Origin of the sequence: Vibrio gigantis, from assembly GCF_024347515.1 — a bacterium.
Taxonomy (GTDB): domain Bacteria; phylum Pseudomonadota; class Gammaproteobacteria; order Enterobacterales; family Vibrionaceae; genus Vibrio; species Vibrio gigantis.
The window spans coordinates 807398-865068 of the sequence record NZ_AP025493.1 but is presented as its reverse complement, the minus strand read 5'-3'; the positions used below and the strand labels follow the sequence as shown (position 1 = coordinate 865068).

Annotated in this window: 53 protein-coding genes (2 of these 53 running past the window's edge); 24 read left to right on the top strand and 29 right to left on the bottom strand. The window is 43.8% G+C overall.

The genetic code is table 11. The features are described from left to right. Nucleotides 1–258: the 3' end of a L,D-transpeptidase family protein gene (locus OCV56_RS19960; RefSeq protein WP_086712514.1), read on the top strand. 516 nt of this gene lie to the left of the window's left edge; only the last 258 of its 774 coding nucleotides appear in the window; its start codon lies beyond the left edge, outside the window; the stop codon is at nt 256–258. Between the two features lie 59 nt (nt 259–317). On the opposite strand, the gene OCV56_RS19955 is transcribed toward OCV56_RS19960, so the two are convergent. The 3 genes from OCV56_RS19955 to OCV56_RS19945 form a co-directional block, all read right to left on the bottom strand. After that, the gene (locus OCV56_RS19955) at nt 318–1055 is read right to left on the bottom strand and encodes a sulfite exporter TauE/SafE family protein (RefSeq protein ID WP_086712515.1); all 738 of its coding nucleotides are present in this window, start codon (nt 1053–1055) and stop codon (nt 318–320) included. 159 nt (nt 1056–1214) lie between these two features. Then, the gene (locus tag OCV56_RS19950) at nt 1215–1934 is read right to left on the bottom strand and encodes a glycerophosphodiester phosphodiesterase family protein (protein ID WP_086712516.1); all 720 of its coding nucleotides are present in this window, start codon (nt 1932–1934) and stop codon (nt 1215–1217) included. A gap of 202 nt (nt 1935–2136) precedes the next feature. Beyond that, the gene (locus OCV56_RS19945; RefSeq protein WP_086712517.1) at nt 2137–2739 is read right to left on the bottom strand and encodes a 2OG-Fe(II) oxygenase; all 603 of its coding nucleotides are present in this window, start codon (nt 2737–2739) and stop codon (nt 2137–2139) included. A gap of 386 nt (nt 2740–3125) precedes the next feature. Between OCV56_RS19945 and OCV56_RS19940 the strand changes: the two genes are divergently transcribed. Continuing rightward, nucleotides 3126–3914 carry an MBL fold metallo-hydrolase gene (locus tag OCV56_RS19940; protein ID WP_032554230.1) on the top strand — a complete coding sequence of 263 codons (789 nt, stop codon included), beginning with the start codon at nt 3126–3128 and terminating at the stop codon, nt 3912–3914. A 108-nt stretch (nt 3915–4022) separates the two neighbouring features. Here OCV56_RS19940 and OCV56_RS19935 read toward each other — a convergent pair whose 3' ends face one another. Further along, a complete protein-coding gene (locus OCV56_RS19935; RefSeq protein WP_004740039.1) occupies nt 4023–4451 on the bottom strand; it encodes an ATP-dependent zinc protease family protein in 429 nt (142 codons plus the stop codon). A gap of 32 nt (nt 4452–4483) precedes the next feature. After that, nucleotides 4484–5389, bottom strand: a complete 906-nt coding sequence (gene rimK, locus OCV56_RS19930; protein WP_004740040.1) for a 30S ribosomal protein S6--L-glutamate ligase — start codon at nt 5387–5389, stop codon at nt 4484–4486. A 601-nt stretch (nt 5390–5990) separates the two neighbouring features. On the opposite strand from rimK, the gene OCV56_RS19925 reads away from it, so the two are divergent. Next, nucleotides 5991–7775, top strand: a complete 1785-nt coding sequence (locus OCV56_RS19925) for an SgrR family transcriptional regulator (RefSeq protein ID WP_086712518.1) — start codon at nt 5991–5993, stop codon at nt 7773–7775. A 19-nt stretch (nt 7776–7794) separates the two neighbouring features. Here OCV56_RS19925 and OCV56_RS19920 read toward each other — a convergent pair whose 3' ends face one another. Then, nucleotides 7795–9693: a methyl-accepting chemotaxis protein gene (locus tag OCV56_RS19920; RefSeq protein WP_228761192.1), complete on the bottom strand. Its 1899-nt coding sequence runs from the start codon at nt 9691–9693 to the stop codon at nt 7795–7797. A gap of 278 nt (nt 9694–9971) precedes the next feature. Between OCV56_RS19920 and OCV56_RS19915 the strand changes: the two genes are divergently transcribed. Then, entirely contained in the window at nt 9972–11033 is a 1062-nt protein-coding gene (locus OCV56_RS19915; protein ID WP_086712519.1) for an MBL fold metallo-hydrolase, read from the top strand. Nucleotides 11034–11167: 134 nt separating this feature from the next. Here the strand turns inward: OCV56_RS19915 and OCV56_RS19910 are convergent, their stop codons facing one another. Then, entirely contained in the window at nt 11168–11602 is a 435-nt protein-coding gene (locus OCV56_RS19910) for a MarR family winged helix-turn-helix transcriptional regulator (protein ID WP_086712520.1), read from the bottom strand. A gap of 103 nt (nt 11603–11705) precedes the next feature. On the opposite strand from OCV56_RS19910, the gene OCV56_RS19905 reads away from it, so the two are divergent. From OCV56_RS19905 to OCV56_RS19895, 3 genes are all read left to right on the top strand, one after another. Further along, nucleotides 11706–12011 carry a DUF3861 domain-containing protein gene (locus OCV56_RS19905; RefSeq protein ID WP_086712758.1) on the top strand — a complete coding sequence of 102 codons (306 nt, stop codon included), beginning with the start codon at nt 11706–11708 and terminating at the stop codon, nt 12009–12011. Between the two features lie 204 nt (nt 12012–12215). Further along, complete coding sequence (locus OCV56_RS19900) at nt 12216–12998, top strand: hydratase (RefSeq protein WP_086712521.1); 783 nt, start codon at nt 12216–12218, stop codon at nt 12996–12998. Nucleotides 12999–13234: 236 nt separating this feature from the next. Then, a complete protein-coding gene (locus OCV56_RS19895; protein WP_086712522.1) occupies nt 13235–14593 on the top strand; it encodes a Na+/H+ antiporter NhaC family protein in 1359 nt (452 codons plus the stop codon). A gap of 59 nt (nt 14594–14652) precedes the next feature. Here the strand turns inward: OCV56_RS19895 and OCV56_RS19890 are convergent, their stop codons facing one another. Next, nucleotides 14653–15468: an AraC family transcriptional regulator gene (locus tag OCV56_RS19890; RefSeq protein WP_086712523.1), complete on the bottom strand. Its 816-nt coding sequence runs from the start codon at nt 15466–15468 to the stop codon at nt 14653–14655. Nucleotides 15469–15554: 86 nt separating this feature from the next. On the opposite strand from OCV56_RS19890, the gene OCV56_RS19885 reads away from it, so the two are divergent. Continuing rightward, the gene (locus OCV56_RS19885; protein WP_086712524.1) at nt 15555–16748 is read left to right on the top strand and encodes an MFS transporter; all 1194 of its coding nucleotides are present in this window, start codon (nt 15555–15557) and stop codon (nt 16746–16748) included. A 61-nt stretch (nt 16749–16809) separates the two neighbouring features. Here the strand turns inward: OCV56_RS19885 and OCV56_RS19880 are convergent, their stop codons facing one another. Next, the gene (locus tag OCV56_RS19880) at nt 16810–17370 is read right to left on the bottom strand and encodes a cysteine hydrolase family protein (protein WP_086712525.1); all 561 of its coding nucleotides are present in this window, start codon (nt 17368–17370) and stop codon (nt 16810–16812) included. A gap of 89 nt (nt 17371–17459) precedes the next feature. Here OCV56_RS19880 and OCV56_RS19875 point away from each other — a divergent pair, with 89 nt between their 5' ends. Both OCV56_RS19875 and OCV56_RS19870 read left to right on the top strand, forming a co-directional pair. After that, nucleotides 17460–18416 carry a GlxA family transcriptional regulator gene (locus tag OCV56_RS19875; protein ID WP_086712526.1) on the top strand — a complete coding sequence of 319 codons (957 nt, stop codon included), beginning with the start codon at nt 17460–17462 and terminating at the stop codon, nt 18414–18416. A gap of 106 nt (nt 18417–18522) precedes the next feature. After that, nucleotides 18523–19593 carry a helix-turn-helix domain-containing protein gene (locus tag OCV56_RS19870; protein WP_086712527.1) on the top strand — a complete coding sequence of 357 codons (1071 nt, stop codon included), beginning with the start codon at nt 18523–18525 and terminating at the stop codon, nt 19591–19593. A gap of 20 nt (nt 19594–19613) precedes the next feature. Here the strand turns inward: OCV56_RS19870 and OCV56_RS19865 are convergent, their stop codons facing one another. The 4 genes from OCV56_RS19865 to OCV56_RS19850 all read right to left on the bottom strand — a co-directional run bounded on the left by OCV56_RS19865 (nt 19614) and on the right by OCV56_RS19850 (nt 24445). After that, a complete protein-coding gene (locus OCV56_RS19865; RefSeq protein ID WP_086712528.1) occupies nt 19614–20627 on the bottom strand; it encodes an alpha/beta hydrolase family protein in 1014 nt (337 codons plus the stop codon). Between the two features lie 125 nt (nt 20628–20752). Beyond that, entirely contained in the window at nt 20753–21949 is a 1197-nt protein-coding gene (locus OCV56_RS19860; RefSeq protein WP_455432288.1) for a multidrug effflux MFS transporter, read from the bottom strand. A 247-nt stretch (nt 21950–22196) separates the two neighbouring features. Further along, a complete protein-coding gene (locus OCV56_RS19855) occupies nt 22197–22577 on the bottom strand; it encodes a hypothetical protein (RefSeq protein ID WP_086712529.1) in 381 nt (126 codons plus the stop codon). 155 nt (nt 22578–22732) lie between these two features. After that, nucleotides 22733–24445 (bottom strand): RluA family pseudouridine synthase, encoded by a 1713-nt coding sequence (locus tag OCV56_RS19850; RefSeq protein WP_086712530.1) that lies wholly within the window; start codon nt 24443–24445, stop codon nt 22733–22735. A gap of 305 nt (nt 24446–24750) precedes the next feature. On the opposite strand from OCV56_RS19850, the gene OCV56_RS19845 reads away from it, so the two are divergent. Then, nucleotides 24751–25203 (top strand): NUDIX hydrolase, encoded by a 453-nt coding sequence (locus OCV56_RS19845; protein WP_086712531.1) that lies wholly within the window; start codon nt 24751–24753, stop codon nt 25201–25203. Between the two features lie 17 nt (nt 25204–25220). Here OCV56_RS19845 and OCV56_RS19840 read toward each other — a convergent pair whose 3' ends face one another. From OCV56_RS19840 to OCV56_RS19815, 6 genes are all read right to left on the bottom strand, one after another. Beyond that, entirely contained in the window at nt 25221–25646 is a 426-nt protein-coding gene (locus OCV56_RS19840) for a bifunctional diaminohydroxyphosphoribosylaminopyrimidine deaminase/5-amino-6-(5-phosphoribosylamino)uracil reductase RibD (RefSeq protein ID WP_086712532.1), read from the bottom strand. Nucleotides 25647–25792: 146 nt separating this feature from the next. After that, nucleotides 25793–26347 (bottom strand): nucleotidyltransferase family protein, encoded by a 555-nt coding sequence (locus tag OCV56_RS19835; RefSeq protein WP_086712533.1) that lies wholly within the window; start codon nt 26345–26347, stop codon nt 25793–25795. After that, nucleotides 26344–26634: a putative quinol monooxygenase gene (locus OCV56_RS19830; protein ID WP_086712534.1), complete on the bottom strand. Its 291-nt coding sequence runs from the start codon at nt 26632–26634 to the stop codon at nt 26344–26346. The genes OCV56_RS19835 and OCV56_RS19830 overlap by 4 nt, the downstream gene beginning before the upstream one ends. A gap of 949 nt (nt 26635–27583) precedes the next feature. Further along, nucleotides 27584–28441, bottom strand: coding sequence for a hypothetical protein (locus OCV56_RS19825; protein ID WP_086712535.1), 858 nt, complete (start codon nt 28439–28441; stop codon nt 27584–27586). Continuing rightward, nucleotides 28441–29295: an ABC transporter ATP-binding protein gene (locus OCV56_RS19820; RefSeq protein WP_086712536.1), complete on the bottom strand. Its 855-nt coding sequence runs from the start codon at nt 29293–29295 to the stop codon at nt 28441–28443. The genes OCV56_RS19825 and OCV56_RS19820 overlap by 1 nt, the downstream gene beginning before the upstream one ends. After that, nucleotides 29292–29663, bottom strand: a complete 372-nt coding sequence (locus OCV56_RS19815) for a GntR family transcriptional regulator (protein WP_004740059.1) — start codon at nt 29661–29663, stop codon at nt 29292–29294. The genes OCV56_RS19820 and OCV56_RS19815 overlap by 4 nt, the downstream gene beginning before the upstream one ends. Nucleotides 29664–29819: 156 nt before the next feature. Here OCV56_RS19815 and OCV56_RS19810 point away from each other — a divergent pair, with 156 nt between their 5' ends. Beyond that, a complete protein-coding gene (locus OCV56_RS19810) occupies nt 29820–32342 on the top strand; it encodes a bifunctional diguanylate cyclase/phosphodiesterase (RefSeq protein WP_086712537.1) in 2523 nt (840 codons plus the stop codon). 83 nt (nt 32343–32425) lie between these two features. Here OCV56_RS19810 and OCV56_RS19805 read toward each other — a convergent pair whose 3' ends face one another. Continuing rightward, entirely contained in the window at nt 32426–34171 is a 1746-nt protein-coding gene (locus tag OCV56_RS19805) for an EAL domain-containing protein (RefSeq protein ID WP_086712538.1), read from the bottom strand. Nucleotides 34172–34368: 197 nt separating this feature from the next. On the opposite strand from OCV56_RS19805, the gene OCV56_RS19800 reads away from it, so the two are divergent. Continuing rightward, entirely contained in the window at nt 34369–34515 is a 147-nt protein-coding gene (locus OCV56_RS19800) for a hypothetical protein (RefSeq protein WP_158094617.1), read from the top strand. 658 nt (nt 34516–35173) lie between these two features. Here OCV56_RS19800 and OCV56_RS19795 read toward each other — a convergent pair. From OCV56_RS19795 to OCV56_RS19780, 4 genes are all read right to left on the bottom strand, one after another. Continuing rightward, nucleotides 35174–35704 (bottom strand): hypothetical protein, encoded by a 531-nt coding sequence (locus OCV56_RS19795; RefSeq protein WP_086712539.1) that lies wholly within the window; start codon nt 35702–35704, stop codon nt 35174–35176. A 178-nt stretch (nt 35705–35882) separates the two neighbouring features. Then, the gene (locus tag OCV56_RS19790) at nt 35883–36362 is read right to left on the bottom strand and encodes a type II secretion system protein (protein ID WP_086712540.1); all 480 of its coding nucleotides are present in this window, start codon (nt 36360–36362) and stop codon (nt 35883–35885) included. A gap of 250 nt (nt 36363–36612) precedes the next feature. After that, a complete protein-coding gene (locus tag OCV56_RS19785) occupies nt 36613–38568 on the bottom strand; it encodes a putative bifunctional diguanylate cyclase/phosphodiesterase (protein WP_086712541.1) in 1956 nt (651 codons plus the stop codon). Between the two features lie 167 nt (nt 38569–38735). Beyond that, complete coding sequence (locus OCV56_RS19780; RefSeq protein WP_086712542.1) at nt 38736–39293, bottom strand: hypothetical protein; 558 nt, start codon at nt 39291–39293, stop codon at nt 38736–38738. Nucleotides 39294–39824: 531 nt separating this feature from the next. Between OCV56_RS19780 and OCV56_RS19775 the strand changes: the two genes are divergently transcribed. Next, entirely contained in the window at nt 39825–40514 is a 690-nt protein-coding gene (locus OCV56_RS19775; RefSeq protein WP_086712543.1) for a response regulator transcription factor, read from the top strand. Continuing rightward, complete coding sequence (locus tag OCV56_RS19770; RefSeq protein ID WP_086712544.1) at nt 40507–41856, top strand: sensor histidine kinase; 1350 nt, start codon at nt 40507–40509, stop codon at nt 41854–41856. The genes OCV56_RS19775 and OCV56_RS19770 overlap by 8 nt, the downstream gene beginning before the upstream one ends. Before the next feature lie 85 nt (nt 41857–41941). Here OCV56_RS19770 and OCV56_RS19765 read toward each other — a convergent pair whose 3' ends face one another. Next, complete coding sequence (locus tag OCV56_RS19765; RefSeq protein ID WP_086712545.1) at nt 41942–42481, bottom strand: GNAT family N-acetyltransferase; 540 nt, start codon at nt 42479–42481, stop codon at nt 41942–41944. A gap of 226 nt (nt 42482–42707) precedes the next feature. Here OCV56_RS19765 and OCV56_RS19760 point away from each other — a divergent pair, with 226 nt between their 5' ends. Next, nucleotides 42708–43973, top strand: coding sequence for an HD-GYP domain-containing protein (locus OCV56_RS19760; protein ID WP_086712546.1), 1266 nt, complete (start codon nt 42708–42710; stop codon nt 43971–43973). Nucleotides 43974–44136: 163 nt separating this feature from the next. Here the strand turns inward: OCV56_RS19760 and OCV56_RS19755 are convergent, their stop codons facing one another. The 4 genes from OCV56_RS19755 to OCV56_RS19740 all read right to left on the bottom strand — a co-directional run bounded on the left by OCV56_RS19755 (nt 44137) and on the right by OCV56_RS19740 (nt 46881). Next, nucleotides 44137–44586, bottom strand: a complete 450-nt coding sequence (locus OCV56_RS19755) for a PTS sugar transporter subunit IIA (protein ID WP_029405610.1) — start codon at nt 44584–44586, stop codon at nt 44137–44139. Beyond that, entirely contained in the window at nt 44583–45839 is a 1257-nt protein-coding gene (locus tag OCV56_RS19750; RefSeq protein ID WP_086712547.1) for a PTS ascorbate transporter subunit IIC, read from the bottom strand. The genes OCV56_RS19755 and OCV56_RS19750 overlap by 4 nt, the downstream gene beginning before the upstream one ends. Nucleotides 45840–45849: 10 nt before the next feature. Continuing rightward, nucleotides 45850–46119 (bottom strand): PTS sugar transporter subunit IIB, encoded by a 270-nt coding sequence (locus tag OCV56_RS19745; protein WP_017064872.1) that lies wholly within the window; start codon nt 46117–46119, stop codon nt 45850–45852. 285 nt (nt 46120–46404) lie between these two features. Continuing rightward, a complete protein-coding gene (locus OCV56_RS19740; RefSeq protein WP_086712548.1) occupies nt 46405–46881 on the bottom strand; it encodes a hypothetical protein in 477 nt (158 codons plus the stop codon). Nucleotides 46882–47494: 613 nt separating this feature from the next. Here OCV56_RS19740 and OCV56_RS19735 point away from each other — a divergent pair. The 8 genes from OCV56_RS19735 to OCV56_RS19700 form a co-directional block, all read left to right on the top strand. Next, entirely contained in the window at nt 47495–48703 is a 1209-nt protein-coding gene (locus OCV56_RS19735; protein WP_086712549.1) for a NupC/NupG family nucleoside CNT transporter, read from the top strand. Nucleotides 48704–49000: 297 nt separating this feature from the next. Continuing rightward, nucleotides 49001–49270, top strand: coding sequence for a hypothetical protein (locus OCV56_RS19730; RefSeq protein ID WP_086712550.1), 270 nt, complete (start codon nt 49001–49003; stop codon nt 49268–49270). Between the two features lie 114 nt (nt 49271–49384). Then, nucleotides 49385–50818 carry a TolC family protein gene (locus OCV56_RS19725; protein WP_086712551.1) on the top strand — a complete coding sequence of 478 codons (1434 nt, stop codon included), beginning with the start codon at nt 49385–49387 and terminating at the stop codon, nt 50816–50818. Next, on the top strand, nt 50815–52074 hold the full coding sequence (locus tag OCV56_RS19720) for an efflux RND transporter periplasmic adaptor subunit (protein ID WP_086712552.1): 1260 nt from the start codon (nt 50815–50817) through the stop codon (nt 52072–52074). The genes OCV56_RS19725 and OCV56_RS19720 overlap by 4 nt, the downstream gene beginning before the upstream one ends. Before the next feature lie 2 nt (nt 52075–52076). Then, nucleotides 52077–55265 (top strand): efflux RND transporter permease subunit, encoded by a 3189-nt coding sequence (locus tag OCV56_RS19715; protein ID WP_086712553.1) that lies wholly within the window; start codon nt 52077–52079, stop codon nt 55263–55265. 133 nt (nt 55266–55398) lie between these two features. Beyond that, nucleotides 55399–56109, top strand: coding sequence for a response regulator transcription factor (locus OCV56_RS19710; RefSeq protein ID WP_086712760.1), 711 nt, complete (start codon nt 55399–55401; stop codon nt 56107–56109). Further along, the gene (locus OCV56_RS19705; protein WP_086712554.1) at nt 56106–57359 is read left to right on the top strand and encodes a sensor histidine kinase; all 1254 of its coding nucleotides are present in this window, start codon (nt 56106–56108) and stop codon (nt 57357–57359) included. The genes OCV56_RS19710 and OCV56_RS19705 overlap by 4 nt, the downstream gene beginning before the upstream one ends. After that, a protein-coding gene (locus OCV56_RS19700) for a class I SAM-dependent methyltransferase (RefSeq protein WP_086712555.1) crosses the window boundary here: on the top strand, nt 57359–57671 show its 5' portion. 308 nt of this gene lie beyond the right edge of the window; 313 of the gene's 621 nt are visible here — the first part of the coding sequence; its start codon is at nt 57359–57361; its stop codon lies beyond the right edge, outside the window. The genes OCV56_RS19705 and OCV56_RS19700 overlap by 1 nt, the downstream gene beginning before the upstream one ends.

Here is a 57671-nt window from a genome sequence, read left to right as displayed (position 1 = left end):
GTGATGGAAGAGTCGGACTTTTATCGCTCAGTACATATTAATTATCCGCAACCTTTGGATATGCAATGGGCAGAGAAAAATGATGTGGATCCTGGAGGGAATATCAAAATCCACGGCATCAAAAACGGTGAGCGCCGTTCACCGAGCTTTATTCAAAGTTTTGATTGGACGGATGGCTGTATTGCATTAACCAATCAAGATATGGATGAGTTTCTCCAACTTGTAAAAATGGGTACCCCTATCCACATCGAATGGTAGTTATTGGCACCCATTTCCTGAACTTTTTTATAGAGTGGCTTCAAACCTTCTTAAGCTCGTTACAGTAAAACTCGCCCGGCACTGAAAATAGCAATCACGATGAGCAGTGCAATGGTGACTGGTTTAAACTTCGCTCCGCCAAATCTCTCGAACAGTTTAGAGCCTACGTAACCGCCAAACATACTGCTCGGTAATAGCGCCAGTGTAAGCCAAACTACATCGCGGTCGACTAAGCCTGCGATAGATGCTGAAACAAACGCAGTGGAGTCTGCCAATACAAAGAACGCAATCAGGCCAGCTCTGGCAATGTGTGGAGCGACTGGGCTCGCCAATGCATGAGTGCCAATTGGAGGTCCCGACATCGATGCCGCGCCGTTCATGACCCCCGCAAGACTTCCTAGAATATAGGGAGCAAATCTAGGTTCACTTTTGTACTGGAAACCTTTGTAGATCATAAGTGCAGACGCAAAGATAAAGGCGCTGATGATCAAGATGATCGTGTCTTGGCTAACTGATTGGAGTAAAAGCAGGCCAACAGGCGTGAACGCAAGACAAGGGATAAATACCTTGGCTACCCAGCGCCAATTGACATGCTTTTTGACCTTAGGAAGTAATTGAACGTTACCAAGTAGGTCGATCAACATGAAGACAGGGACAAGCTCGATAACCGGTACGAATAACGCACTTAAAGGTAATGCGACTAAGGTGAAACCGAAGCCCGAGAAGCCACGAACGATAGCGGCGAAAATGAAGATTGCACCCAAAATTGGGAAAGTTGGACTAAAAATGAGATCCATAAATTAAGTAACCAATAAAGCTGTCTAAATAGAGCGAGCTAATGAAACCAAGTGAGTAGCGGAATGTACTCCTACTCACTTGTGTTTGCTACTTAATTTTGAGGTTTATCGAGGTAAATTTTACCGCTTTTAAAGTTGCTCTTTTTGGTATTTACCCAGTCAATTTATCGGTCTGAATTTATCTGGGAAATCAGTGAATACTGCGTCCACTTTTGAGAGGAATTCGAAGCGAGACGGATCATTGACGGTGTAGCACCATGTTTGAATATTTGCTTCGGAAAGTGTATCAAGATGACCCTGATTGACGTTTTCGTAATTCATATGACAGCTGAACGCTTTCACTTGATCAATAAGCAGAAGATCGTCTTGAGAGAGCTGCTCAGTAATCACACCAACGCGGTATCTCGGTAGATGGTGAGCCATTTCAGCGACTACCTCATGGCTGAAGCTTGAAAGCAGCACTCTGTCGGTGTCTAGATTTGAACGAATCAACTCGGCATGCAGCAAATCAACGACATGAGGCGCTTGATGTCGACTGTCGACTTTGATCTCTAGGTTAACGCTGAGGTCGTGCTCTTCAACAAGTGCAAGCAACTCCCCTAGCGTGAGGATTTTCTCTCCCTCAAACTGCTCTGATTTCCAACGGCCAAAATCAAGCTGACGCAGCTCTGCAAGGGTATGTTCGTCGACACGACCTTTGCCATCGCTGCAGCGCTCAAGCGTGTGGTCATGACAAACCACAAGCTCATCATCCTGAGTTGGCTGAATGTCTACTTCAATCCATTTCAAGCCGAGTTTAGCGGCCTGTTCAATGCTTGCTTTAGTGTTTTCTGGGTGAGTACCTGCAACACCACGATGACCTACGATGATAAACGACATAATTAATCCTTCTTGAATGCGCATCGTAAATAGTTATTAAATATCACTTTTCTCTTTTACGCTAGATTAATTGTTATATTGATTTTCTAGAGGTTACTCTGCAAATTCAAGTTGTGCTCTAGTGGCACTCTCTTCGTTGACCGCATTAATGAAAAACCTCTCAATAGAGAGGTTTTAAAGTTCTGTTGTTAAAGACCAATATTTAGTGTGCGATATCGAGTTGGTTGTCTTTCACGCCGTTAATGCGGAACCAACCTGCAATACTGAATCGCTCTGTGTTTGTCGGCAGCACCTCGTGTGGGAACTGCTCGGACAAGAACACAAACAGACGGCCTGACTTTGGTGGAATGGTCGCGATGTGGTTGTCTTTTAGATCGTAAACCACAAGTTCACCAGCATCGTCTTCTGTCCACTCGTCGTTCATGTAAAACACCGTGGTCAGACGACGGTTTTCGTTGCCTTTGAAACAGTCTAAGTGCTTCTGGTAGAAGTCACCTTTTTCGTATTTAGCAAAGTGCGCTTCATACTCGAACAACCCCAAAAAGAACGCTTGGTTGGCCGCTAAACGAATTTGTTCCATCTTATCTAAAAACAGAGACGCTGGTTGCCCCATATCGCGGCGCACCCACTGAATCTTGTCACTGCGTATAGTAGACTCTCGCGTTACTTCATCGTTACGGCCAATCCTAGCCTTTTTCCAGTTCTCTGGAATGCAATCCCTCAATGCCACCACTTCTTCATGAGTTAAGAAGTCATCCCAAACGAAATAGCCTTGGGTAGAAAGAGCATCGATTAATTGGTTCATGTATAGCACTCAGACAATAAATTAGAGGCGCATATATAGTCCTAATAACTTAGGTCAACAAATCACGTATTTTGTCGTCACGATAAATGGTGCTGAATACTTGAGTTGTATGGCTTATAGAGCAAGGTTTACGGCAATGCAGGCATTCAATAATGCTGAAAAATATCGGATTAAATTGATGCTTATCTTTGGAATGTGTACTCATTGTTCTGAGTTAAATTGGATTTGAGTAACATTGGATTTGAGTAATGTAGTGGATACCAATCAAAATCTTGATTCGAGCTTTCTATTCGGTTTTAGATTGTTGATTTAACAAAATGATCACAATTGGCTGTGAGTTTGCTATGGTATAGGTCTGACCAGTTGGTTTATCACAAGGAGTGGGTTTGCAACTGCATACCATTAAAGGTTACATCCAAGACATGTATTTGGTGGAGTATCCGGACAAATTACTGTTGCTCGATGGCGCATGTCGAGCCGATATCCCGCATTTGAAGGCTTTTATTGAAACTGAGCTAATGCGAGATTTTTCTGATCTGCATACTGTGGTCGTTACGCACATGCACCCCGATCACGCAGGGGCTGCGCACAAGCTCAGAAAGCTAACGAACTGTCATTTGGTCGCTGCAAACCGAGACAAAGATTGGTATCACGGTATCGACGGCATCTTGATGCATCTGACCGATCTGGCATTGGCACGATGGATGGCGAATCGTTTAGGTAAACCCAAGGCAAACCTTTGGTATTCGAGGAAGTTAAAGCCGGATTACAAGCTATCGGATGGTGATAGCATTCCGGGCTTTGATGATTGGTTAGTGTTGGAAACGCCGGGGCACACCGACAGAGATCTCTCTGTTTATTCTCCATCACACAGTGTTGCCTATGTGGCTGACTTGATGGTAGAGGTCAAAAAGAAGCTCATTCCGCCTTTCCCCATCTTCCACCCTAATAAGTATCGTGATTCTGTGTCACGCATTTATGACATGCAGATAGACACGCTGTTGGTGGCGCATGGAGGGCAAGTGGATCTTAATCAGAAGGCGTTTGACCATTTGTTGATGAGTGCACCAAGAAGGCCTGTGACGCATTGGCGGGTAACAAAAATTAAAACCAAGAAACTGCTGCTCTCAATTTGGCGTTTTGGTTTTCAATCTCATGGTAAATCTAAGAAATAGGTGAGGTTTACCTAGGAAATAAAAGCAATAAGGCCAGTCATGAGACTGGCCTTATATCGTTGTGACGAGCTTTAGTTATAACCTGTGGAGCGGTTACGATGACTGAGATTAGTGAGTCAGTAGGAATTCGCCCGCTGGATCAACAATCACTTTGTCACTCATGCCTTGGCGACCAAGCAACATCATGTAAGTCATATCTTGACGGTTGCTTAGCGTGATATCGATAGGCCATTGTTGACCACCGATTCTTAGCATTGTTTCAATCACGCAACGGTGTTCAACTTCGCCGTTAGATGATTTGATTTTCTTACTTGTTTTCAGTTTCGCCTTGCAGCGCACCGTCTCTTCTAGGTGATAAACATCTGGGTGAAGGTCGAATTCTACGAATTTCTCACCATTTGATTTAACACATAGTAGATTGTCTACGTGTAGAGAAGAGGTTTTAGCCCCTGTATCAACACGTGTATGTAGTCCAGTTATCCCTAACTCTGGTAAGCAAAGTGCTTCGGTATTCCCTATGATCATTTTATTGTTCATTTTCTTTCCAATCATGAGTTATCGGTATTCAATCAGCCCTTGCCACGAGTACGGTTAGCGTTTGGTTTTGCATTCTTCTCGATGAATTCGAAAATCATGTCTGCTACATCTTTACCCGTTGCTTTCTCGATGCCTTCTAGGCCTGGAGAAGAGTTTACTTCCATTACTACTGGGCCGTTCTTAGATTGTAGAATATCTACACCACATAGGTTTAATCCCATGATTTTCGCAGCATTGATTGCTGTCGCGCGCTCTTCTTTGGTTAGTTTAACCAGCTGAGCAGTGCCGCCACGGTGCAGGTTAGAGCGGAATTCACCTTCACCAGCTTGACGCTTCATTGCAGCAATTACTTTGTTGCCAACAACAAAACAACGGATGTCTGCGCCATTTGCTTCTTCAATGAACTCTTGAACCAAGATGTTCGCTTTTAGGCCCATGAACGCTTCGATAACGCTTTCTGCTGCTTTGTTTGTTTCTGCTAGAACCACACCGATACCTTGAGTACCTTCAAGAAGCTTGATAACCAGTGGCGCGCCACCTACGTTTTTGATCAAGTCTTGAATCTTGTCTGGGCGGCTAGCGAAACCTGTTTTTGGTAAGCCAATACCTTTACGAGACAGCAGTTGTAGTGAGCGCAGTTTGTCGCGAGAACGACTGATTGCTACTGACTCATTGATACAAAAAGTGCCCATCATTTCGAATTGGCGAACAACCGCAGTTCCGTAAAAGGTAATGGAAGCGCCAATACGTGGAATAACCGCATCGTATTGAGGTAGCTCTTCACCCATGTAGCGAATCTTCGGATTGTTACTCGCGATATCTATATCACAGTGCAACGTGTCGATAACATCGACCTGATGACCACGAGCTTCTCCAGCCTGCTTTAGACGAGCGGTAGAGTATAGATTTTCGTTGCGAGAAAGAATTGCGATACGCATGGCGTTTCCTTAGTTAATACCTGATTGGTAACTGCAAATAAATTAGTTGTTAGCTGAGCTTTCAGTTTTTCTGAGGCTCCTTGCTTGCTTCGGGGCGAACCTTAAGGCTTTTCGTTTAACTAGGAAAACGAATTAAATTTGTCGAGTCGACAACGGAAATTTATCGATTGTGTGAGCTATTGGTACAGCAGGCTTGAGAGGGGATTTTGAAAGGAAAAGCGAGTTGAGACCTAACTCATATTGGGGGTAGGAGCATATTAGGCTGTGCTCAACTCGCGTTTACTCGGTGCTAAAAAGTGTACTAATAACGCCAGTTACATAACTCTACAAGTGTTCGTAGTGCTTCTCTTTCGAGCTTACTGCAGGTGCTTTTTAGCTTGTTAAGATAGTATTTTCTCATGGTCATTATTCTCTCTAGTTAGGCTTTATTGACAACCTATGGTTTGTTGCTGACCCGTTCATTATGGTTAATTAAGAGGAACTAAAAAACAGATGGGATTTTTATTTCTTGTTCCTGTTTTTGTTATATCACGCTACTTTTTTACGATTGTGTTTTATAATGGGCTTAATTAGGAAGAGCTACGTTTAAAAGGTTCATTATTTGTCTGATCTAAACATGATGCGTTACTACACGCGGCTAGAATCGTTCGAGCCAAACATTTCCCACTCAGTGACCTTAACGGAAGTGGCGGATAAGTTGTTTACAAGCTTGCGTCACGCTCGAACCCTGTTAGGTAAAATGCATCAAGCTGAATGGGTTGTGTGGGAACCAAAAGTTGGCAGGAATCAACGATCTAACTTAACACTGCGCTTTAGCAATCCAGAATTGGCTCAGCATGTTGCGAGTAAGCTGATAGAGCAGGGCAAGTACGAAAAAGCACTCTCCATATTAGATAATGACCGTGCTGTGTTTGGCTCTTTACTCCAAGAAACCTCCGGCGCGACCATGCGTGAAGGGCTCTTGCATGTTCAATTAACCTATAAACGCAAGTTTGAGGATCTGTTTCCACATCATATACATCGCAGTAGTGAGCGATTTTTGATCAGGCAAGTGTTTAGCTGCTTAGTGACATGTAACGGCAAGGGCGAACTGAAGCCAGAGTTAGCTCACCACTGGGAATATGACACTGAGCAATTGGTTTGGACTTTCTATCTGCGCCCCGGTTTGACGTTCCATGATGGGCAGCCTGTTGATGCCAAACAGTTAGTTGCTTTGTTTACTGCTTTACAAGCTCTGCCTTTTTATCAAGCTGAGTTGGCTCATGTCTCTTCTGTCTATAGTGAGCAGCCATTAAGGATCAGTTTTAAGTTAACCCAAGCGGATACTGGCTTTGCGGGTTTGTTAGCTGGCGTTAAGTATTCGATTCAACCGGCAGCACAGGTAACCCGTGAGCCTTCACCATTAAACTCAGCTTCTCATGCTGTGATTGGTACAGGCCCTTTCAGAGTTGTTGAAACCAACAGCGAGCGCATCAAGCTCTCGGCATTCGAACACTTTTATGGTTGTCGCTCTTTAACCGATGAGGTGACTATTTGGCAGTTTGAGGAATCGATGACTGGTAGCGCTCGATTCGATGACAGCCAAATGCAGGTGTCACCGTATGAAGATTCGGCCTGTTTTCATCAATTAGGAAAGAGCGACACTGAGTTGGTGTCTGCTGAAACAGACGGGCTTCGCAGTCGAATCGAAGACGGTTGTTTGTTTATTCTATTTAACCAAAACTCAGCGGCTAACTCGCTAAGTGATGAACAACGTAAGTACCTATCATCACTTGTAAACCCACAGGCTATTTTGACGCAACTTGAGCAAAACCAAGGCTTATTCAGTGTCTCTTTGGCTCAGAACATATTGCCAAGTTGGCAGAAGCTTTATCGAACGCCATCTAGAGAGAGTGAGTTGCCTAAGAAATTGAGCATTGCCGTTTATAATTACTATGCCCTTTATCGATGCGCTATTTCAGTGTCAGATATTCTTAAACGACACGGTGTGGAAGTTGAGGTGAATACCTACAGTTTTCGAGAATTAGCTCAGCTTTCTCAGCGGGGCGATTTAAAAGAAGACTTGGTGTTGTGTAATTTGAACCTCGATGACAATGCGCCATCTTCGTTGTTCTCGTGGTTGATGAATGACCCTGTATTGCATTCCGCGCTTGGAGAGATGAACAGTGATTGGCTTAAGCAACGATTAGATCAGCACAAAGCAACGGTTGAATTGCCGAACTACTTGGATGAGTTGGAACCTATTGCATCGACACTGATTTCTGATTACTGGTTAGTCCCGATGTTCCATCACTTACAAACCGTGCGTTTCCAAGGGATTCTGAAAAACGTAGCCATCACCAACTGGGGATGGCCAGATTTCAAGAATGTATGGTCTGCTGACTAACTTGAGTGGAAGTGGTCAGCTAGCATTTGAATTGAGAAACCAAACTCGTTAAATGCATGGCGTTGGCGCGCAAGTGTTGGCATTCCTGAGCCGTTTTCTCAATCATGCTATCGCTCTCTCTGGCTATTTCAGAAATGCCAGAGATGTGCGGTGAGATCTCGTTGATGACGTTAGATTGCTGGCCCGTTGCTGAAGCGATCTGCATGTTCATCGCATTCATCTCATCGACACTCTGAGAAATGCTCGAGAGTTGTTGCTCTGAGTTGGAGGCTTCAATCTGACAATTATTGCCGAGAGTGGTGCTGGTCTCGATGGCAGTGACAGCCTGTTGAGTACGTTGCTGGAGCTTTTCAATAATACCTCGAATTTCTTCGGTCGAGGTTTGGCTTCGTGAGGCGAGGGTTCTTACTTCGTCTGCTACTACCGCAAAACCTCTACCTTGTTCACCAGCTCGAGCGGCCTCTATCGCTGCATTAAGAGCTAGTAGGTTGGTTTGCTCTGAAACACTGTTGATGACATCTAACACGGTATCGATAGAGTTCGCATCTTGAGCGAGTTGATTGATAATTTCCGTTGTGTCATCGAGCTGCTTGTTCATATGTTCAATGCTTTCTGAAGTGACAGAAACGGACTTTTGACCAATGCTGATTGCACTCGCTGCATGTTGTGCACTGTCGGCGGCACCATTGGCATTTTGGGCGATTTCGTCAGAACTGGCACCCATTTCATGAATGGCTGTTGCAACTTGTTCGATCTGGCTGGTTTGCTGTTTGATGTCTTGCTCCATCGACTGCGCCATATGATCGACACCTTGGATAGATTCAGAGATTTGGATTCCTGTGTTTGAGACATCTTTGAGTAAGTCACTTAGATATTGCACGAATTGATTGTAGCCTTTCGCGATTTGTCCAATTTCGTCATGTCGAGAATCATCTAAGCGAAAGGTGAGGTCACCACCGCCTTTCCCTATCTGTTGTAATCGCTCGGCCACTTCCACAAACGGCAGCAAGAGCTTGTTGGTCGCCCATGCTGCGATCGGCGTATAAATGGCAGCAATGAGCAGAGCCATAAAGATGATGGTTTGGCTAAAGCCATTTAATTCACCTAATACGTCCTGCTTGGGAATTTGTGTAATCAGAGTCCAACCTATGCCTGGCATCGCTTTGGAGCCCAGAATTAGCGGCTGACCATCGACGATGGCCTCATGAACGACGGTTTGTTTGCTGCCGATTAACTGATTAGCTTTAATTCCTACAGAGTCTAGTGAACGTCCAATCAGATTTTTATCTGGGTGAACCTTGATGCTCCCTTGCTGATCGACAAGAAAAACAATGCCGCTATCACCGACGTTATAGTTGCTGATCAACTGGGTAATACTTTCCAGCGTTAAGCCAATACCAGTCACGCCAATACGTTGACCATTGCGAGTGACCACATAGTTAACAAACAGTGCTGGGATTCCGGTGGCTGCGTCAATATCCAAAGAGAGCTCAAATGGCTGATTTGACTCGATGAATCGGTAGAACCATTGGTCGCTTTGTTCATTGGTAGAGATCGTTTTTAGTACACCATTGTGGGTGTAGTAAGTGCTCGCTTCGTTGGAAACGTAATAGGCACTGATCGCGTTGAACTCATTTTTAACAGATTGAAGATAGGTTCGAAGCTCTTCTTCCGAAAGTGTGGTTTGCTGCATTAAAGGCGAAAGCGTCATCATCTTTGATGCAAGAATAGGCGTTTCTAACTTGAGGTTTATTTCATTACTCACCTCACCGAGTGAAGCTGGTAATTCTCGCTCGAAGGTTCTATCAATCAAAATAGCCCGGCTTGATTGAAATGAATACACTCCCATCACGCTAATAATGGCAAGAGCAGCGACGATCGTCGCCAGTATCGCTTTGGTTCGTATAGTCAATTGCAATTTAGATTCCCTTCTAAAAACATTCAATTTCATTTGTAAATTCAATGTTAATTAAAACCTGACTTCCTGGTCAATCAATGAAGTATAGAAATGAGTGCTGTGCGATATTTGTACAGACTTAAGATGTCCACATTGGTCTGTGCTCGGTATACGGAGTGCTTCTTTTCTAAATTTGACGAATAAAAAATTACACTCACTGGTTTACTTTTGTTTTTTGGCATGTAAACTATTCAGTGTAGTTTTTGAGTTGGGCTTTCCCAACAGTTGAAGAGATACCAATGAAAAAATATCTATTACCGATTTTAGGAGTACTTGCCGTGGTCGCTATCGTAAGCACAGGTTCACAATCAAATGACAATCTAGATAAGCTTCCGAAGAAGTTTGCTAACAGTGAGTTAGAGTACAAGTCGGGTATGTCTGATATTTTTTCAATCTTGAAGGCGTATGTAACTGTAGAAAGAAATGAGCCAGTGCCACGAACCGCATTGCCTCTAATTCCCATGACTGCGGAACAGCTGATTGAAGAGCAAGAAGACGTTGCGTATCGTTTAGGTCACTCAAGTGTGATGATGAAGCTGGATGGTAAGCTAGTGATGACTGACCCTGTGTTCAGTGATCGCGCATCTCCAGTGCAATGGATGGGACCAAAGCGCTTCCACCCGACCCCTATCTCACTGCAAGAATTACCTAATATCGATGTGGTGGTTATTAGCCATGATCACTACGACCATTTAGACAAAGGTGCCGTTAAAGTATTAGCCGATAAAGTGGGAACATTCTTGGTGCCACTCAGAGTTGGTGCACTACTTGAAAAGTGGGGCGTGGATAAAGAGAAAATCATCGAATTGAACTGGTGGGAATCGGCAACAGCGTCAGATATCGAGTTTACTTTGACGCCAACACAACACTTCTCTGGTCGTGGCTTGCTTGACCGTGACCAAACATTGTGGGGGAGTTGGGTTATCAAAGCTTCAGACAAAAAAGCCTTCTTTAGTGGTGACTCTGGTTACTTCAATGGTTTTAAAGAGATTGGCGAGCGCTTCGGGCCGTTTGATTTAACCATGGTAGAAACAGGCGCGTACAATTCACTTTGGGCCGATATTCATATGTTCCCAGAGCAGAGCGTTCAAGCGCACATCGACCTTAAAGGTAAGGTGATGATGCCGATCCACAACAGTACATTTGATCTTTCTATGCATGACTGGCAAGACCCAATGGAACAAGCCTTAGCGATAAGCAAAGAACGAGACGTACAGATGGTAAGCCCTGTGATGGGTGAACGTTTAGTAATTTCAGAACCAGTGCCCGTGCAAGCATGGTGGAAATTGGCATCAAACTAGAACGACGATTTTAGTCGAAGTCTTTATAACGGGCATCGATGTAAAAGTTAGCTGATACACAAACGCCAACGATCTTACGATTCGGTGGCGTTTTTGCTTTATGTAAGCAGCGGCTTATTTGAAAGGGCAGCTTATTATTTAGGTGTGTTTTCTAGGTTTTGAGCCATTTTGTTCGCTATTTGGCTGAACTGTTCTAGCTCATCTTCGTTCATGCCTTTAGTCATTCTCTGTAGCATCTCTCGATCAATATTCGAAACCTTAGTCATGATCTCTTCACCTTTACTAGTCAGTACCAACAACTGGCTACGTTTGTCTTCAGGGTTTGGAGACTTCTTCACAAGTTCTTGATTGATCAAAGCATTAACTAATCTCGTGACCTGTGCTTTATCGCGGTTTAGGAAGTGTGCGATATCGATAGCGGTACATGGAGATTTCTTAGTAATGATCTTCATGACACGAATATTCATAGGTGCGATCTCAGAATCCAAGCTCTCAATCTGCTCACTCATTTGGCGTTTCAAAGAGTGTACTAAGCGAAAGATAGACTCTAACGATGTGTTATCAGACATAAACGATCCTTAGAAATGTAGTTGATATTATCAACTACTGTATTTATAGTTGACATTATCAACTTAATTGTTCGTGAATTCAAGTTAGGAGGCAGTAATGACAATGCAAACAATCACAGGCAAACACAATCACTACCGTATTACTATCGAAGAAGTGAACATCAAGGAAGATCGTGAACTGCAAACCATGCAGTTTGAAATTGAAGATAGAGAAAACATGTTCGCGATTGTAGATAAGCTCAAGCAGGACAGTGGCTTAGATGAGCAATCCGCAACGAGACTAGGTGTAAGTATTCGCTTACTGGGGCCGTTGATGATGCAAGATAGGAAACACCCTCTGTTTGTTGATTTCATGCCTCACTTCAGAAACTTCATGCAAAATCTTAAGAAGACGCTGAAAGGCACGTAGTGCTTGTCCGGCAACGACATATTCAAAAAGCCAGCAATCTGATCATCAGGTGCTGGCTTTTCTTTTAATATATTGACTTAGCAGTATGTGTTCACTTGCGGGACATGTGACAATAGGCCTTTGAACACTTTATGGTGCAACCATTACATGAGTGATGCCATTGCCCAAGCCTATTTCTAATCGTTCTAAATTAAACGGTATATTATGACAAGTGTATTTGAGCAGGCGGCTAAAGAGTTATTAAGCCGTCGCACAGCGGGAACTAAAGCGCCAAGATTAATCGAACAATATCGCCCAACCAGTTTAGATGATGCGTTAGCCATTCAAGAAGCAATGATTGAAATTCGCGCAGATAGAGTGGGGGGCTGGAAGTGTCTGTTACCTCTTGCAGAAAATAAATTTATCGTAGCGCCTATTTTCGCTGACAACGTGCAGCAAGGAGATGCTTGTGAACTGTTCGCAGACACAGGGTCTGTGCCAGGCAAAGGGGTAGCCCGAGTTGAGCCAGAAATCGCTTTTGTGCTGACTAAGTCATTGCCTGCGAACCCAAAAGGTTACAGCGAAGCACAAATCAATGATGCAATTGGTTCATGTCGTATGGCGTTGGAGTTGATTCAATCTCGCTTTGCTGATGACAGTGGTGCAGAGTTTTACGAAGTTTTAGCCGATTGCTTGGCAAACCAAGGCCTATTTCTTGGTCCTGAAATAGAGAAAGATAAAGCGTTTGCGGCTGCCAAGGTCGAAGTTGCTATAACTCAAGCTGGAAAAGTACAGGCATTTTCTGGCACCCACCCTAACGCATTAGCTCAAAATCCCGTTTACTGGTTGATCGATACGATGACCAAGCGTGGAGTCAGTTTTGAAGCGGGTGAGGCAATCATTACAGGGTCTTACTGTGGTGTGGTTGAGCTTGACTTCGATGAGCTAACAACCGTTGCTTATGATGGCATCGGAGAGTACCAAGTGACTTTCACACAAAAGCGCTAAGTTATCTATTAGCTCTATTTGCTAAGAAAGCAGCTCTCTAAAACTCTGTTTCACGTATAAGTAATTTGTTCTCGAAAGGCTATTTACTGGTGAGTAAATAGCCTTTTCTATTATGTGATGTTCAATAGAGTTCTTATTACTTTGCATTATATTGGGCGTTTAGACGTCTAGACGTTGACAAGTCCTAAGTGTGACATTAGTCTGCTCTCCTTCCTGTTCTATAGTGTTGTCGTTCCATGTCCAATTCAAAAAATTCTAATGCGGTCATTGCCCCTTCGGCAGTGGCGCTTATCCCTCTGATTGTGTTCCTTACGCTGTTCATTGGCGTAGGTACCTACCTGTCGTTGCAAGGCGTCGATTTTGCTTTCTATCAGCTTCCAGCTCCGATTGCGGCTCTACCTGCTGTGATGTTGGCGCTGCTGTTGAGCAAAGATAAATTGAACCGTGCTATCGAACAGTTCTTAAGTGGAGTCGGTCACAAAGACATTATTGCAATGTGTATGATCTACCTATTGGCAGGTGCTTTTGCGGCGGTTGCTAAGGCTTCTGGTGGTGTGGATGCGACGGTAAACCTTGGTTTATCGGCAATCCCGACGAGCATGATTCTGCCGGGTATCTTCCTAATTTCTGCTTTCATCGCAACAGCAATGGGTACGTCGATGGGCACCATCGCGGCGGTAGCCCCTGTTGCACTGGGCATTGCTGATTCAGCTGGCATGAGCATTCCACTGACAGCGGGCGTTGTTTTAAGTGGCGCGATGTTTGGTGACAACCTATCAATCATCTCTGATACCACGATTGCTGCTACGCGCTCGCAAGGCTGTGAGATGAGAGACAAGTTTAAAGAGAATATCCGTATTGCACTTCCTGCTGCACTTATCGCGATTGTTATCTTTGCTTTTAACAGCACGGCAACTCAAGTGCCAGAAACGGGTGCTATTGAGTGGCTGAAAGTACTGCCGTACATCACCATTTTGATTCTTGCAGTATCAGGTATGAACGTGTTTGTTGTGCTAACCATCGGTATCTTACTGGCGGGTGGCGTTAGCTTAGGTTCTCTGGAGAACTACGGTTTAACGGATTACGCGCAAGATATCTATGCTGGCTTTGGCAACATGCAGGAAATTTTCTTACTGTCGATGCTGATCGGTGGTTTGAGCGAGCTGATGCGTCGCCAAGGTGGATTAGCGTTCCTGACTAACTTAGTGAGCGGCTTGATTCGCGCATTTGGCTCTTCTCACTCTAAGCAAGCAAATGGCCGCGCAAGTGAGCTAGGCATCGCAGGCTTGGTGTCAATGGTGAACATGTGTACTGCAAACAACACAGTAGCGATCATTGTCTCTGGTAGTGTTGCTCGTCAATTAGCAGAAGAGAACGACGTATCTCCACGTCGCTCTGCAAGCTTATTGGATATTTTCTCTTGTGTGATTCAAGGCGTGTTGCCTTACGGTGCGCAGGTATTGTTATTAGGTTCGGTATTTAACCTATCGCCGTTAGAGATCGTTTCTAACTCATACTACTGTTTCGCATTGGCTATCGTGGCTGTTGTCGCTGTGTTTATCAAACATCCAGCGCGTCAAACTGCAACAGCATAACTAGACCTCGTTTCTATAAGAAGGCGCCTTAATTGGCGCCTTTTTTGTGTCTGTTATTATCATGCAGTCAACAAAGGGGCACTGAAAAACTTACCTGGAGTGACTCCAAAGTTGAGTTTAAAGAGCTGATTGAAAGCACTTAGACTGGAAAAACCACAACTTAAAGCAACGGTCGTTACGGGTTGATTATTTGCCAGTAATTTCAAAGCGCTAAACAATCTAGCTTGCTGTCGATAATCGATAAAAGACATCCCTAAATCACTTCTAAACATACGGCTCAACGTTCGACTGCTGACGTTGGCTAGTTCTGCCCATTCCTTTAGTGATTGGTTACTTGCAGGATCTTGTAAGATCGCTTCGCAGATCGGAACTAACCGTTTATCGGAAGGTACCGGAATATTCACAGAGGCTTGAGGTGCGACTTTCAGCTGATCCAACACCACTTGTATCAAGTTTCGATAAGGCTGACTGAAGGTATCTTGAGCAGCCTGTTCGGCAGACTCAGAAAGGTGATTGATGATCTCCCTCAGCATGGCCGATATGTTAAGCACACAACTTTCACTGGGTAAGTCGAGATCGATGTCTTGATGCAGGTAGAGGTTCTTCATCTCGGCATCACCATACATGTAGACCATGTGTTTTTGATAAGCAGGGACCCAAACCGCGCGTTGTGGTGGAATCAGCCACAAGTCATTTTCTGTTTCTACCGCCATAACACCACTGCTTGCACACACTAATTGATGATAACGGTGAAAATGCCAGTCGATAACAAACCCATTCGGATATGACTTGGGAACTACGACTGCAGGTCGTTGCTCGATTTCCAAGGTAATGGCGTTTGAGGTCGAACCGATGGCTTTGGGTGTTTGGCTCATTTGAGTAAAAGGTTGTCTTATTGTTGTCTATGAGACAAATCATAGACAGTTAAACTTCTGATGTCACCGATTAATAAGGTTCTATCATGAAGCGTTTACTCAATTCGTTATCTCTCAATCTTGGCCACGGTCTCAATCATTATGTTTTGCTTATTTTCCCAAGTGCAGTGCTGACGCTGCATTTAGAGTGGGGGATGGGCTACGCCGAGCTATTGAGCGTTGGCAGTGCAGCAATGATTGTTTACGGCGTGATGTCTTTACCAGTAGGTTGGCTTGCCGACTATTGGAGCCGCACAGGATTAATGAAGGCATTCTTTTTTGGTACAGGTACAGCGGCAATTGCGACTGGGTTTGCCCAAGATGCTTTTCAAATTAGCGTTGGCCTGTGTGTTATCGGCTTCTTCGCCTCTATCTATCATCCCGTTGGCACTGCACTTGTTTTCGGTTCTGCTGAAAAAACAGGTAGAGCGATTGCCGTGAATGGCCTGTATGGCAATCTGGGGTTAGCGCTAGCAGCAGTAGTGACGGCGTATTTATCACAGACACTTTCTTGGAGGCTGTCATTTATTCTCCCCGGTGTTGTCTGCATTTTGGTTGGTATTGTCTACAGCTATGTTTGCGACGTTAAAGCTTGTCTGCACAAGGGCAAGCAAAATAACAACACGCATAATCTTGCTGCTAATAAGATTGCTCGTCTAATCGCCTGTATTGGACTGATAGCTTTTGTCGGTGGTCTTGTTTTTCAAACCACAGCAACATCTCTGCCTAAGGTGTTGAACACTCAACTGACTTCATCAATTGGTTTCTCAGGGGCTTTAACGACGTTCATTTTTGTATGTGCAGCTTTTATCCAGTTGTCGATCGGCGAACTGATTGAGCGCATGTCAGTCAAAAAGCTGTTGATATTGATTACGGGCTGCCAGTTGGTGTTTTTGTTATTGACGACTGTGGTGCAGGGGTGGTGGCTTATCCCCGTGTTTATGGGGTTGATGCTTAGCACCTATGCGCAAATCCCGGTTAATGACTGGTTGATTGGGCACTACTCCGCACCAGCGTGGCGTTCTAGAATCTATGCTCTCAAATACACCTTGAGCTTCAGTACCGCCCCAATTGCTTATTGGCTTATTTCTTCTGTCTACTCAGCAACAGCAGGATTTGCGTCGATGTTTTTGATACTAGCGGTTGGGATGCTCACCGCGGTGTCCGTTGCCTTGTTGATTCCGAATTTAAGTACGCAAGAATACAAAACTGAAGAAGAGCAAGCTATCGAAAGCCGATAGGCAGAATTATTAAAGTTTTAGCTTAAAAGAAAACCGCCCATGTCGGCGGTTTTGAGTCTGACTAAAGTTGGCTTTCTAGCTCACTGGCTGTCGCGACATTGCAATAACCAAAGCTCAGTGCAGCCATGAATGCGGCATGGACATGCGCTGCTGGAACCTTAACGCCATTGAACTCCATGTCTAAGGTTGTGCAAGCATCATGCGCTACGTGGCATTCATAGCCTAAATCGGTTGCTGCACGAGTCACGGCATCAATACACATGTGGCTCATTGCGCCAACGATGATCAGTTTTTCAACGCCTTGCTCTTTTAGCACTTTGTTCAGTTCTGTATCTCTAAAGCTGTTGATTTGATGCTTTACGATGACTGGCTCACCTTCTCGCGGAGCCACGCTGCTGTGGATTTGAGCACCGTCTGATTCTGGCAAGAAGAACGGAGCATCATTCGTCGGAAACTCATGACGTACATGAACCACAGGAAGTTGCTTATCTCTGAAAGCTGATAATAACTGTGCACCTTTTTCGGCTGCTTTTTCTGTTTCAGATAGTGGCCATTTTGCATCTTCGTATGAAGGGAAATAGTCATTTTGAAAGTCGATAAGTAGTAGGGCTGTGTTCTTCATAGTCTATACCTTTGTATTTAGTGTGTTGCGGTGTAGGGATATTATGACTACCCTGTGTTTTTTAACGTACGTCAAAAATGACAGACTATATGGCAATAGTGACAAAATCAGTAAAGGTCGAAATTATCGATTACCCAGGCTCTCTGCAGAGCGCTGTGTTTGGAGTAAAAGAGTTTCTTCAGATGGCGAACAGCCTTGATTCTGAAAGTGAAACGGTTCAGTTCCAGGTTGATATTAAGCCTTATGGCGACTTATCGGTTTCATCGGCCAACTCAAATGAAGAATCTAAAGCCGATATCATTTTATTGCCGCCAAACCTAGATGGCAGTTACTACCTAGAGCGTGATGATAGGCTAACGGATTATTTGATTGAGTCTCATCAAAAGGGTGCAATATTGTGCTCAGCGTGTGCAGGCGTGTTCATTCTTGCTCAAACCGGATTACTGGAAGGGCGAACCGTCACTACGCACTGGCAAGCTCAACAATTGTTTTCGGAGTTACATACTGAGATTAAAGTCGATATCGACAAAATCCTGATCGATGACGATGACATCATTACTGCTGGTGGTTTGATGTCGTGGATGGATTTGGCTCTGTTTATCCTGACGAAATACACGACGCCGACTAATACGCGTAATTTGGGTAAGTATCTGGTGTTGGATACGGGGTTGAGAGAGCAGCGCTACTACCAAAGTTTTGTGCCTAACTATGCTCATGGGAATGACAAGATTGTCTCAGTGCAGCGCTTTATTCAAAAGAATCACCACCTTCCTTTGACACTTGATCAATTGGCGGAGGAAGCCTTTATGACGCGAAGAACCTTTATTCGACAATTTACTAAAGCGACGACCTTGACTCCGATTAACTATATTCAACATGTGCGTGTTCAAAGTGCGTGTGAGCTACTGGAAAGTTCCCATAAACCAGTAGAACAAATCAGCTACTTAGTTGGGTATGAAGACGTTAATAGCTTTCGAAAAGTCTTTATGAAAATCATTGGTTTAACGCCATCAAGGTTTCGCTCTAGATTTTTATCTGAGGAATGATTTACCATAGATTGATATTCAATATGTATCACTGATTCGCTCACTTACTTCGCTAATGAAGTGCTGAAGGAGAAGTGATCTTTTCTCGAACTTAAACGGACTGTTGATGCTTGCCATTCCTTTACCATTTGTCGCGGCGCTGTTGTTATTGATGACAGGTGTGCTGCTTCGATGCCGTTACCCACAAACCAGTCAAAAGCCATTTTGGTTTATCATTCTGTGCGCGTTGATGGTGACGGTAGTGGGCCTTCGGTGGACGTTTGATATTACGTTGTTTCGCTTCTTACAACCCATTCTCGGTGCCTGTGTTCCTGTGGCGGCTTGGCTCTGTTTTTCGGGAGCTCATCGAAGCCAATCCAGTACACATTTGCATTGGCTAGGCCCGATTGCTGTTTTAGTTGGCTCACTTTTCTATATGCGACTCTGGGCGGGAACTCTTGATGTATTGCTGATCTTGCTCTATCTCGGATATGGTAGCTTGCTGCTGAAGTCGTCGCTGCGCGTACCGGAACAAGTGCGGCTGACCGATGTATCGAAAGTGTTGGTTGCTGAACGAGTTGCAGGTGTAATGCTGCTATTCTCAGCCTTGGTTGATAGTGCGCTTTCTTTCGATATCTTGCTGTTGGATGCGCAGCACACCAATCTGATCTTATCGATTAGTTACCTTGTCCTTATTCCAGCCATTGTGTCCGCTGTGATAGTGGTCAGTATGAGCACGCCTGTCGAAGAAAAAACTATTCAGGTGCAGGCTGTATCTGCCATGTCACAACGCTCTCCAGAAGAGGTCGATACATCGACTACACTCGCGAGCAGCTTAGATGAAGACCAAGCAGAAGAGGCCACGCAGATCATGGCTAAGTTCGATGCATTAATGAGAGATCACCAAGTATTCAAGGATCCTGACCTGTCTCTCAATCGCTTGGCACGAAAGCTGGGCATTCCTGCTCGCAAGATATCGTCTGCGGTTAATCAAACTCACCAACAGAACATTTCGAAGGTGATTAACGCCTATCGGATTGAACACGCTAAGACTCGCTTGAAGCAAACTGATGAAGCGATAACTGAGATCTTCCTAAGTTCAGGCTTTCAGACCAAGTCGAATTTTAATAGGGAGTTTTCAAGGATAACTGGGCAAAATCCGAGTGAGTTTCGAAGTTCGCCACAAGTCTTAGATTGAGTGTGTTTGCTTTTCGTTTATCAATTCAGAAAGTTAACGATGTCATTGAAGAACAATTGATGTAACTGGTCGCGTGATGTACCAATGCCATCTTTACAAATAATACCATCCCCTGGCACTTCTTCATTCAGCATGGCTATAGCACCTGGTTTACAGCCTTGAATGAAGCTGAAATGGGTGGCTTTTTCATAGACTTTGTAGCGTCTCGAGTTCAGTGGTACCTGTTCGGCAATATAGCCAGACTCTAATGCTTGAGGAAGATCTCCAATATCGATCCCAGCTGCCAGTATCAAGGTTGGCACTTTAATGGCATTTAAGCTAACGATTGAAAAGCTGCGAGCAAGCCCTAAATCAAGGCTGACTACACGTTGAATTCTTGGATCTGAAAGATCTTTATTGTTTGGCTCTGCAGCTTGGACTTCGTCTAGCCCTAGCTCTTCAGCAAGCCCACAAGTTCGTGGGTTGGGATAGTTGAGACAATTCGCCTCAAAGGTTGGTCTATCCATTTTCGCTCCCGCCAGTTGCATTACTGTCCAGCCACCCAATGAATGTCCGATTGCTGTAACATTTTCAGCGTTAGCAGATTGCTTCCATTGAGTTTCGGATAACAAGTAGTCCAGAATACGTGATACATCTTTTGGTCTTTCCCACCATTTTGCTGCTTGCTTTGGAGAATGGTCGAAAGAGGTGGTTCCCGGATGGTCAGCGGCCGCTACGATGTAGCCTTTACTCGCAAGTTTGGTCGCTAACCAGTTTTGATTGCGCCAGTTCCCTCGGTAGCCGTGCGATAGTAGTATTACTGGAAAAGTGCCTGATTGAATGTCTGCATCTTTGATGACTTGTGTACCGATGAAGGCGGGGTTATCGCCAATTAAGGTTATGTCTGATGCATCTCTTGTGGGATACCAAATGGCAGTGTTTAGCGGGCGATTAGGATCGTCATTTAAGGTGACTTGAGTGAATCCGACACCGGAAGCGATGGCTGAGCTGCTAAGGAAAAGCAGGGATGTGAACAGTAAATGTGTCCATTTCATTATTTTAACTCCAATTGATGTGATTGGAGCTAATATGCGCTAAGGCTAGGTATCACGAGACCTCAAACACGATCGAGGACGCCCTAAATCGTGTTTAAGTACAGGATTAGCTACTTTGAACAACCTTAATTCAGCTTTGTCGTTACATACTCTTTGTTTCTAACCATTAGCCACATCAAGCCGCCTAGGGCGCCAACGGATAATTGGATAAAGCCTAGGTTTTCAATCAGCGAGTCTGGGCGGATTGAAACTAACACCATGCCTAATGAGCCACAGATCATGCTAAAGAACTGAATCAGTGCAACCGCAGAGCCGGTGTCGTGGTCTTGTTGGTTCAGCATTAAGTTAGTGCCGGGTACTCGCATGATGATAACCATCAGCGTCGCTGGTGCTGCGATAAACATAAAGAACCAAGGGGACTGGTCGCCAAAGGTTAGCGTAAAGATTCCTGCTATCGCCAACAACGCAAAACATCCTGAGATGACCTTTTGAACCGACATTCGATAGGACAACTTCATGTAAATTGTCGGCCCAAATGAGGCGCACAACGCATTGAAAGCGAATGCGTAACTAAACTGTTGTTCGGTCAATCCAAAGTGATTGATGTAAATATAAGACCCCGCCGCAAGAAAGCCCATCAACGCCATCGGTGTGATAGAAAAAATGACCAGTAGTTTGATGAACGAACGATTTTTCATGACTATGCCCATTCTTCCCCATGAGCGGAACATAGAACCTTGGTATTTGGTTTCGAGTGTTTCTCGATAGCAGCAAGCTAGAACTGAAGCAAATGCACCAAACACGGCGAGAGTGACAAACATCATTCGCCAAGAAGCAATTTTCAGTAGAAAGGCACCAAATACAGGCGCGATCATTGGCGCGATGATCACCAGTGACATGATAGTCGCCATGATCTTCTCACGTTCTCGTCCGTCATAAAGGTCTTTCACAATGGCGGTAGCAATAACCGTGATGGCACTGCCTGCAAAAGCTTGAAAGATGCGAGCACCAATCAATTGCTCGATGCTGTTGGTCATTGCGCATATCACGCTTGCGACCATATAGCTTGCTAAGCCAATCAACAGGATAGGCTTGCGGCCAAATTTTTCGCTCAGCGGTCCCCAGAACAACAGACCGATGGCATAAGTCACGAAGTAGGTGCTTAGAGTTAGATTAACCATCGATTGATCGGTATTGAACACCTCAACCATTTGCGGAAGCGCTGGCAAATAAAGGTCGATGGTCAATGGAGGAAACGCACTGATGATAACGAGGAAAAATAGCATACCGGTCTTACCCAGTACTGGTTGTGGTTTCTTCAAGGTCTCTCCCCGTTATCCAAGAAAAGGTTTCTAATGGATGTGATGTTGTGTTTCAGAAGGCATAAGGCACGTCAGACATTAAGAATGGATTCGCTAAAGAGGGTGGCGAAAGTCTCTGGGATACTATCTGAGTGCTTAATTGTATTACAAAATATTATCACTCTTATAGTTAATGAACTCAACCAGTTAGTGAATTGGTTAGATTGTAATGTTGAGCGATAGATTGTAGTCGCTGTGATTCAGTTTGCTATCTTTTTCTCGGACGCTTTTCTACCAAGCCGTTGCGCTCTAAGCCGCGTCTTACGCTGCTGCATAGTTTACCAAAACGACGTAGTTCTTCGAAGTTTGGTCCTTGTCCGATTGAAATACTGTGTTCCCAGTACATCAACTCACTGTCGACCATCTCCAATAATTTCTTAGAGCAACCAGAACAGTTACCTTTTGGGCCACAGATAAACGTCTCTGACTCGTAAAGGGGGAGTTCGTTTTTCACTTCTTCGATTAGATTCAACATCGCCGAGTTTAAGTCTGGCTTTTTGTTCGTGAGTGGTTTCAAGCTTAGTGCTTGAGGCGCCACCATTGAAGGGTTTTGTGTGTTGGATTGTGAATTCAAAGCAGCTGATGACATATCAAAGGCCTCAAGGAAAGAAGAAGAGGGGCATGCTACTCCTCACAAGAAAGTGAACCTTGATGTAGTGCAATAAGCGTGGATATATACCCAAAAGAGGTAGGAGCCACAATCGTTGTGACTCCTTTTTTAAAGCTTGTTACTAATGAGAAAGCTTAGAATTCAGCGTCGAACTGGAACTCCATCCATTCTTTGGTCACAGGGTGGTGTAGCGCCAGCCTTTCAGCATGTAGGTGCAGTCGGTCAGCTTTGTTGCCATACAAGCCGTCACCAACGATAGGCATGTTAAGCCCTTCTTCGTGTGAACAGTGAACGCGCAATTGGTGCGTACGGCCAGTTTTCGGGTGCAGATAAACCTTGGTTGTTTCTTGGTTTCGCTCAATCACTTCCCATTTGGTTTCTGCAGGTTTACCGTGCTCAAAGCAGACAATCTGACGAGGGCGATCATACAAGTCACCACGTAATGGCAGTCGAACATAACCTTCATCTTCTGCTAGAACGCCTTCAATCATTGCGACATAACGCTTCTCGACTTCACGAGTAATGAACTGTTTCTGTAAGCTCTTATTCGCGCGTCGTGTGAGAGCGAAGATTAGAATGCCTGACGTCGCCATGTCCAAACGGTGAATAACAAATGGCCCCTCAACGTTTGGATGCATTTCTTGAACGCGTGTGTAGGCAGAATCTTTAATGGTTTTTCCCGGTACAGATAGAAAACCTGCTGGCTTGTGCACTACAACGATATGTTCATCTTGAAACAGAATATCGAGGTCTTTGCCTTCTGCTGGGTTCTCTAGTAATGGGTTTGGATCGACTTCTAGACCTTTCATCATGTGACCTAAAATCGGCACACACTTACTTTGGCAAGAGGCGTAGTATTTCTTGTGCTTACGGATTTCTGATTTCGGTGAGCGACCCCACCAAAATTCAGCCAATGCCAATGGCGTGTAGCCATTCAAGTACGCATATTGCAGCAACTTAGGCGCAGCACACTCGCCAGAGCCTGCTGGTGGAATTTTGTTTGGCGTGTTTTCGAAGATCTGGTTAAGGTCTTCGACATTGCCTTCCGCATTTTGGAAAGCGTATTGTGAAAACAACTTGTGTTGAAGCTGATGAGAAAGGTGCGCTCTTTGCTCTTTTAGCTCAGCCAGTTGAGTCGTAAACACATCCACTTTGCTTTGAAGCTCATTTAGGGCCTGTTCCCAATTGAGTTTTAGGTATTTTTGTTGGTTTTTGTCGGCAACGCTGGCTTTGTTAAGCTCGTTATTGAGCTGTTCGAAAGCTTGCTCATCAAGGTTTGCTTTGCCCTGTTCACGTTGTTCTTTTCGTGTTTTTCGACCTTCAATAATCAATAAACGTTGAGTTTCAATCTCTTGCTCAGCTTGTGCTTTCTGCTGTGCTAATTGTTCACACAGTTCGAGATATTCAGTGTTTACTTGTAGTGCTTTAAATTTCGCATTCACAGCCATCATGTCAGCCGTGTCTTGATGGAAAAAGCTGTCGCTGCTCAGCATGTCAAATACCGGTGGCACAAAGTGAGGCAGTAGGTTTTGGTCAGCGATTTTTCCAGAGAAAGCAGAGAAGTACCCTAATTCACCTTCAGGGCTTTTCACCAGTAACACACCAAACATTTTGCCGCGACCAGAGTCAGAATCTAGCCCGAAGTCATGCTGCCAATCGGTTTGAGCTTCTAGATATTGTTGAAGCTGTTGAGAGGCGATCTCACACAATGGGTGCGGTTCATAGTAGAACGGAAATGTGAAACGTTCAGGCAACGAATATGACTCGATCGACTGTTGAAAACGAGTGAAGCAATGCTCAGGTGTGTGGCTGTTTTCTGAGTCGTGCGTTGGTTTAGATGAGTGCATATTGTCGTCTTACTTCATGGTGATAAATGGCTGTGTGTCTATGGTGTATGCTTTGAGAGCTTAAACACAGTACAAGGCGGCGATTCTACTCTTTATCGAAATGCGCCTCAAATAAGAATCGCTCAATGACTGGGTACAAAGGTTGTTATCGGACATACAAACCTTGTTCTTGGAAATATAAACCTAGGGAGTGCGCTTGATGGTCAAAAATAGATGAGTGGTCTCTCGTTTTTAATCATAGAAGATAACTTCACAAACGAAGGGTGTTAGCCTTGCCGCCCTCTTGTGAAAACTAAGGTAACGTTATGATTCCACTTAATACTTCGATTGTATCCGGTGTCGCTATTTCAGAGATCGGCGGACAAATGAAAATGTTATTAATGAAGCGTGTGAAGGGCGAATTTTGGTGTCACGTTGCAGGCTCGATTGAAGCGGGTGAAACCGGTTGGCAGGCTGTTATTCGTGAGTTTGAAGAAGAGACTAAAATTAAAGTGGAAGCTTTGTATAACGCACAGTTTCTGGAGCAGTTTTATGAGGCGCACGTGAATGTGATTCAGCTAATTCCTGTGTTTGCGGTGTTATGCCCGCCCAACCAAGCGGTTGAACTGAATGACGAGCACACGGAGTATTGTTGGTGTAATTTAGAAGAGGCAAAAGCGTTAGCGCCATTCCCTAATCAACATGCTGTGTATGACCATATTTGGTCGTATTTTGTAGAGAAGCCAGTCAATCCACTTTATCGAGTGAAATTGGATTAGTACTGGTTGTTTAAGCTCTAGGACTTACCAAGATACGGGATTAGAAAGGCGCTCACTTGCGCTCGGCATAACCCAACATCAACCCTCACGCCGTGTGATTCGAGTATCGCGACACCACGACCATTATTGCGCGGATCTGGGTCTAGCATAGCAACGACGACGTGCTTTACACCTGCTTTAACGAGTGTATTGGCGCAAGCGGGTGTTCTGCCAACAAATGAGCATGGCTCTAATGTCACATAGGCCGTTACACCTTCCATTTCGCCATCATAGTTATTTAACGCTTCAACCTCGGCGTGGTTTCCACCGACCTTCTGTGTATGCCCTACAGACACTACCTCATCGTTCCTCACCAAAACACAGCCTACAGGTGGGTTTGGTTGGCAATCGGGTAGGGCTTGGCGCGAAGCTTCAAGTGCTTGCAGCATGTATTGTTGGTTCATGGTCGTTACTCGGAATGACGAGAGGGCGCACTAGTTAGTCGCCGCGCGCGGTTGATTAGTTACTAAGTTAATAAGCTAGCAGGTGGGGCATGTTCGATCTGATTGGACGTTTAGTCAATAGTTTTAGCTTTGAATTCGACCGCTAGTTAACGGTGACTAATTGTTAGATTGGGCCATTGGATTAGCCAGCCCTTGGATTGCACTCTTTGATCAAATATATTTCGGCTACGTTTTGGGTTGGGTGTGACTTTTAAATCAAACAAGATCTCTAAGCCAAAGGCCGAAATACACTCGATATCTCCAGTGAGGCTCTGTTTTACGCCCACTGCGGTTTCTTTCTCTGGCCAATAACTCATCGCATCTAATGAGCTTTTGTAAGGTTTGTCATTGTTTCTTATGTGCATGTTGGCTTGGTTACGAACTTGCCAGTTGAGTTCAGGTAACCTTTCTTGAAGCAGGGCTTCGTATCGAGTATCCGATTCGTAAGAGGTATCCCCGCGAGCAAAGTAGATCACATCAATGTCATTGAGTGGTGTAGGTGAGTCGAAGCCATGTAGGTGATCCCAAACTAGGTTCCTCGCAAAGCCTGCAGCGACATAGCATTGTGGTAGATCTAATTGAGCCACGCACTCTAAGATTTTTGTTCGCAGCGGATCTTGTTCGATCAAGGCAGCGACTTGTTGGGTCAATGCTTGGGTCATGATGGTGTGGTTACATCGGTTACTTGATAATGGCGTGTCACGTTCTTGGTTATCTTGCCCCAGTCAGAGGTTTTAACTCTATTCTGGTGGGTCTCAAATGCTTCACGGTTAGTGAACTCTTCATATACTTCAAAGCGATTCGGTTGAAGTGAGCTTTGGCTGACTCGAAACACAATACAACCGGGTTCTGACAGCGTGAGTTCTTTATGAACAACCAACGCTTGTGTGACCGCTTCTAGGTCGTTGTCTGGCACCAGAATATGCCCTTGTAGAATGACTTTACTCATTATTACGTCCATTTTATTTTACTCATTACTCGCTTTTTCCATTAAAAGCTCCGTCCGTTATAAACATAATCCCATTTTGAGTTTGTGTCGTATAGGCTAATGTGAATAAAAAACGGTCAATCTAACAGGAATTTTAGTTACGTTGTAACTTGGGTTGGTTGAGGCGATAAGTTAATAGGTAGGAAAGGTAAGTTATTGGGAACTAAATCTGCGTTGGTCCGGTCTATTGAACAGGTATCATTGAACTGTATTGGTACTGAAATGAATTTGTCATCTGAGAGAACTAACCTTAGTTTTGAAAAGCGGCTCATTGGATTAAATTGAGCCACAGTTGATATCTAGGTCATACTTTGATGTAAATAGTACTCAAAACTCTATATATTTTGTGATTTGTATCATTGATCTGGGCATCAAACACCGTTAGATTCGAATGGTTGGCAATAAAAATAGCTCATGAAGAGCAGTTAAAGAAAAGGAAATATCCCTTATGAAAAAAATGAGAAGAGCACAGCTTCATCGCGTTCGTATCCAATACTGGAAAGACACGTCAAAAGAAGCATCAAAGAAATAAGCTTTAAATCGTAAAGCTTTAAAAGCTGAAAAGCTTAGTCAAATGTAAAACGCAACAAACCGATTTCAATAGCACTCTTAAGGACCTTCATCTGGTCGGCGACTAAAGAAATCATCCCCAAAGAGCTGGCAGGCATTAACAACAATGCAATTCAATGTCAGCTCATTGATACCCTCTCTTGTTATCTCTACTTCACTTAATTCTTACGCACCAAAATCAACTCGTACCCGCGACTATATCTTTTTCACTATTACAGTCACTGAAATGCATTTCTCTTGAAAGAAAGTGCCAGCCAATAAAAAAGCTCCCGATTTCTCAGAAGCTTTGATTTAGATTTTGTGTGTGCGTGATGAACCTTGAGGCTCAGGCTAGATGAGTCTAGCGTTGGAACAGCGTCTTCAAGCTCACATCGTCGGTTCTGTTCAGTTTAAGGCTCAGTAGATAACCGCCAATACCGAGCAGGATGTAAATACTTAGCGATAGAATCGAAACTTCTGAAAGTGCACTGAATGGGTTACTTGTCGTCAGCACTTTCATCGGCAGTGAAGCGATGACAGAAAAGAAGTCATTGATGCCATAGAAACCGAATAGCGCGATAGCCAACCATTTTATTGCAAAGCTAGAGACAAAGATGACAAGCAGCGGAGAGTTAACCAATTGCGAAATTGCCAGAGTCATCGTTGCCAATGGTAATAGAACTAACGCAACCAACAGCATTCGACCAAAGAACACCACCCAATTGCTGAGTACGTAGAATAACGACTGCTGCTCAACTAACAGTGCCAATGGTTGTTCACTCGATAGGTTCAGAATCCAGAACAGAACATCAGCAAATAGGACCAATAGTGCACAGATAGCAGGGATCACCACTAAACCGAAACCTAGCTTCACGGCGTGAGTCATGGCATTCGATACTGGCATGCTTCTCCAAAACATCGAACTGCCTTCTTGGCGCTCTTTACGCAGTGTTTTAGGGATGTAAAGCGTCGAAAGCAACAGTGAAATTAGGCCAGCGCCAAAGTAGATCACTGAATTGAGATCTCGCGAGAAGTCTCTGTGCATGCTGCTTACGTCGCCGTTCACTTCCATTTGGAAGAAAAAGTCGTGTTGTGCTTGGCCGCTAAAGAACAAGCTAACGAAAAGCAAGAAACCACACAGCCCAATAAACAAAGGTAATCTAGTGTTAATTTTGTGCTCGATAAGTTCTTTTTCTAGCATGTAAAAACTTGCGTGCATTATGCCTTCTCCGTCTGTGTTGCAAGGAATAGATCTGCGAGACCAACGTTGTAGATAGTACCCAACGATTCAACTTGTGGTTTGTACTGACCTTCCAATAACCATTTAGTCGTTCCTAACCCCGGTTGTGAAGTGAGTGGTTTCAGTTTTTGAATGTCGCTTGAGTGGTTGTCAGCAACTTCGATAATGAAATAGTCGTTCTCGATGTCTTCCATGCTCTTTTGCAGCACACAATGGCCTTGCTTTAAAATCAGCACATCCGTTAATAAGTGTTCAATCTCTGAAACCTCATGGCTTGCAATGATCATGGCGCGCTTGCCATCGTGGAACCACTCTAATAGGTGGCGATAGAAAGTATCGCGATATAGCAAATCTAAACCCAGTGTTGGTTCATCCAAGATGAGTACCTGAGTGTCAGTCGCGATGATGATCGCAAGGTGGAGTTGTACCTTCATCCCTTTAGATAGCTGTTTGATCGTAGAAGATAGCTTAATGTTGGTGCTGCTTAAGGTCTGTTCTGCTTTTTGCTTGTCGAAGCTCGGGTGCACACCTTCAGTATATCGAAGCAGCTGTTTAACCGTCATCCACTCGGGCAACACGTTAACATCTGAGATATACGACAAGTGCAGCATGAGCTCTGCGTGCTGGTGGATAGGGTGGTAGCCGTTTACTTCGATTTCACCCTGGTAGTTATGCCCACCAAGCAGTGATTTGATGAGAGTCGATTTACCAGCGCCATTATGGCCAAGTAAGCCAAGCACTTGTCCTGGTTTTAGCTCAAAGCTGATGTTCTCGACACCCACTTGATTTGAATAAGTTTTAGTGACGTTTTTCACTGAAAGTAAAGTACTCATGACTTGTCCTTTATATGTTGTTCTAGCTGTTTCACGAGTTCTTCGACACTCATATCAATGATGCCTAGCGTCTCAGCGATGGCTGGGATCTGTGTATTGATGAAAGTTTGGTGTGCAGACTCTTTCAATTTTTGAAGTGCACCTTCGGCTACATACATACCTTGGCCTCGCTTCTTTTCAACTAGGCCTTCATCAACCAGTAACTGGTAGCTTTTCATGACGGTGAGGTGGTTGATCTTAAGATCAGCAGCAACAGCGCGAACCGAGGGCAGGGCTTGTTGCTCTAGCCAAATACCCTGCAGAATCTGGTCGCTGATCTTAGTGGCAAGCTGTCTAAAGATCGGTTGGTCGTCTTTCCATTCGGTCATAATTAAAACTGCATGGTGATATACATGTGTATAACACTAACCTTTTTATTCGTATTGGCAAGACTTTTATAAAAATTAATAGAATATTTTTATGGTTGGATGTTCAGTAAAAACAACGTTATTATATAGCACTCCGTACCGTGGTGTTGAGTTCGTATGTTGCACATTAATGACAAAAAACTGGTCTGGTTTACCAAGTATTTGCCAATAACCATCATCATCTTTTCTGCGATCATCTTGAATATGGCGATGTTCAAGAGTGTGAATCAAAAGGTTAAGGCGTTGGTTGAGTTAATTCGAACCGACTATATTGCCGCCCAAAAAGGCTCTATTGAGGCGCAGGTCCTTCAGGTTTCTCAGCAAATTAAACACACTCAAAGTCTTGTTGAAGGTGAAGTGAAAAAACGCATTACCCGTCGGTTAGATAGGGCGTACACAGCGGCTCAAAACATTTACTCTTCGAATCAACATCTGCCTGAAGAAAAACTTAAACAACTGATTTTAAATGAGATCAGAAAATTGAGTTATGCTGAAAAGCAAGAGTACATCTACGCCTATGATATGCAGGGTACATCACTCGTTCATCCTCTCAACCCAGAAATTGAAAACACCAATCAGCTTAAGACGACAGACAGTCAAGGTGTGGCTGTCATCAAAGAACAAATTGAACTTCTTAAGCAGAGTAATGGTGCTTTTTCTCGATATTTCGTTCCGCGCCCAGAGCTAGAGGGGCGAGATTTAGAGAAGCCTTATATCGAAAGTGCTCACTATGAGAAGTTAACCTATATCCGTCGATTCGAGCCCTTTGACTGGTACTTTGGTACTGGCGTGTCTCTGGATGATGTGAAGCGAGCCAGTTATCAAAGGATTCTAGAAATATTGTCGAGAGTAACCGTGGGTGACAATGGCTACCTGTTTGTTTTTGAACAAAATGGTGACAGCTTACTCCACGCAAATCGAATTAATATTGGGCAAGGAATCAATGTCTACGATGATCTTGGAAGTCGCTTTAAACATGATGTTCTAGCGAAATCTGAAGAGGGCGGATTCGTTGATTATATTACCGCAGATAAAAATGGCGTTATTGGGCCTAAAAGTAGCTATGTCAAAAAGGTCGGTGATTGGCATTGGATCGTCGGCACAGGCGTGTATTTGAATAATGTTAATGCCTCGATAGAGAAACGAAAAAATGAGCTGTTAGCTGAATCTCGCAACGAATTTGGTCTTGTTCTGATATTGAGTGTGCTGGTGACGATGAGCTGTATTTTTATTAGCGCTCTTATCAGTCGAAGAATATCGATACGCTTTTCTCAAATGGAGCAGAGAATCGCAGATGACTTTAGCCGAATCCAAAACAGTCGCCGTCGACTGCAACATATGGCTAAGCACGACTCTTTGACGGCACTTCCTAATCGTTCTGAACTAGAGCTTCAAGTTAGTCGGGCGATTGCTCGCTCAAAACTTGAAGGAAAGCTGGTGGCATTGGTTTTTGTCGATCTCGATAACTTCAAGCGCATCAATGACCAGTTTGGTCATGCGAGTGGAGACGAACTGTTAAAGCAGATAGGTCAGCGTTTTGAAGATATTTTGGGAGCGAATGATATCGTCTCTCGCTTTGGGGGAGACGAATTTGTTTTCTGCTTGCCCGGTATTCATGACCTTTCAGATGCAGAGCAGAAAGTTCAAAAGATACAAGATGTCTTCAATCCATCTTTCAACCTAAATGGTGTAACGGTATCAACTCGGTGCTCGGCGGGCGTCTCCATGTACCCTTATGATGGTACGGAAGTAGAAGAATTGCTGACGAAAGCGGATATTGTGTTGTACAAGGCAAAGGAGTCGAGCAAGGGGGATGCCGTTTTTTATGATGATGTAATCAATCGAAAAGTGAAGTATGACTATTCGGTTGAAAAGCAGTTAGAAACGGCTCTAGAACGTGGTGAATTCAGCGTGTTCTATCAGCCGCAGGTCGATGCACACTCAAAACAGTTAAAAGGCGTGGAAGCGCTGTGCCGCTGGAGTAATGGCTCACTAGGATTTGTCTCACCATTAGACTTCATTCCGGCGGCTGAACGAGTCGGGAAAATTCATGAGATTGGTGAGTTCGTGTTGAGGAGAGCGTGTGAAGACACCCTAAATTTGATGCCAAATGGACCTGAGGCGATAGGTGTGTCCGTTAACGTTTCGCCTAAACAGGTATTCGAACTAGGTTTTGATGAGAAAGTAATACGTTTAGTGGAGGAAATCGGTATCGCTCCACAACGCGTGACTCTCGAATTAACGGAAAACATCCTTATTAAAGATCTGCATATTGTCGAGCCAATACTGAGAAGGCTTCGAGATTATGGATTTGGTATTTCTCTTGATGATTTTGGTACAGGATTTTCATCACTCAATTACCTTAATATTCTGCCAATCTCAGAGATAAAGATAGACAGATCTTTCATTGGTAAACTGAACTCAAACCAGCACAGTGAAACCTTGGTGAAAGCCATTATTGATATTGGTGCATCGTGTCAGATGAAGGTTGTGGCTGAAGGGGTAGAAACCCCAGAACAGATGGCGAAGCTACAGCAATATCATTGTGATTTACTACAAGGCTATTACTTTGATAAGCCGCTTTCTGCCCAAGGGCTAGTTGATGCATACTTTCCTGTGGAGCCTGAAGCCTGCGTTTGAGCTTCTGTTAGAGCTCCGCCGTATCCAGTCGGTGCGGCAGAGCCCGCAAGTGTTTGAACCACAGGCGTGTGATATTGGCTCGATTATCCGTTGGTCGTGCTTTGAGGCCTGCTATACAGATAACCCTGGTGCAAGTTGTAGCCCAACTGACACAAGATGTATTGCTGCCTACGCGTTTCGACACCTTCGTAAATCATTGTGATGTTGGATAAGCGTCCGATCTCTGAGATGTTAAGTAACACGCCTTGATGGTGCTCTCCTGACTCGATGTCTTTAACAAAACAACGATCCAGCTTGAGATAAGTTGGGGAGATAATACCGATGATCTCGATGTTGTTATTGCCCGTACCAAAGTCATCCAGTGCGATAGTGATACCAAGCTTTTTGATATCCTTAATGTTATCTATAACCTCACATCCATAGCCAATGTTTGAATACTCAGTAATTTCGACGATAAATTCATTCGCTTCCATCGCGGCTAAATGTTCTCTAAGTCTTGCGAAGTTTGACCCGACCAAAGCACTCGGGCAGACGTTGACACCATAGATCTCATGGCTATTGTTTAACTTAGCTTTTCTGACAGTCTCGATGAGCAAGATAGTGTGAAAGGTGAGTAAATTAGTCCGTCTCATGGTGTTAATGAAGTTCAAAACGCCGACGTTACGCACACGAGATAACAGCTCGTAATACAGAACGCTGTTATCTTCTGTGTTGATGATAGGCTCTTCTTCAAAGGAGATGTGTTTCCAACGAAACAGGTAGATCACAAAGCCCAGAATATAGGTTCGATAAAGCAGTGTGGCGAGTATCAGAGAAAGTGCAATCCACAGCACAACGATGTCATCACTGTAAAAAGTGATGGTTGCGCCAGTAGGTAATGGGGCTTGATAGATAGTTTTACTCTCTTCACCAAGGTTTAAGATGTAGTAACCATTCTTCTGGATGGAGATCGAATCGACTAACAGGGGCAATAGCGAGTTCTTGTATCGAGCTTCGATAGAGCGTTTTGATATTCGAGCCGTCATCTCAATGTCGTGCTCGGTATTTGTAAAACGTGAATAAGCAAAATCAGTACTATCGTAGAAGTCGTCCACTTGATCGAGTTCTATCATCTTAGAACGTGTTTTAGAGATAAAGCATGAGCCATAAGATGTTGTCATGACGACAGAATCGAGATTGAGAGAGTGCCTTAATGAGTGAACCGCGCCCGTGCTGTTACAGCCAAAATCCATAATTTCTTCTGCAATGTGTAAAGTGTTCTCGCTGTACTCATCTGCAATTTTCATCGTATAAAGGATTTGGAAAAAGTAGACAATGAATAGAAAAAAGGAAGAGATGGTGAACACGGTTATCAGAGCCTTGATCAGCTCTCTATGATAAGTGTTGAACATCAGTTTCAACATCTCAATTTGGCTGGGCTTGAATTGGTTGATGTCGTACTTTGGTGCGATACGGTTGGTTGAGCTTTTATCGAGATCGATGAAGTAACCCACCTTATAAAGGTTAGAGATAAGTTCACTATTATTATCAACCTTGGCTTTTTTGCACAGGCTTCGATATTTCTTTCTTATAGACGCGATAATATTCTTTAATGCGTATAAACTGAACTCTTCATCAAAATGCGATTTAAAAGACTCTTCAACATCTCTAACTGATTGAGGGTTAGATATTGAAGCATTCTCAATTAAATACTTGAAGACAAAACTCTCTTTACTATTAAGAGTTTCCTCGGATATCTTATTACTGTCTCTTTTGATATATATTTTTTCTTCATTATAGATTAGTTGCAAGCTCTCATTATTGTTATTTATATTGAAAGAACAGTGCATAGCTCAACTCCTAAGCGATAGTTATTATATTTGTGTGATTGATATGTGATGGCTGGGATTGTCATTCAACCCAAGAGTCCGTTCTAAATAACATAACTAAAATGTCACCATTTCCTCTTAAGATGTTGATACTAATCGCAGAATCTGGGCTGTAATGAAAGGTTATAGAGATGTTCACCCAAAACTTGAATTTATAAATGAAAGCCGATGTTTTACAAGAGACAAGGGGGATTTATCCATTTGTTTTGGTATTTATCCATTTACAAGCCTCTATATCAGCAGTTTTAACCGTAACTTTAGTGATTGCTAATGTAGTTGCGCGTGGTATTTGTGGTGGTTATTGATGGGTCTGATTTATCAGGTTTTTTCAGGATAAAATTTAATTACAAGGAAGTAGGTAACATTAATATCATTTAATTAAGGCATTACATTCCCTTATTTAATGAATCTTATAAGTGACAATAATATCAGTAGTGTTTTGTTGGGGTTTTATGAATAGACTTTATCAATTAATGTAATGATATTAAAATGTTGTTTGTTTATTTTAACTAAGAAGGGTGAAACTCAAAGTGTTGGGTCGATTGAACTGTGATGTTGATTCCATGATTAAGCTATTTTTGGTTAGTGTTTGTGCTCTATTTTGTTGAAAGATATTTCGATTTGATATGAGTGAAGTCTGTATAATACCTATGTCACTGGGGAAACCTTACTATATTAATGACTTGGTTCAATAAGCATTCTTTTTGGGCGAGTTATAAGCAGAAAGAAAAAGTGGCTTTTGATTAATTAACATGCACTATCAAACATAGTTCTAAGTAAATCGGTTTTTTTTTATGTACAGGGTAAAAAGCCCCTAATTAGACGGGCTAATAGGAGCTCTCGACAACTTTCTTTTGAAGACTTTCTTGTGACGCCTTTTGTTTTAAATGTTCTTTTGGCAGCTTTTGTTTCTACCGCTTTTTTGACAAAGAACGAAAGGTTAAAGACTAAACGCCAAAGAGGCTAGAAGTTGAAGCTTGCGGTAACGCGCACCACATCTTCTTCAAATGGCTTTGTGCTATTTGGACCATCTGGCACCATTGCTGAATCATTGATCTTACCGTAATCCACAGTTAGGCCTATCATGCGCCAGTTGACCGTTGTACCTATTGAGCCATAGACGTTATCGATATTGAGGCCGTTAAGTGAAGCATCGTCAAACTCAACATCTGCATTTAGATAGTTGATACCAATTTTAGGGATGATATCGAACTCGGCGATTTCAAACTTATAACCGATATTGGAGTAAAAGCCCCATGCATCTTGTGAGTTTGACTGTTCTAAATCTACCGCTTCTGTACCCAATGAGAAGCCACCACCAACAACGATATTGTTCGACAACTCTTTACTGTAGCCGAAGGTTGCCAGTTCTTGATTGCCGATGAAAGTGACACCAGCCTCAATAGAGTTATCGCGGTCTTTTGCGAATGCAGACAATGGGATACATACCGTTGCAATAACGATGGCTGGTATAACGAAGGTTTTCTTTTTCATGGTTCTCTTTCTCATTTTGTCAGGATGGAAAAAGTCTACGCAATATTGAGGCTCAAATATGAGTCGCGGCACAGTCAAGAATGAGCTGAAGAAGAACTGACATTAAGCGAATAAAACTCACCTAAATATGGAGATCAAGGTAAGGTTTTATGCCTAGGCGTTAAATGGTAGATGTCGACTAGCATGCGCCATCAAGAACAACGATTTGGGGTTCTTTCTCTGGCTGATACAACACCTGACAAAAATCACCTTCAGGTAAATAGGTGTAGCTGTCAGTGTTAAAAGAGATAGCGGCTACTCGTTCTGCATTGCTGTCAGGTATGACTTCCTTGTTGATGACGTGAAGTTCGGTTTCATCAATGTTCAACAGACGCCTTAAGGAATCGACATAAGCGATTGGGTAACCATGACAAACGTAGTAGGTTTCAATCTCCGTCTTTTCAACATAGTTGCACTTACCTTCAACACCAGCAATCACTGACTTGGCGTAGATCATATCGATACCAGTGCGAAGGTTACCAGCCACATCGTGTATTTTACTCGCTCGAGCACTTCCTTGAACGTCTAAGAACTTGACCATAGCTGTAGCCGAAACGATCGCTAAAATTAATACAGAGATGATGAGTTCTAAGAGAGTGAAGCCGTTTTGTCTGGTCATGTTTACCGATTATTTGATCTGCTCTAGGGACTGAGTGAGGGTAATCTAAATACCAAAGTCATTACAGGGAGTAGGTATAATGGTTTGGTGTTTTATAGGCTTGAATTATGGCTAATATTCATAATAAACAACAATTTACCTATGGATTCTGACAGTTAAGCGCTATGTAAGCATACGTAAGCGTTCACATCGACAGCGGCTGATTGTTTGCGAAGTGCTCAAGTTAAATAATTTGTTGATAAATAAGTATTTATTCGTAGAGTTGTCGACTTATTAAAAACTGACTTTCGACTTCATTTGAGGGAATTGGCTTACTAAATAAAAAACCCTGAAGATACTCGTATCCACATTCAATTAAGAACGCTTTTTGCGTTTCGGTTTCGACACCTTCAGCAACCACTTTAAGTCCTAATTTGTCGCAGATAGCGTGGGTGGCTTGAACAATCGCTTTGCTTCCTTTGTGTGAACCATGGACAAAGCTTTTATCGAGTTTAACGGTGCTAATCGGTAAGTCATGTAACATTGAGAGTGAAGAATAGCCTGTACCGAAGTCATCAAGGTAAAGTTCTACACCCAACTTAGAAATATCGCTTAATGCTTGCCTGACTTCACCATGCTTGAAGATCATGGAAGACTCGGTGATCTCAAGGGCGATACTTTGAGGTTGGATATTGTAGAAGTTCAACATGGCTAATAGCTGCTCGGCAAAGGTAGCGTGCATCTGAATACTCGATATGTTGATACTCATCATCAACTCACTATCAAATTCTCGTTGCCATACTGATAACTGTTTGAGTGCGGAGTTAAGAACCCATTTTCCGAGTAGTACAATCTGACCTGTCTCCTCCGCTAAGCTAATGAACTCATCTGGCGCGATGCTGCCTAGATCTTTGTCCGACCATCGAAGTAAAGCCTCAAATCCTTTCACCTTGTCGCTGTTGGTGTTTATGATCGGTTGGTAGTGAAGGTTGAGATCGTCATTTTCTATGGCACGTGCCAGCCGGTGGCGGATCTCTACTTTGCGATGCAGGGTTTGTGCTAAGTCTGGGGTAAACGTTTGGAAGCGATTTCGACCATTAGTTTTAGCAAGGTGCATCGCCATACCTGCTTGTTTTAGCAATGTTTCTTGGTCAACCGCATTATCAGGGAAATGTGCGGTACCTATGCTGCAACCGACAGACAAGCTACCAATTCCTCTGATATGGAAGCTTCGGTTTAAGGCATCGATAATCCGAGAGCAGAGTAGTGGGATATTTTGATTTCGACAAGTGTGGGCAATCACTATGAATTCGTCGCCACCAAATCGACCGATCATGCACTTCTCATCAACTAGGTGTTTAAGACGCTCACCAACCTGTTTGAGTAGCTGGTCTCCGACACTGTGCCCATAAGTGTCATTGACTAATTTGAAGCCATCAAGGTCAACAAACATCAATTCAAAAGGTGAGCGATAGGCAATACTGGTTTCTAAAAGGTTAGTGATCCCGCGCCGATTATAGAGCTCTGTTAAACAGTCGTGCTCTGCGTTGTATCGTGCTTTTATCAGCTTCTCTTTTTGCTTGGTAGTACAGGTTAGGTTTAACAACAGCTCGCTTTTATCAAAGAGCCACTTCCCTTGAACATCAAAGTGGTGTGTCTTGCCATCTATTTCGCAGCTGACTTCTTCTAATATCTCTCGGCCTTTTCGCGCGGTAAACAGCCACTGCGCTGCTGTTTCTTCACTTGAAACGAAGTCAGATAGGGTACTAAACGGTGAGCCGTAGTTGTGAAAAAAGGTGGAGTTTGCACTCACTACGCTTCCCGACTTATTAAATAGAAGGGAAAGGTTAGCGCCATCAGAGCAAGCGAGATCGTGCCTTAAACTTCCCTCTTCAGCGACGACTTGTACCAACATACCCGTTCGACCATCGTGCAGTGGGATCCCAGAAAACAGACACAATGCACGTTTCGAAATGTAGTTTGGAGTGAAGTTCCACCATGTCTTGATGCTTTCATTGCGTAGAAATTGCCTTTGGTACTCTTCTAATGTCGCTTCGATTGCTTTTGACATCTCGACACTAAAATCGCGTGATGTCAGCTCAAATAGAGATTCAGACTCCCACAAAGGAAGGGCGCTGCTATTTGCCCAAGTTATTCTCTTATTATCAATGTCATATATCCATATTGGACACTTGAGATGCTCGAAAGGTTGATAACTTGTCATCATATTGAACTCGGTGAACTGATATTTGGGTCGAACGGCGACGACCGAATTCGTGTGTTCAGTTGGTCGCTGATCAAATTTAATTCTGGCCTTTAATTGCTATTAAGAAGCTGTTTTAAAGAACGGTAAAGTGCTGAAGAACAGCAAAGTGCTACAGGAAAATTAGCGTGTTAAAGGTTCAGTGAGTTGATGATTTTGGTCACTTTACCTTCCGGTGTGGTTTCGATGACATAGCCTTTCTTATCATCAAAAATCTCACCGTCGATGAAGTGCCAACCATTTGGTTTTTGGATGATCTCTTTGGGGAAGTTTTCGTCAAACATAGAGTGGTTTGGATAGACCGTTTCTATCGCTTCAAATAATAGCTGCGCTTGATCTTGGGTGGTAACCACTAAGTCTTCTTTAAGGCACATCGTCAATTCAGGCAGAGGTTGGGTGGTGAAGGGTTCTGTCATCGAGCCCAATACACCGTTATGTGCGTAAAAGCGGTATGAGCCAGAACTACTCTCACTTCCGTCTGGTGACTTAATATAAGGCGTTGCACTGTAGAATTCACAGTTAAAAACCATCTTTTGAATAATACTGCTTTGTGGCGTGACCTGAATGTCTATCCAAGAGCTTACTTGCGCTTGAATCTGATTCACCATTTCTTGTTTATTGGTGTCTGCCATGAGTGGTATTGAAACTAAAGCGGTGGTGGTCAATAACAGAGGAAGCGGTTTAATCATCTTAAAATGGGCCCTGTGGAAAGTGATTATTGAGTAACAAGAATCTATTCATTAATAAAATGAATGTTACTTTAAGAAGGTATTGCTTAATAGGGTCTACCTCACGCAGAAAAATGGAAAACTCTGAGGGATATTTAAAGTAATCGATTTCTTTTAATTGTAATTCTAGTTTACTGGCCATTTAACCTGATAAATTGTGGGTTTTTAGTGTTATTAACTGTTATGTCATTGGTGTATGGACGGTTGATTTGATTGGGTTTTGTAAATACCTCAAATGTAAGTGCGCGTAAGAAAATAAAGCAAATGTAAGCGTGTGATAGGTGATTAAAACAACCCAATAATGCGCTCTGACTGGTGAAACCTTGATACGCCAAAGCACAAAGTCTGTTGATTCTCTGTTCTGTAAACGTGTATGTACAAAAGTGATTACTATGTTTTGCGTACGGTAAATGCAGGGCTCTGATCACAACATTGATGATCTATGACCAGTATATATACTGCCCTCGCTTTTAATAAATACTGGTGATAGGAATGTCGAAAACCAAAGTGCTCATTGTTGAAGATGATCAAGAGATAGCTCGGTTAACTACGCTTTACCTAGAAGCCGAAGGTTACAATGTTAGCGTTGTTCATGAAGGGAATTTGGCACTTGAAGCGATCCGCAGAATTGAACCTGATTTAGTGCTGTTGGACTTGATGCTTCCCGGGATGAGCGGCGCACAGATTTGCCGTCAAGCCCGTGAGTTTTACAATGGCATGATCTTAGTGCTAACAGCTTCTGCCGATGAAATGAGTGAAGTCAGCCTATTTAAGTTTGGTGCGGATGATTATGTTGCTAAACCGATTCGTGGCCACGCCTTATTAGCTCGAATTGAAGCGTTATTGCGTCGAGCTGCGCCTGTTGCAAAAGCGCAAGAAACCACGGCTGAAAAGCAGTGCGACATTGTAATCAACAGTGCGGCTCAAAGTGCCACCTTGTATGGGCAAAACCTCAAGCTTACCTCTGCTGAGTTTGAAATCTTAAACCTCCTAGTGAATAACATATGTCAGGTCGTGACTCGAGACCAATGCTGTCAGCTATTCAGAGGGATCGACTACGCGTTTAACGATCGCTCGATTGATATGCGCGTTTCAGGTCTACGCCGTAAGCTGCGCATTCACGCAAAAGACAAACAGCTGATCCGCACGGTTCGTAACAAGGGGTACATGCTGGTTGCGTAAGTTCATTGCTGCGAAACTGCGTTCGGTTTCGATGTTTGCTCGCTTATACCTTGGGATCGTGATAGGGATGTCGGCAACGATATTTTTGTTTTTGAACCTTGGTGAGGGGCACATGCGACGAACCGAGATCGAAACCTTCCTTAATGATGGCATCTACTTTGCGGAGCAGTATGTTCGTCAACACAATCAAGAAAACTCGCTCTATAAAGAGCTCGATAGAACAGGCTACCAACAATTTTATATCTTCAATTTACGCCTGTTAAAAGATTGGTCGGGAGAAGCTCCTTGCCAACAATGCGAGTTATATACAACCTTAAATGGTGTGCCGATATATCTAAGTGATGACAACCTTTATTCGGCAGTATTTCAACTGCCTAATTCTCGATTTAGCTTTGCATTCAGTGAGGTAGGGGATTTCTTCTCACCAAACATTGAATGGTATGAAGATTCAGAACGGCATTTTTTGTTAGGAATGTTACTGGCTGTGATTGTGGCGATTGGAGCAAGTGTTTACTTACCTGTGAGGCGCTTTCAAGAAAGAATAGAGTTGCTTGTTGAGAAGCAGAAGCAGTTTGGTAAGGGAAAGCTCAGCACTCGCTCAGACATGGACGACATCCATCCTGTTTCTGATTTGGCCAGCAGCTTTAACTTCATGGCTGAAGAGATCGAGAGCAAAGTGAAACAAAGTCATATTTTCGCTCAGGCTATCCCCCATGAGGTACGAACTCCGCTAAGCCGCATTCAACTAGCGACTGATATTTTGAGAAGGGGAGCACCAGATAAGCATCAGGTTCTTTTCGATGACATCGATACCTACATTGAGGATATTAATGAGCTAACGTCAGAAATCATTATGCTGTCGAAGTTGAATGTCATGGATAACTCTTTTTTTGAGCTCGTTAAAGTGACATCCGATCTTCGTGAGTATTGCTTAGATCGAATTCGTTACTCGAAACTAGACAATGCCACCTTTGAGTCAAAGGTACAGCTAGAGTGCAAGATTAAGTGTGATTGCTCAATGGCGCGCTTGGTGTTCGATAATGTTCTCAAAAATGCAGGCAATTACACGAAAGACAAGGTGTGGATGACGCTCGATGAGAATTCTGAAAACTGGCTAGTGGTGATTGAAGACAATGGCTCTGGAATACCAGAGAATAAGCGTGATGAAGTATTCCTTCCGTTCTCCCGATTAGACTCAAGCAGAACATCGACCACAGGAGGCTTAGGGTTAGGTCTTGCGATCGCGATTTCAGCAGCTAAAAAGCTATCTTGGGATATCAAAATCGACGACAGCAAGCACGGTGGTGCCAAATTCAGTATCGTGATACCTAAGGCCTCATAAGCGGTCGCTTTGAAATCTCTTCAGGCTCGTCAGATAATAAAGCCGCGGACTAATACCGGGGCTTTTTCATTTCCCGATTTACAAGCTAGTTACGCTGAGAGCGATGAAGGCCGTAGATAGCATGGTCAACGATGCGACCATTCAAATTCTCGTTACGCGTGATGATACCTTCCAAGGTGAAATGTAAGCGCTCACAAACCTTGCGGCTACTTTGGTTTCCGACTGCGGCGGATATTTCTACCTTTTCCATATCTAACTCATTGAAAGCAATATCAATCAGCTTCTGGACAACGCGCGTCACAATCCCCTTTCCTTGGTATGTCTCAGATAACCAATAACCTATCATCACCTTTTGCTTATCATGATCAATGGTATTGAAACTACAGTTACCGACGACCTTGTCTTTATAGATAATCGCACATGTCATGCTTTTACCTTCCGCATAATCGTGCAGCGAGCGTTGGATGAAGATCCTAAAATCTTGCTCAGTTTTACAATGTGGCGGCCACACGAGCCATTGGCTTAGGTACTCATTCTGGCTTTGTGAGATTTCCGCGTAGTGAGAAGCGAAACTCTCTTCAACCAATGCGATGGAGAGTTCGTTGTCGATAACCGTTTTAAACATGTCTTTCCTTTTCTTATGGCTGCTTATTTAAGCAAATCTTAATCGGCAGATTATAATGTCGCATGATTTTTAATATGCAACCACTTGTAGCACGGAATTTTCGTGATACGTTAGTTCTATCACGAAACTCATTAAACCTTACAATAGTTGTGTATATAATCATTAGCTATGCATTAGTATTAGCGGCCTAAATATATAAAAACTATAAAAATGCTAGGCTTAAATAATGAATCAACATTGCCAGGACGTGACCGTAGACCTAAGGAAGGCTCTATTCGGTATTGCTAAGGCGCTTGATAACGTCGGTTTCGAAAGCAAAAATCATGGACAGAGAGTGGGCTACATCGCGTATCGATGTGCTCTGAGTGTGGGGTGGGAAGAAGAACAAGCGCAGCTCGCGTTTTCGTTAGGCTTAATTCATGACTGCGGTGTTTCGCAAATTGATGAACAGCTCAGCTTAACTTCTGGTTTTGTACCCGACTCGAGCTATCACCACTGTCAAAAGGGCTACCAAATCTTAAAAGAGTGCCCGGTTCTTTCTATATTCGCCAAGCCGGTTCTTTATCATCATACCCCGTGGGCTGAGTTAAAGACCATTCATATCAGCGAGTTAGAGAAAGAGTTGGCTGCGATCGTGATGCTTGCCGATCGAGTCGATTATCTGTACGGCATAACCTCTTCTGATCGTTATGGAAACCTAACACCAGCTGGAAAAGCGAGCATCATTGAACGTTTGACGGAACAAGCCGATGAGATGTTCGAAACCAACCTTGTTCAACACATGTGTGAGTTGGTCGATCTGGATGATTTCTGGTTCTCGATGGAGATCCCTTACATCGAGAACATGAGAGATAATTTTGAGCCTGTGCCATTCTTCTCTCAACAGATGTCGCTGGATGAGACAGTGGCCTTTGCCGAGTTTATTGCCAATGTTGTTGATACCAAAAGTTCGTTTACCTTTAAGCACTCTTTGAAGGTTGGGCAACTTTCAGAGTACCTCGCTAAGCAACTGGGTTATTCATACACAACTCAACGTAAACTCTATTTAGCAGGGCTAGTCCATGATATCGGCAAACTGCAAACCCCTAATGACATTCTGCATAAGCCAGATTTACTTACTGAAGAAGAGTATTGCTGTATTAAACGCCATGCAACGGATACAAGGTTTGCATTGCAGGAGTTGTTCAGTTCACCTCAGGTTTGTGAGTGGGCGTCTAATCACCACGAACGGTTAGATGGTTCTGGTTATCCAATGGGGAAAACGGCTGAAGAGTTGGATCAACCGAGTCGAATTGTAGCTGTGGTGGATGTGTTTCAAGCGCTAACTCAGTCACGCCCTTATCGCGCAGGTATGACGCTAGAAGAGACTCTGGCTATTTTGACGGACCACGTTGATAACTTTAAGTTGGATAGGGAAGTGTTTGAGTGCCTTAATAAACACGCCCAATATTGCTTTGAATTATCAACAGATAAAAGAATGTACGCGTTTTAACGTCATGATTGCTTTCGAAGTGTGATGCCTTAACTCATACTCGATGAAAAATGACTCAGCATCAGAAACAGAAAAGCGATAGCCGAGGCTATCGCTTTTTTAATGGGGGCTTTCAGGAGATAAACATCAGTAGGAACTAAAGGTTAAGACCTAAAAATAGAAGCTAGTAGCGCTTTAAGATCTCGATGATCGCTTGCTCAGTTTCCGCTGCGATAATGGCATCAATGTCATCATCATTTTGGAATAACTCTGATAGCGCCATAATCGTATGGATATGGCTATCTGAGTCCATTGCCGCCAGAGTAATTGAAAGGTAAACGTCACCGTTGTCTTCCGACTCTAAATCAACACCCTTCTTGAATACCGTCACTTGTAATGATGCTTCGTTCACACCATCTTCAGGACGAGCATGAGGCATTGCAATCTTTGGAGCTAGAACATAGTACGCGCCGATGTCCTTGTGCTTTTGTTTGATAGCTTCAACATAGCTTGCTTCAATTTTGTTGTTTGCTAGCAGAGTTGAGCAGGTCACATCGATTGCAGCATCAACCGTTAGGTTTTCTTCAGAGTTGATGATAACGCCTTGGTTACCAATTAAATCGAATAGGCTCATGAAACAATCCACCCTAGGATAAGACCAACCACACCGAAGTCGAAGTCAGCAAATGTTGTTGCTTCAAGACCAAGGCCACCTAGAACTGGAAGCAGTAGCATTGGTAGGAAAGAGATACATAGGCCTTGCGTGAATGAACCCAGAACCGCACCACGTAGACCGCCTGTCGCATTACCGTAAACGCCTGCTGCACCACCTACGAAGAAGTGAGGAACAACACCCGCTACAATGATTGTCCAGCCAAGAGCACCTTGAACTGCCATTGCTAGTAGGCCAGCAGCGAAAGAACAAAGGAAACCGATAAGTACCGCGTTTGGCGCTACAGGGAATACCATTGGGCAGTCTAGAGCAGGTTTCGCCCCCGGTACTAGCTTGTCAGAGATACCTTTAAATGCAGGAACGATTTCTGCAATTAGCATCTTCACACCTTGCAGTACGATGTAAACACCACCGGCAAATACAAGAGACTGCATGAACGTGAACACTACCCAGTTTTGACCATTTGAAACGGTTTCAACAAAGTCACCACCAGCAACAATAGAAGCAAACATGAAGAAGATTGCCATTGTTGTTGCTACTGCTACAGGTGTATCACGCAGGAACATTAAGCTCTTTGGTACGTTGATGTCTTCTGTTGATTTCGAAGTGTCACCAAATTTGCTACCAATGTAACCAGATACTAAGTATGAGAACGTTGAGAAGTGCCCCATCGCTAGCTGATCAGTACCCATTACTTTCTCTGTGTATTTCTGAGCAAGTGCAGGCATGATAACCATCAGTGAACCCACAATGATCGAACCGATTGCAACTAGAGCAGTGCCTTCAATGTTCGCTGTAGACAGGATTACCGCTACCAGCATAGACATGAACATTGTGTGGTGACCCGTTAAGAAAATATATTTTAGAGGAGTAATACGAGCCAATAAAATATTCACAACGAATGCGAAAAACATAATTAGGGCCATTTCATAACCGAATGCATCTTGTGCTAGTGCAACAATTGCTTCGTTATTTGGAATAACACCACTTACGCCGAATGCTTCAGTAAATACCACTGAGAAGTTATTTAGGGCGCCAACAAGCGCGCCTGCACCAAAACCTAAAATGAGGAAACCCATCACAGTTTTAATTGTGCCTTTAAGAATGGTAGAAATATCTGATTTTTGTGCGACAAGGCCAATAAACGCTATTAAACCTACCATGATTGCCGGCTCTTTTAATAAGCCGAGCATGAACTCGAAAAAGTTTTGCATAATTTTGACCTTACATGAAAGTTTTTAGTTGTTCTTCAATTGATGCTTTGTCAAAAATATTTTTAAGGCTGATGATGTTCTCTTTACCAGCATCTTTTAGTTGGTTGGCAACATCTGTTGCTGCAACCCAAATATCCGCATTGCTTGATGCTGCAGATGATAGATCTTCGTGATCAACTTCTGCTTCGAAACCGATTTTTTTAGCAACTTCTTTCACTGCCATTTCCATCATTAGAGAAGTACCAAGGCCGTTACCGCAAACTACAAGAATCTTTTTCATAATATTTGTCTCAATTGGATTTTAGGGGTTGAGAAACTTCGTTCTCTTATTGTGTGAGAGCATAGTAATGGAAATATTTAAATTTCAATAAGATCTTCATCACAAAGTCAAAATGAGATTGTGATGAAGATCTCGTTAATTTGCAGTAAAGATCCAGAGTGAGACTTTGATCAAATTTAACTTTTCACTCGAATATGCAACGTATTTTATTGGGAAAGGAGGGGACTAATTAATTTTGACGTTAGGATATAAATATTTAGATGATTTATTTTAGAAAATGAGTAATTAATCGTATCGACCGTAGTCAGTAAGCATTTTCTTAAGCATGCTATTAACGTCTTTGGTCTTTTTATTTCTTTTCGTCAACTGGCTAAGCGAGGTCGGTTTTGGCGAAGCAACATTTTCATTGTCTACGTCTTCAGTTTTATCTTTCATTTTTTGTACTGCAGGCAATAACATTCTAATTTCTTCATTATTTGCATTGGTCAGTACAACAATATTTTCAGATTCAACTTGAGTAATGGTTAATATTCCGTGTTTAACTGATTCAACCTTTTCTCCAATCATAATTGATTCAGGTGCGACAGAGCGATCGGTTAACTGACCTATACGTAATTTCGCCGCACTGATAGCGCGGATATTTCCGGTGTTTTCAAACGCGACAATAACAGTATAGGTATTATAATATTCAACTACTGTCACATAGCCATGTCTATTTGTTTTGAATCTAGCTCCAATGTTCATATCGTGCGGAGCTTCCATTTTCTTCACGTGTTTCCTCTCTTAGTCTCGATGGCTGTTATATCTAATCAGCTCTATTGGTATTTTATAGATAATTATTTGGTGAGATCATACAAAGTATATACGCATCTAAACTTAAGATGAATCTTGAAGTCTCGGGAAATGAGGCAGAGCACAGAAAACTGCTAATAATCACACAGAATTAACCGAGAGGTTACGCTCATGCGCTTAAGGACTTAACATTCCAAATTCAACCTTATACAGATTGTTTACAGTTTTTGAAGCACGAAAACGATGACAAACAATACGTTTTGTTTAATCCTTGACCGCGCGATCGTTTGCGTTAAAAAATGTGATGAAAGTCTCACTTAACTGTTTATACTTCTCTTCCGGTTTTAAGCCGGTGCTTAGCCAATACAAGCCGTCACATGGATATGTGAATGACCCCACGGACCGGACCAGCTACGTTCCACTGCTTGTATAAGGTGATTTTTACATGAACAACTCGTTGTTACAGTCGCTAACGTTGTTAGCTCCTTCATCGCGTAGCGTTTTGCTTGCGGTTCTTTGTCCTGTTCCTTTGATGTCATTTGCTTGGCTCATGTTCACTCTATAAGGATTACTAGGACACATTATGAATATTCTATTTGGTTTTGTCGGTGTTATTGCACTGATTGCTTGCGCGTACCTGCTATCTGAAAGTCGTTCTTCGATTAACTGGAAAACGGTCATCCGTGCATTACTACTTCAAATCGGCTTCGCAGCCTTAGTATTGTATTTCCCATGGGGACAATTAGCGCTAACAAGCCTAAGTAACGGTGTTTCTAGCCTGCTTGGTTTTGCAGATGCTGGTATTGCTTTCCTTTTCGGTGATCTTGCTACTGAAGGCTTCATTTTCGCGGTTCGCGTACTTCCAATCATTATCTTCTTCAGTGCTTTGATCTCTGCGCTTTATTACTTAGGTATCATGCAGAAAGTGATTCAAATCTTGGGCGGAGCGGTGCAAAAACTGCTGGGTACAAGTAAAGCTGAATCTCTGGTTGCGACAGGTAATATCTTCCTTTCTCAGGGTGAGTCTCCTCTTCTTATTCGTCCATTTTTAAAGTCTATGACTCGTTCTGAACTGTTTGCTGTAATGGCAGGTGGTATGGCGTCGGTAGCCGGTAGTGTACTTGGTGGTTATGCTGGTTTAGGTGTTGAACTTAAATACCTTATTGCCGCAAGCTTCATGGCAGCTCCGGGTAGCTTGTTGATGGCGAAGATCATTGTTCCTGAACGCAGCACACCGAGTGACTACGACCACATTGAGCTAGATAAAGCTGACCAAAGCAACGTAATTGATGCCTTGGCTAGCGGTGCGATGAACGGTATGAAGGTCGCGGTTGCAGTGGGTACTATGTTGATTGCATTTGTGAGTGTGATTGCGATGGTCAACACAGGCTTAGAAAGCCTAGGTGAAACATTTGGTTTTGCGGGTATTACGCTGCAAGCTATCTTCGGTTACCTGTTCTCTCCTCTAGCATGGCTAATCGGTATCCCGAGTGATGAAGTATTAATGGCGGGTTCTTACATCGGTCAGAAGATCGTAATGAACGAGTTTGTTGCCTTCATCGACTTCGTTGAGAACAAAGCGCTGCTATCTGAACACAGCCAAGTGATTGTGACATTTGCTCTATGTGGCTTTGCTAACATCGGCTCTATCGCGATTCAACTGGGTTCTATCGGTGTGATGGCGCCAGAGCGTCGCGCTGAAGTTGCTAACCTAGGTTTGAAAGCGGTAGCTGCTGGTACGCTAGCAAACCTAATGAGTGCATGTTTAGCGGGTATCTTCATCCTGCTTTAAGCTAGATTTAGCAAAGACAGCTAGATTCAGTAAAAGCGGGCACCTTACTTACGGAGTATACGTAAGAAGGGTGTCCGCTTTTTTTTGCTTGCTCGTTAAGCTTATTCGGACTTAACCACTTCTCTCATTGTTTCTATTGTGTTTCAGGCTCACTCGGAAGAGTAATAGAGCAAGCCTGTTTTATCCTATATACTTGAATATCATTAGGTTGCGATTAATAACGTTCGGCTTCGATTAAGAACAATCGGTTTTCACCAGAACAAAGGCAACCAAGTCCAATTAATCAAAGGTCTTCCCATGAACATGCGCGTTCTTATTGGTCTTATCACCACTTTCATTGGCTTGTTTGCGATGGTTTATCTTATTGCTGGTGGTGCTCAGTTTCCCATCTCTCAGTGGCCAAAAGAGGCTTATCTCGGTTTGGTGTTTAGCGTCGTGTGGGGAGCCGGTGTAGCTGCGTCAGTAGCGTACTTCTTCTCGGCACTCATATTTGTCACCGTCGCTGTGGTTTGCTATGCGGTCGGTTATAAAATCGGTGGGTTCTTTTCAAGCGAGCCAGAAGCGTAAATCAGAAGTCTAAACGTACGCTCTTTGCATTTTCTTTTAGGGTTAACGTCCGCCTTAACCCTCCCTTAACCTCCAGCTCGTTATCTTGTCTCCATTCTTACAGGAGACAAGAAGATGAAATTGAATCTTCCTTTAAAACATTCCCTTATTTCACTTGCTTTCATTGGGTTAGTGGGTTGTACGACAACCAGCCAGGCTGACTATGTTTCGCTCGCTGAGCAACGCACTAGTCAGTCACAACAAAGCTTACTCTCAGAGTTGATTCAACAGGCTTCTAGTGATCAAGCGTTTGTTCAACAAGATCTAGACGCTGAGAACCTGCAGCTCACCGATTTAGTGAATGCGCCGGAGCTCGATCTTTATATTGAGCATGCACTCCAGAACAGCCCAAGCCTCCAACAAAGCATCACAGCACTCAAAATAGCCTATGCGCAACAAGGTGTGACGTCTGGCGATCGCTTACCCACCGTAGATGCGAGCTTTTCAGGTAAAGCTGACGAAGGTACCAACGGTTCAAGCACCACAGAAACCTACACCACGGATGTCACGGTTGGCTGGGAGTTGGACTTATGGCAGAAGCTTGCAGATACAAACAACGCCGCTTTAAAAGACATTGCGACGTCTCAGGCTAATCTTCAGGGTGCTCAAGATCTTTTGGTCGCGAGTGTGATGAGAGGCTGGCTTGATATCAGTTTGAAGCAGCAGCTTGTTGATATTGAAACGCAGCGTTTGGTGATTCTAGAAAACAACGAAGAGCTGGTTTTAGAACGTTACCGCGCAGGGCTAGGAAGCCTTGAAGATCTTGATAACGCGAAAACCAGCAGTGCATCGACTCAGGCAACTTTAGCGGACTACCACGAGCAGCTTGCACAAAGCCGACGTGAGTTGGTTCTGTTAACTGGGCAGTGGAGTGGTGAATTTGATGAGTTGTCGCTTGCGGAACTTGGTTCATTCCCAACCATCATTAATCCACTAGACAACATGCCGACACAAGATCTGGCAGGGCGTCCGGATCTTCAAGCCGCTTTCTTCAACATCGAAGCAGAAGCATTGCGCGCAGATGCGGCATATAAAGCCATGCTGCCATCAATCAGCTTATCAGCGAGCCTAACTGACATGGCCGACTCTCCGAGTGAAGCCTTGCTGACAGGGCCTTTGTGGAGCGCACTTGGTCAAGTGTCAGCACCATTGTTTCAAGGTGGCAAGCTGAAAGCACAAGCTGAGATTGCTGACCTAACCACTGAAACCAGTTACTGGGCTTACCAAGAAACCCTACTTAATGCGGTGAATGAAGTGGAAAACGCAATGGGGCAAGAATCCTCACTCACACTGCAACAGCAGCACCTGTCAAACGCATTAGTGAGCGCACAACGCAGTTTCACCAGTTATGAAGAGAAATACCGTCAGGGTTTAGTCGACATTTTTGATCTACTTACTGTTCAGCAACAAACCTACGACCTTGAAGCGCAGCTAACACAAACCATTTATAACCGTCTCGTAAACCGAATTGATTTAGGCCTAGCTCTGGGCTTAGGAGTATCTTCATGAAACTGAATACCATCACAATTGTCATCACTCTCGTTGCTGGTTCAAGCATATTTGCTGCCCTTGCTTACAATGGTTCTCAAGTGGCTCCAATTCCTGAAAAGACGAATGAACTAACGGTTTCAGAGCCACAAGCTATGTCTGTTGGCTCTCAGTCTATTGGGGCAAAGTCTGTTGAAATGACGCCTGTTGAAACGACGACCTTAGCTGCATCACAACAGCAACAAGTGTCCGTGGTACTCGCAACATTGGGTGACTACCAAGCGGAAGTTGTGGGCTACGGAGAAGCAAGGTCGCGTTACGAATTGATGTTTTCAACGGAAGTTGGCGGCCGAGTAGAAACGATAAGCTCGCAGTTTGAAACCGGACAAGTGATAGGCCAAGGCGAGGTGATAGCCAATATCGATTCGACAAGTTACCAACAAGCGGTTACACAAGCGAAGGCGAATGTGGCTCAAGCTCAATTGGATTTATTGGAAGAACAGAGACAAGGTGAACAAGCTAAGTCTGAATGGCAACGTTCTGGTTTGTCTGGCGAGCCTGACTCTCCATTAGTGTTGCGTGAGCCACAATTGGCACAAGTAACAGCAGCTCTAGAAAATGCCAAGCTTGAACTAGTAAAAGCTGAGCAAGACCTCGAAAAAACAACTTTGGTTGCCCCTTTCGATTCGTTGGTCGTGAGTCGTGATGTTCAACCGGGAAGCTACGCGCAAACGGGCGCGCAGATCGCTACGTTATACAGCATCGATGAGGTTGAAGTTTCTGTGCCTCTTTCTGAAAGCCAGTGGTTGAGCCTGCCAAGCAGCGATAACTCGCAATTGAAAGAGCAACCGTGGCCAGTGACTCTATCGAGTTCTGATGGTCAATTCCAATGGCAAGGTTATGTCGAGCGAGTAGAGCAGCACTTACAACAAGACACACGTCAGCGTTCATTGATCGTGAAAGTCGATAACCCTTTGAAGCAAGAAAAAGACCTTTATCCAGGTACGTTTGTTCAAGCAACGATTTCAGGCAAACAATTAACTCAATTATGGGAGCTTCCAGCTTCTGCACTTTCGCAGCAGGGTGACCTGTGGTTCGTCGATGACAGCGGTCAGCTTTCTAAATCAAACGCGGATGTTGAGTTTGAAAAAGGCGGTTTGATTTACATCGATCCTACCAAACTGGGCGTGGAAATTGACGATAGTGTTCAAGTGGTTAAGCGTCCGTTAAGCAGCTTTAAAGCGGGCATGGTCGTTTTGGCTAAGGCGGAGGGCTAGTCATGTCTCATGAGTTGAAACCGAATAGCCGAATGGACAGTAACCAGACGCCGAGCAAACCACATACTGGCGCAATCGCATGGTTCGCGAATAACTCTGTGGCGGCGAACTTGCTGTTAGTGGGCGTGATCATCATTGGCCTGTTATCACTGAACTCACTGCGTAAAGAAGCATTTCCAAGCCTTGAACCTGATGTGGTGACAGTGTCTGTAACCTATGACAGTGGTGACCCTATCCAAGCGGAAGAAGGTATTGCGATTAAGATTGAAGATGCGTTAGAAACCGTGCCGGGCATTAAGCGTATTACGTCGACTTCTGACGCCAATGGCAGCCATGTTTCAATTGAGAAAACGAGCACTTATGATCTTGATGTCCTATTAGCCGACGTGAAAACCAAGGTTGATGCGATCAATAACCTACCTGCAGGCGCTGATAATCCAGTGATTGATAAGGCTCGTATGCAAGATCACGCCTTATGGGTACAGCTTTATGGGGATGCAGATAGAGCAACGCTACAGAGTTTAGCCGAGCAACTTAAGTCGGATTTACTGAGTCAGTCTTCGATTCGCGACCTGGAAATCAAGGCCAAGGCTGATCCTATGATTTCAGTCGAGGTTGATGAGAACAAGCTGCAAGCTTACGGTTTAACTCTGACTGACGTTTCAGAAGCTATTAATGCGGAGTCTTCTGCTGCCATCTCTACTAGCCTTCGCAACGGCGAAAAAACGGTTCGTTTGAAGGTGTCTGAACAGGCGTATGAGATCCAAGATTTCAACGCGATTCCGGTGATGACGACCAGCGATGGCACTCAAATTACACTGGGTGATATTGCCAACGTTGAAGATATGTTTGCCGACGATACCTTCATGCTGTCGCGTTATAACCAACAGAATGCGATGGCGATTCAGATCGTGATGGATGAATACGGAGACGTGGTCAGCATTGTTGAGCAAGCAGAGAAAGTGGTAGAGCGCTGGGAGAACAGCAACATGCTGCCTAGCGATGTCGAAATTGAAACTTGGTACGACAAAAGTACCATGATCAAAGATCGCTTGAGCCTATTGGTGAAAAACGCGTTAACTGGTATTGCTTTGGTGTTTATCGTGTTAGCGGTATTCCTTAACGTGCGTGTCGCTTTCTGGGTTGCTGCGGGCTTACCGTTTGTGTTCTTTGGCACCATGTTCTTCATGACCGACACCTTTATGGGGTTAACCATCAATGAAATGACCACGTTTGGTTTCATTATGGCGCTCGGGATAGTCGTTGATGATGCGGTGGTAGTCGGGGAAAGTATCTACTCCACACGCAAAGAAGAAGGCGACTCAATTGGCAGTACCATTCGAGGCACCATGAAGGTGGCATCACCGACCATATTTGGTGTGTTGACGACGGTTGTTGCCTTCTTAGCACTGGCTAATGTGGAAGGCAACATGGGGCAGATTTACGCTCAATTTGGTACGGTCGTGACTATCTGTTTGTTACTGTCTTTGGTTGAGTCTAAGTTCATTCTGCCATCTCACCTTGCACACATTAATACTAAGCGCAGTGAGAAGAAGGGGCTATGGGCTCGCGTTCAACATGCTGCCGATACTGGATTAGGTTGGTTTAATAAGCGCATCTATTGCCCTGTGATTGAATGGGCGTTGAAACTGCGTTACGCCGTGGTAATGGTTTTCTTATCACTGCTTATCTTGGTGGCAGGGTTGCCAATGACAGGCGCGGTTCGTGTGGCGTTTTTCCCTGATATGCCGGGTGACACCGTGACTGCTGATATGTCGATGCAAAACGATGCGAGCTTTGGTCAAACACAACAAAACTTGTTGGTACTTGAAGCTGCGGCAACACAAACGGATGAAACTCTGAGAGCGCAATACGGTGCTCAAGATGAAGCATCGGAACTGCTTAGCCTTCAGGTTATCGCTGATGCCGATGATTCTGGCCAAGTGAAAATTGAATTGGATAGCGACAGTGTTTACACATCGAACGAGTTTGCAGACACATGGCAAGAGGCTGTGGGCCAAATGGAAGGGGTTAAGAAGCTTAAAATCTTGTCTAAAATGGAGATGGTCGACAACTTCAAAGTGGAACTGAAAGCGTGGAATGAAGAATCAGTGACCGCGGCGGGCAATGAGTTTTTAACCAAGCTTCAAGCGATTGATGGTGTGAGTGGCATTGATCATAACTTGGATCTTGGCGAGCCTCAGTATCGTTTCGAATTAACACAACAAGGTCGTGCGCTAGGTTTTGATACGGCAAGCCTTTCACAGCAAGTATTACAGGCGTTTGGTGGTGACATCGTTCAGCAATTCCAACGTGGTAAAGATGAAGTGAAAGTTCGAGTTCGTTACCCAGAATCAGCTCGTCAAACCATTGCGGATATCAAGCAATCGAGCGTGAGAACCAACGACGGTACCGTGGTGCCTTTGAGTACTGTTGCGGAAGTACATTCAGATTACCAAGTTTCAGAGATTACACGTATTGATAGTCAACGAGCTGTTTACATCAGTGCTGTTCTAGATAAAGACGTCGTTGCACCTGCAGAGCTTGTTCATCAACTGCAAGAAACGCTAGTACCGGATCTAGAAGCGCAATATCCCGGGTTAACGGTCGATTTTGCAGGCGAAACGGAAGAGCAAGAAGAGACGGCTAGCTCAATGATGAGCATGTTTGTGCTCGCTATGATTGCGATTTACACGCTGCTTGCTATCCCGCTGAAGTCTTACATTCAACCGGTGATCATCATGACAGCGATTCCATTTGGTATTGTTGGCGCAATCCTAGGACACTGGTGGAATGACTTAACAATCAGTATCCTATCGTTAAACGGTATTTTAGCGTTGAGCGGTGTGGTAGTGAATGACAGCTTGTTGTTGGTTTCCCGTTTTAACGAGTTAATCAAGGAGAAGGGCAAGTCGGTTCACGATGCGATTGTTGAAGCGTGTTCTGGTCGACTGAGAGCCGTTTTACTCACATCGGTTACAACGTTCGCAGGTTTGACGCCACTATTAAGTGAGACGTCTTTGCAGGCTCAATTCCTGATCCCTGCAGCAGCGGCGTTAGGCTACGGTATTTTGTTTGCAACACTTATTACACTGATTCTGACGCCAGCATTATTAATGATTCAATGTGAGATTAAGTCGCTGATTCTTAAAGTCACAAATCGAGTCAAAGGCGTTGAACAAACGGCTTAACAATAGCTAAGCTAATGATATCTAGGCTGATGGGGCAGAGTGAGTCTTTGCTACATCGGTCTAGGTTCGTTACCGATCAAGATACAAAGATCACTGCGAAGCTACACTACAACTAACAATAGAGGTCGTCATGATGGCAGAATCCGTCACTAATAAACTCACAGATAAGCTTCAATTGCTTTTGGTTGAAGACGACCTCGATTTGGCGACTGCTGTTATCGATTACCTCGATTTAGAAGACATCCAGTGTGATCATGCAGCCAATGGTTTAGCGGGCCTTAACCTAATAGAAACCAATCGTTACGACGCGGTGATCCTCGATCTGAACCTACCTAAGATGAACGGGTTGCAGGTTTGTGAAAACCTTAGAGCACAGGGGATCGACACACCAGTATTGATGCTGACTGCACGTGATACGTTAGATGATAAATTGACGGGTTTTTCAAAAGGGGCCGATGACTACTTGATCAAACCATTTGCGATGGAAGAGCTAATTGTTCGAGCGCAAGTATTGGCCAAGCGACGCAGTGGTCAGGTTAGCCGATTATCGGTGAGCGATCTGGAGCTCGATCTTAAACAGCATCAAGCTTATCGTGCTAACTCACCTCTCAAGCTTTCCCCAACTGCGCTCAAAATATTAGAAGTTTTGATGCGTTCTAGCCCCAATCCCGTCTCAAGAGAGACGATAATTCAGGGTGTGTGGGGCGATGACCAACCAGACAGTAATAGCTTAAAAGTGCATATTTTCAATCTACGTAAACAAGTCGATGCTGAACAAGACAACAAATTACTTCATACCATTGCGGGTAAAGGGTTTGCGATTAAGGAGCAACCAGAAGGATGAAGATTAGACCAAGCTTAAGAATCTATGTTTTGCTGGCGATTCTGGTTACGGGCGTAACGACGATTCTGGTTCTATCAGCATTGAGTATAAATTACTTTATCTCAGGTATGGATGTCGCTATGCGTGGTTCTATGATTGCTCAAGCTCAGCAAGAGATTGTGAAACCGGGCAAGCCTATGACCAATCAAGAGTTTACGGTTGCAACGCAATGGAGCGATTTACCACAAGGTATTCAAACTCATATTGAGCAGAATAACGTTGAGTTAAATGTCATCTCAAAAAAGGTTCTTGGTAAGTCAATCTTTGCACCGCCAAAAGAAGGTTACTTTGTCATGAAAGTGATGAAGGGAGCTGAAGTGCGTTACGTTTCTGCTGTGTTTGACCAAAAACAAGACCATTTCTTAGACGACAAAGCGCTGCCTCACTTTGTGACAATTTTTCTGACGGCGTTAGCCGCGATTGTTCTCTTTTTTGCGATTTTAGTTTTGATATTACGTAAAGTAGCATCGCCTGTTGAGCAGCTAAAGAATTGGGCCAAGTCGTTAGACAAAGATAACCTCAATGAACCCACTCCCGATTTTCACTTCAGTGAGTTGAACACCTTAGCTAACATCATTCGCGATAGCTTAAGCTCGGTTCAAAGCAGCTTAGAACGAGAACAGAAGTTCTTAGGTTACGCGAGTCATGAGTTACGCACGCCTATTGCAGTGACAAGAACCAACAGTGAACTGTTAGAGAAGTTGATTCAAAAAGGCAAGAGCCCAGAAAAGCAACTTGAAGTGATAGACCGAATCAAGCGTGCGGGCTTTACCATGACAGACCTGACTGAAACCTTGTTGTGGCTGACACGACAGCAAGACAAAGATTTGCCGCTGGAAAACACACATATCGGCGACATGTTGCAACAGATAAACCATGACTTAACCTATCTATTAAATGGAAAAGATGTGGCAGTGAACCTTGAAAGCGACGACACACAGTGCCAGTTGCCTGTCGGGCTAACTCGAATTGTATTGACTAACTTGATCCGTAATGCCTTTCAACATACAGGAAGCGGGACGGTGGATATCGTTCAAGTGGGCTTAAAAGTCACCATTGTTAATCACAATACCGATGGCGCGGAAGAAGACAATCATTTGGGCTTTGGTTTAGGGCTAGAGCTCACCGAGAAGCTGCTCGCGCAATACCAATGGCAATACCATAACCAAGAGTTGGCTGGTGGACGTGAAGTGTGGGTGGATTTCTCGTAATGCACTGGCGTGATCGTCTTAAGGTGTATTGGTATCACCGAAAGCAGACTAACCGTTCGAATGGTGATAAAGCGAAGTCTTTAGGTTGGACTAGCGAAGAGAGCCAATTATGTCGCTTTGAAGTGATTGCTCGCTCAGCCGATTTTGAGAAAAAAAGTGTTTTGGATTTAGGCTGTGGCTACGGAGAGTTGTTTGAACTGCTCGACAGTATCTATTGCATTCAATCGTACACGGGCGTTGATCAACACGCAGACTTCCTCAAAAAGGCTAAGCAAAGCTACACCGAGGCTCGTTGTCAGTTTTTATCGGGTG

Excerpts from the sequence above, each read along its gene's own strand:
- OCV56_RS19955 (WP_086712515.1), bottom strand. The coding sequence starts at position 1,055 with ATGGATCTCATTTTTAGTCCAACTTTCCCAATTTTGGGTGCAATCTTC.
- OCV56_RS19785 (WP_086712541.1), bottom strand. The coding sequence starts at position 38,568 with ATGATGACAAGTTATCAACCTTTCGAGCATCTCAAGTGTCCAATATGG.
- OCV56_RS19835 (WP_086712533.1), bottom strand. The coding sequence starts at position 26,347 with ATGACCCAAGCATTGACCCAACAAGTCGCTGCCTTGATCGAACAAGAT.
- OCV56_RS19735 (WP_086712549.1), top strand. The coding sequence starts at position 47,495 with ATGAATATTCTATTTGGTTTTGTCGGTGTTATTGCACTGATTGCTTGC.
- OCV56_RS19850 (WP_086712530.1), bottom strand. The coding sequence starts at position 24,445 with ATGCACTCATCTAAACCAACGCACGACTCAGAAAACAGCCACACACCT.
- OCV56_RS19790 (WP_086712540.1), bottom strand. The coding sequence starts at position 36,362 with ATGACCAGACAAAACGGCTTCACTCTCTTAGAACTCATCATCTCTGTA.
- OCV56_RS19900 (WP_086712521.1), top strand. The coding sequence starts at position 12,216 with ATGACAAGTGTATTTGAGCAGGCGGCTAAAGAGTTATTAAGCCGTCGC.
- OCV56_RS19775 (WP_086712543.1), top strand. The coding sequence starts at position 39,825 with ATGTCGAAAACCAAAGTGCTCATTGTTGAAGATGATCAAGAGATAGCT.
- OCV56_RS19915 (WP_086712519.1), top strand. The coding sequence starts at position 9,972 with ATGAAAAAATATCTATTACCGATTTTAGGAGTACTTGCCGTGGTCGCT.
- OCV56_RS19880 (WP_086712525.1), bottom strand. The coding sequence starts at position 17,370 with ATGAAGAACACAGCCCTACTACTTATCGACTTTCAAAATGACTATTTC.
- OCV56_RS19805 (WP_086712538.1), bottom strand. The coding sequence starts at position 34,171 with ATGCACTGTTCTTTCAATATAAATAACAATAATGAGAGCTTGCAACTA.
- OCV56_RS19875 (WP_086712526.1), top strand. The coding sequence starts at position 17,460 with ATGGCAATAGTGACAAAATCAGTAAAGGTCGAAATTATCGATTACCCA.
- OCV56_RS19780 (WP_086712542.1), bottom strand. The coding sequence starts at position 39,293 with ATGATTAAACCGCTTCCTCTGTTATTGACCACCACCGCTTTAGTTTCA.
- OCV56_RS19715 (WP_086712553.1), top strand. The coding sequence starts at position 52,077 with ATGTCTCATGAGTTGAAACCGAATAGCCGAATGGACAGTAACCAGACG.
- OCV56_RS19910 (WP_086712520.1), bottom strand. The coding sequence starts at position 11,602 with ATGTCTGATAACACATCGTTAGAGTCTATCTTTCGCTTAGTACACTCT.
- OCV56_RS19820 (WP_086712536.1), bottom strand. The coding sequence starts at position 29,295 with ATGAGTACTTTACTTTCAGTGAAAAACGTCACTAAAACTTATTCAAAT.
- OCV56_RS19800 (WP_158094617.1), top strand. The coding sequence starts at position 34,369 with ATGAAAGCCGATGTTTTACAAGAGACAAGGGGGATTTATCCATTTGTT.
- OCV56_RS19840 (WP_086712532.1), bottom strand. The coding sequence starts at position 25,646 with ATGAACCAACAATACATGCTGCAAGCACTTGAAGCTTCGCGCCAAGCC.
- OCV56_RS19890 (WP_086712523.1), bottom strand. The coding sequence starts at position 15,468 with ATGAGCCAAACACCCAAAGCCATCGGTTCGACCTCAAACGCCATTACC.
- OCV56_RS19795 (WP_086712539.1), bottom strand. The coding sequence starts at position 35,704 with ATGAAAAAGAAAACCTTCGTTATACCAGCCATCGTTATTGCAACGGTA.
- OCV56_RS19845 (WP_086712531.1), top strand. The coding sequence starts at position 24,751 with ATGATTCCACTTAATACTTCGATTGTATCCGGTGTCGCTATTTCAGAG.
- OCV56_RS19740 (WP_086712548.1), bottom strand. The coding sequence starts at position 46,881 with ATGGAAGCTCCGCACGATATGAACATTGGAGCTAGATTCAAAACAAAT.
- OCV56_RS19935 (WP_004740039.1), bottom strand. The coding sequence starts at position 4,451 with ATGAACAATAAAATGATCATAGGGAATACCGAAGCACTTTGCTTACCA.
- OCV56_RS19705 (WP_086712554.1), top strand. The coding sequence starts at position 56,106 with ATGAAGATTAGACCAAGCTTAAGAATCTATGTTTTGCTGGCGATTCTG.
- OCV56_RS19810 (WP_086712537.1), top strand. The coding sequence starts at position 29,820 with ATGTTGCACATTAATGACAAAAAACTGGTCTGGTTTACCAAGTATTTG.
- OCV56_RS19710 (WP_086712760.1), top strand. The coding sequence starts at position 55,399 with ATGGCAGAATCCGTCACTAATAAACTCACAGATAAGCTTCAATTGCTT.
- OCV56_RS19750 (WP_086712547.1), bottom strand. The coding sequence starts at position 45,839 with ATGCAAAACTTTTTCGAGTTCATGCTCGGCTTATTAAAAGAGCCGGCA.
- rimK (WP_004740040.1), bottom strand. The coding sequence starts at position 5,389 with ATGCGTATCGCAATTCTTTCTCGCAACGAAAATCTATACTCTACCGCT.
- OCV56_RS19815 (WP_004740059.1), bottom strand. The coding sequence starts at position 29,663 with ATGACCGAATGGAAAGACGACCAACCGATCTTTAGACAGCTTGCCACT.
- OCV56_RS19730 (WP_086712550.1), top strand. The coding sequence starts at position 49,001 with ATGAACATGCGCGTTCTTATTGGTCTTATCACCACTTTCATTGGCTTG.
- OCV56_RS19865 (WP_086712528.1), bottom strand. The coding sequence starts at position 20,627 with ATGAAATGGACACATTTACTGTTCACATCCCTGCTTTTCCTTAGCAGC.
- OCV56_RS19905 (WP_086712758.1), top strand. The coding sequence starts at position 11,706 with ATGCAAACAATCACAGGCAAACACAATCACTACCGTATTACTATCGAA.
- OCV56_RS19825 (WP_086712535.1), bottom strand. The coding sequence starts at position 28,441 with ATGCACGCAAGTTTTTACATGCTAGAAAAAGAACTTATCGAGCACAAA.
- OCV56_RS19855 (WP_086712529.1), bottom strand. The coding sequence starts at position 22,577 with ATGTCATCAGCTGCTTTGAATTCACAATCCAACACACAAAACCCTTCA.
- OCV56_RS19945 (WP_086712517.1), bottom strand. The coding sequence starts at position 2,739 with ATGAACCAATTAATCGATGCTCTTTCTACCCAAGGCTATTTCGTTTGG.
- OCV56_RS19870 (WP_086712527.1), top strand. The coding sequence starts at position 18,523 with ATGCTTGCCATTCCTTTACCATTTGTCGCGGCGCTGTTGTTATTGATG.
- OCV56_RS19745 (WP_017064872.1), bottom strand. The coding sequence starts at position 46,119 with ATGAAAAAGATTCTTGTAGTTTGCGGTAACGGCCTTGGTACTTCTCTA.
- OCV56_RS19885 (WP_086712524.1), top strand. The coding sequence starts at position 15,555 with ATGAAGCGTTTACTCAATTCGTTATCTCTCAATCTTGGCCACGGTCTC.
- OCV56_RS19755 (WP_029405610.1), bottom strand. The coding sequence starts at position 44,586 with ATGAGCCTATTCGATTTAATTGGTAACCAAGGCGTTATCATCAACTCT.
- OCV56_RS19895 (WP_086712522.1), top strand. The coding sequence starts at position 13,235 with ATGTCCAATTCAAAAAATTCTAATGCGGTCATTGCCCCTTCGGCAGTG.
- OCV56_RS19760 (WP_086712546.1), top strand. The coding sequence starts at position 42,708 with ATGAATCAACATTGCCAGGACGTGACCGTAGACCTAAGGAAGGCTCTA.
- OCV56_RS19950 (WP_086712516.1), bottom strand. The coding sequence starts at position 1,934 with ATGTCGTTTATCATCGTAGGTCATCGTGGTGTTGCAGGTACTCACCCA.
- OCV56_RS19720 (WP_086712552.1), top strand. The coding sequence starts at position 50,815 with ATGAAACTGAATACCATCACAATTGTCATCACTCTCGTTGCTGGTTCA.
- OCV56_RS19725 (WP_086712551.1), top strand. The coding sequence starts at position 49,385 with ATGAAATTGAATCTTCCTTTAAAACATTCCCTTATTTCACTTGCTTTC.
- OCV56_RS19765 (WP_086712545.1), bottom strand. The coding sequence starts at position 42,481 with ATGTTTAAAACGGTTATCGACAACGAACTCTCCATCGCATTGGTTGAA.
- OCV56_RS19830 (WP_086712534.1), bottom strand. The coding sequence starts at position 26,634 with ATGAGTAAAGTCATTCTACAAGGGCATATTCTGGTGCCAGACAACGAC.